Genomic DNA, 53,612 nt, shown 5'->3' on the forward strand with positions numbered 1-53,612 from the left:
CGGAGAAGCGGGCCTTTCTCGACGAGCAATTCCGCCTGCAACACAACCACTTTGTCCGCCACTTCCGACGCGCCGATTTCTGGATCGTCTGTGATACCGGCGCGGCACCCGCCGGTCGCTTCTACCTTGATCGCTCGCCACAGGAATGGCGGCTGATCGATATCCTGCTGGCGCCCGGCACACGTGGCCAGGGCATCGGGACCACACTCATCCGCTGGGCACAGGCGCAGGCCACCGGTGCCGGGGCCAGCAGCATCGCGCTGCATGTCGCGGTCAACAATCCGCGCGCCCGGACCCTCTACGCCCGAATGGGATTCGTGGAACGGCCCAGCGAGGACGGGCTGCATATTCCGATGCTGTGGCGGACTGGCGGCTCGTAGGGCGCGGTGTTTCGTTATCGGGTCGAGAGGCCGCACAGCGCCGCGTGGGGACGTACAAGATGCACCGTCACAGCGTCACGAATCGCAGCCGAGGCCTCACTCTGTTTGGTTTGGCCGTCCGGCACGAACCCCGAATCGGGGAATTTCGCATCACGCGCCGCACGCCCCGTCACCTGCACGCGCTCCGAATCCGACAAGCTCAAACCGAGATGTGGCAGGATCCGGCGTTCGAACGCAGCCGGCAGATCGGCATAGTCGACTGCGATTCCATCCCCGCTCGCCAGAGCCTCGATCGCAGCGCCATGATAGCACGCCAGAATGCTGGCGCATTGCGCTTCAGGTCCGGATGAAGCCTCGTCGACCGCACCGTAAAGACCATCCGGCACGTGATCGGGAACGGTCTGATAGCCGCGCATGCGAAGGTGCGACACCAACACCTCAGCCGGATCGCGGAACAGATAAATCCAGGGCACCGAAGGGAAGGCCGCACGGAACAGCGGCAGCGCGAGGATGTGCCAGCTGTCGAGCTTGATGAAGCTGCGCCGCTCGCCGCTACGGGGCCGGGTCAGCGCGGCAACCATCGCGCGCATCAGGGCAACATGCCGCTCCTGCGGAATATCGGGTCGGGTGAGCGCAAACCGGACGACAGCATCCAGCGGCCCCGGTTCCGACAGCGAGATCGCCGCATCCAGCGCGCCCAGCATCTGCGCGACCAGCGTCGAACCGCAGCGCGACATGTGAAAGACCAGACCAGCCAGTGGCGCAGCAGGCTGAGCCGGAGCAGCTGCGACGAACGCCTCGAGCGTCGTCGCATGCCGAATCACGCGATTGAATGGCCGGTAACTCGCCGACGCTACCGCATCGGAATAGAAGCTCGTGTCGGCTGGTACGTCGCCGAACCGAGCCCAATCGACCGCCCCCCCGCCCGCATGCTCGATTAATGCGACAGGAAGCCAGCCGTTCGGCGCCCAGCTATCGCCAGGCAGCGCCACTGGTCCGCGCGACCGGGGGCGGAGCGCATCGCTGTGGACGTCGAGTCCCAGGGCTTGCGCGGCTTGCTGCGCGCGCAGCACGAACGCGTCCGGATGGACCGTGCTGTCGAGCTCAGCCTGAAGCCGGTCGTCGGCAAGAACCGCTTGCCGGAAGATGTCGAACCCGCTTGTCACTCAGCCCCCCGCATGCATGATCGCCCCATGTACATGATCGACAACTCCAAGGAATTCCCTGATCGGCTGAGGCTTCCACTCGCTTTCGATCCATGCAGGCTCGCCGCCGATCTCGAATCCGTTGGCGGAGAGGCATGGACGCCGCACTTCGTCCGACAGAATTATTCGGGTGAATGGGGCGCGATTCCGCTGCGCGCCGCGCGCGGTGCCGAGCATCCGATCCTGATGATTACTGCGCATGCCGGCGTGGAATGCGTCGATGCGCCGCCACTGCGCCAGACCCCCTATTTCCGCGAGGTGCTGGCCGCGTTCGACTGCCCCCTCAACAGCGTGCGGCTCATGCGGCTCGGGCCGGGGGCATCGATCCTCGAACATAGCGACCCCGGGCTTTGCGCCGAGGAAGGGCGCGTCCGGCTGCACGTACCGATCCTGACGAACCCGCAAGTGCGCTTCTACGTCAACGGCCGTGCGGCGCCGATGCTTCCGGGCGAGGTCTGGTATCTCAGGCTGTCCGACCCACACCGCGTCGACAATCCCGGCGCGAGCGCGCGCGTCCATCTGGTGATCGACGCGGACCTCAACCCCTGGCTGGAGCAGCAGCTGTCCGGCAGCGATACGGTCGTTGACGCGACGGATTGAGCAGGCGGAAGCGGTGCGTTGCGATTGAGGCGCACGACAGGGGTTCCGGGGCGCACATGCGGCGCCCCGGTCCGGGTTACGGCTTGACCACGCGCTGCTCGATCACCTGATCGAGGGTCCAGCGGATCGATGATGCGTCCGCAGGCGGGTTCTTCACCTTCTCCTCGATGATGCGCAGGCGATACTCGATCCCCGGCTGCGGCTCGAAATCGGCGATGCCGAAATAGTGGAGCTGCCACGGATCGCTTTCCTTCTCGCGCACCTGCAGGCAGGTCATCGGGGCCACGCCAGTGCACGGCCTGGTCTCGGCTGAGACATAGATGAATTTGCGCGGCGCATCGGCGGCGGGCTTGTGCGCGGCCTGATAGGTCAGCGTCGCGCCCTTGGCAGTTCGGAGGACGAGCTGGTCGCCCTTGAGCGTGTAGCGTGTGACTGCGCCGAGCCGGTCGACATAAGCGCGCTCGGTCGCCATCGCGGGCTGCGGACACGCCATCAGCGTGCTGGCGAAACCGCCCTTCTTGTCACCGAAGCGGATCGTGCCACCCTTGACCTTGAAACCGCCGCCGGTGCGATTGCAGCCGGTGCTGCTCGAAAATCGCCCGGTCTTGGCGTCGAAGTCGAGGCGCAACGGCTTGCCTTCGGGAAGGTCGCGCCCACTCCACTCGACCAGATCCCAATGCGACGCACCGAGCGCGGGGGCGCCCTTCGCGGACGGGGGAGCTGCGTGGGCAGTGTTCGCTGCAAGCATCGCGGCCATGGCGATCGAGACGGCGCCGGCATGGCGGGGGAAGTACATTCTGGGCTCCTTTTCAGATTGAGGGGGCATCTGGTCACCCCCGGCTGAATTAGGCCTGTCCCGCTTGTTGCCGGAACGACAGAAATCGCACGATTTCTGGTATTCAAGCGTAGAATCAATGACTTGAATATAATGCTGCAATGCAAAATTCGCGCGCACGACCCGGACACACCGGGCTTTTCTGGGCGTTCTGGATGGGCTTGAGTTATCAGGTGGCGGAGACGGAGGGATTCGAACCCTCGGTACGGTTCCCCGTACGACGCTTTAGCAAAGCGTTGGTTTCAGCCACTCACCCACGTCTCCGGTGCCCAGCGGCGAAGCGGGGGCTATAGCGAGCAGTGCGCGGGCGATCAACGGGGCTTTTTCGCATTCGACTCATCCCCGGATCGACTCGGGTGGACGCGAAATCGACTCGGGTCATCGCCGGTTCATTGCCGTGACACCACCAGCGGATTCTAAGGGCATTATGGCGGGAGAATTTACCATGCGACGCGCGTTGATCTGGCTCACACTGGCACTGGCGGCACCCTCGCTCGCCCTGGCGCCTGCGGCTGCGCAGATTCGTTCGGTCGACCCCGACAGTGCGATCGACGCTGATCTCAACCAGCCGCGCCCCGCACAGACACAGACTCCGCCGGCCAACCAGCCTGTGGACGAACCCGTCGATCCCGGCTCCGATTATGGCCCGCCGCCCGCCGACACCGCATCGGGTCAGCAGCAGCCGACGGCCACAACTGCCCCCGCAACCGCCAGCGGCCTTGCCAAACCCGAATCACCCACGACCTTCGACCGGGTGCGCGTCGTCGCCGCGGCCGAAGGGGTGTTCGGCAAGGGCGCGAGCGGTCTTGCCGGGCTGATCGAGGACATTCTCAAGGATCAGGGCGAGCCCAACGCTTACATCGCCGGGAGCGAAGGATCGGGCGCGTTCGTCGTGGGGCTGCGCTATGGCTCAGGCCAGATGGTCCATGCGGTCGAGGGTGAGCGCAAAGTGTTCTGGACCGGGCCGTCGGTCGGCTTCGATATCGGCGGCGACGCCGCCAAGGTGTTCGTGCTGGTCTACAACCTCTATGACAGTCAGGAGCTCTACAAGCGCTTCCCCGCCGGCGAGGGCCGCGTCTATTTCGTCGGCGGCTTCTCCGCCAGCTACCTGCGTCGCGGCGACGTCGTGCTGATCCCGGTGCGGCTCGGCGTCGGCTGGCGGCTGGGCGCCAATGTCGGCTATATGAAGTTCAGCGAAAAGAGCCGCTGGTTCCCCTTCTGACACGGGCTGGCAGAGGGGACTGGCGGAGCCGTCGGTCCCCGGCTAGGCGAAGGCCATGCCAGTCAGCCAAGCCGATATCGACCTTGCCGGACGCCTAGCCGATGCGGCGGGCGCGGCGATCCGCCCCTATTTCCGCGCCGAGTACGGCCTTGAATCCAAGGACGATTCCTCGCCGGTGACGCTCGCCGACAAGGCGGCCGAAGCGGCCATGCGACGCCTGATCATCGCCGAGCGTCCGATGGACGGCATCATCGGCGAAGAAGAGGACGACCGCGAAGGCGCCAGCGGCCGCATTTGGGTGCTCGACCCGATCGACGGCACGCGCAGCTTCATCGCCGGGCGCCCGATCTTCGGCACGCTGATCGCATTGCTCGAAGATGGCTGGCCCGTGCTCGGCATCATCGACCAGCCGATCATCAAGGAGCGCTGGCTGGGTGTCACCGGCCGCGAGACTTTGTTCAACGGCAAGCCCGCGCATGCCCGCACCTGTCGCGAGCTGTCGAAGGCGCTGCTCGCCACCACCTCACCCGCCTTGTTCACCGACGGCCAGCTCCACGCGTTCGAGCATGTCGATTCGACGGTGCTGAGCACGGTGCTCGGCGGCGACTGCTATAATTACGGCCTCGTCGCCTCGGGCCATCTCGACCTGGTGATCGAGGCCGGGCTCAAGCTCCACGATTTCGCCGCACTCGTGCCGGTGGTCGAAGGCGCCGGCGGGCGCATGTGCGACTGGCAGGGCGACCCGCTCCACGCGGGGAGCAACGGCGAGGTGATCGCCGCGGGCGACCCGGCGCGAATCGAGGAGCTGATCGAAGCGCTCGCCTGTCGCGGGCACTGAGCGCGGAACGTCCCAAAAGTCACACTGCCACGCGCGCGCAAGGCCGGCACGATCGTGGTTTCGCGCGAATCCTCGCACCGCATGCTAACCTGTCCTGTCAAAGAGCGCGGCCGGATCGGCGGCCCGCGCCAGCCAAGCAGCCGAATTCCAACATTGCAAGGTGGGGAGCGGGCCGGTGCCGCTGGCGGTTGCAAATCCGCCTCGAACCAACTAATGGCCCGCCTTTCCGCGATTCAGGTGGACCGCCCGGCTAACTAGGGCTGCCGGGGCTGTCTTGTAATCGTCGCGCGTAAAAGGAGACGAAAATGCCCAAGATGAAGACCAAGAGCGGTGTGAAGAAGCGCTTCAAATTCACCGCGACGGGCAAGGTGAAGCACGGCGTCGCCGGCAAGCGTCACCGCCTGAGCAGCCATAACGCGAAGTATATTCGCACCAACCGCGGCACGTCGGTCCTGTCCGAAGCTGATGCCGGCCATGTGCGCCTCTGGGCGCCGTACGGCCTGAAGTAAGGAATAGACCATGGCACGTGTCAAACGCGGTGTAACCACCAAGGCGAAGCATAAGCGGATTTTGGATCAGGCGAAGGGCTATTATGGCCGTCGCAAGAACACCATCCGCATCGCGCGCCAGGCCGTCGAAAAGGCCGGTCAGTATGCGTATCGCGACCGCAAGGTTAAGAAGCGCAGCTTCCGCGCACTCTGGATCCAACGCATCAACGCCGGCGTCCGTGCGGAAGGCCTGACCTATTCGCAGTTCATGCATGGCCTGAAGCTGGCGGGGATCGAACTGGACCGGAAGGTCCTGGCCGACATCGCCATGCACGAAGGTGAGGCGTTTACCGCCATCATCGCGCAGGCGAAGGCGGCTCTGCCCCAGGCCGCCTGAGGCGATCTGTAGCGACCGAACAAATGGGGCGCCGGTGGAAACACCGGCGCCCTTTTTGGTTTCGGGATGCTTCCAAAGGCCCCATCGTCGTTCCCGCGGGAAGTGACGGCACAGAAGGAGAAGACCATGACGCTCCAGACCTGGTGGCTCTATGTCACCGCCGTGTTCCTGATCGCCGCGACGCCGGGGCCGAACATGCTGCACGTCATGGCCCAGAGCATCCATCACGGCACGCGCCGCTCGGTCGCGTCGATGGCCGGGCTGATGACCGCGGTCCTCACCTGCCTGTTCGCCTCTGCCGCGGGCCTTGGCGCGCTGCTCAAGGCGTCGCCGATGCTGTTCGACATGCTGCGCTATGCCGGCGTCGCCTATCTCGTCTGGCTCGGCATCAAGGCCTGGCGCGCGCCCGTCGCCGACAGCGACCCCAATGCCGAAAGGCCCGCCCCACCCTCGCTGCGTGCACTGTACGCGACCGGGCTCGGCACCGGTTTCGCCAACCCCAAGCTGATCGTCTTCGCCGGCGCGCTGTTCCCGCAGTTCCTCGACACAGGTAAACCCTTCGCGCCGCAGCTCGCGATCCTGGTGGCGAGCTTCATCGTGATCGAGACCTTCTGGTACAGTGTCTATGCGTTCGGCGGCCGCTCGCTTGCCGCCTGGCTCGCCCCGGCCAACCGCCAGCGCCTGTTCAACCGGATCACCGGCGGAATCTTCGTAGCGTTCGGCGCAGCGCTGTTCGGGCATCGGGTGTAGGCTTGACCTTCGCGCCAGACTCGGGTTCGGCCCCTTTGCGAACCAAATGGATATGTAATGGCTAATGATCTGAAGCTTCCCCCCGAAGCACTCCAGAACGCGATCGCGGCTGCGCAGGCCATGCGAGAGCGCATGTCGGAAATCAGCGCGGCGGCTGAAATTCTACAGCAACCACAATTTGTGGAAACGCTAAAGGCCGTCCAAGCGGCACAGAAGCAAAGCTTAGCCCTTGCGCAAGTCGCTCGCGAAATTAGCGCGCCGCTGACCGAAGCGCGCAAGGCAATTGAGAGCGCAACCTCTCCAATAGATAGCTTCTCAAGGCAAATCGCATCTCAATTAGCGACTTTCTCTGCCAACACCGCTGCTTTGCAGGCAATCAGCGGTTCAACGCGTGAATTGCAAGAGACTTACGCTACGCTCACCGGAAAGAATAGCGAGTACCAGTCGCTCGTGCGCGCGCTCGGCAAGAATAAGGATCGGGTAGGCTTGGAGCCGCTCAAGATGGCAAACCTATCCAAAGGTTGGATAGAAACAGCCTTCAGCGATCGCAAAGAATTGCTCGAGCAAGAGCAAATCGAAGCCAAGCTCGCCGCCGAGACGCTCGACATGACCCTGCCCGCCGACACCGTGCCCGCAGGCAGCGTCCATCCGGTCAGCCAGGTGATGGACGAGCTGGCCGAGATCTTCGCCGATTTGGGCTTCGCGGTCGCCACCGGTCCGGAGATCGAGGACGACTGGCACAATTTCACCGCGCTCAACATTCCCGAGACGCATCCCGCGCGCGCGATGCACGACACCTTCTATCTCGCGGGCGATCATGCCCAGCCGATGGTGCTGCGGACCCACACCTCGCCGGTGCAGATCCGCGCGATGAAGGCGGCGGGCGGGCAGAAGCCGGTGCGGATCATCGCACCGGGCCGCACCTATCGCTCGGACAGCGACGCCACCCACACCCCGATGTTCCATCAGGTCGAGGGGCTGGTGATCGACAAGGGCATCACCCTTGGCCACCTCAAATGGACGCTGGAGACCTTCCTCAAGGCATTCTTCGAGCGCAACGACATCGTGCTGCGCCTGCGCCCGAGCTACTTCCCCTTCACCGAGCCGTCGGCGGAGGTCGATGTCGGCTTCTCGATCGTCAACGGCAAGCGCGTAATCGGTGGCTCCGAAGGCTGGATGGAAGTGCTCGGCAGCGGCATGGTCCACCGCAAGGTGATCGAGGCCGGCGGCTACGACCCCGACGAATGGCAGGGCTTCGCCTTCGGCTGCGGGATCGATCGCCTCGCGATGCTCAAATACGGGATGGATGATTTGCGCGCCTTCTTCGACGGCGATCTGCGCTGGCTCAAACATTATGGCTTCTCGGCACTCGACGTGCCCACGCTGAGCGGGGGAGTGGGCGCATGAAGTTCACCCTGAGCTGGCTCAAGGAGCATCTCGACACCGACGCGACGCTCGAGCAGATCGACGAAGCGCTGACCCGTGTCGGGCTCGAAGTCGAGGGCATTGAGAATCCGGGCGAGAAGCTCGCGGCGTTCCGCGTGGCGCGCGTCCTCACCGCCGAACGCCACCCGCAAGCCGACAAGCTTCAGGTGCTGACCGTCGACACTGGCGACGGCGTGCCGCTTCAGGTCGTGTGCGGCGCCCCCAACGCGCGCGCCGGTCTCGTCGGCGTCCTCGGTACGCCCGGCGCGGTGGTCCCCGCCAACGGCATGGTGCTCAAGGTCGCGGCGGTGCGCGGCGTCGAATCGAACGGGATGATGTGCTCGACGCGTGAGCTTGAGCTGGGCGACGATCATGATGGTATCATCGAGCTGCCCGAAGATGCCCCGGTCGGCACCAGCTTTCCCGATTATGCCGGACTCAACGATCCGGTGTTCGACGTCTCGATCACCCCCAACCGCCAGGACTGCATGGGCGTGCGCGGCATCGCGCGTGACCTCGCCGCGGCAGGCCTCGGCACGCTCAAGCCGCTCGACGCCACCCCGGTGAAGGGCGAGGGCGCGGGTCCGGAGGTGCGGATCGACGCGCCTGAGGGCTGCCCCGCTTATTACGGCCAGACCGTGCGCGGCGTGACCAACGGTGCCTCACCAGAATGGATGCAGGCGCGGTTGAAGGCCGTGGGCCAGCGCCCGATCTCGGCTCTGGTCGACATCACCAATTACGTGATGATCGATCTCGGCCGCCCGCTTCACGTCTATGACCGGGCGAAGCTGTCGGGCGCGCTGGTCGTGCGCAAGGCGAAGGCCGGGGAGCAGGTCCTCGCGCTCAACGAGAAGACCTACACGCTCGATGACACGATCACCGTGATCGCCGACGATACCGGCGTCCACGATATCGGCGGCATCATGGGCGGCGAGGATACCGGCGTGTCGGAAACGACCACCGACGTCGTCATCGAATGCGCCTTCTTCGATCCCGAGCATATCGCGCGCGCCGGGCAGAAGCTGCTGCTCACCTCGGATGCGCGCACGCGCTTCGAGCGTGGCGTCGATCCCGCCTTCCTCGAGGACGGCATCGCCATTGCCACACGGCTGGTCACCGAACTCTGCGGCGGTACTGCCAGCGAAGTAACCCGCGCCGGCACGCTGCCGCGTGTTGGTATCACCACCGGTTACGATCCGGTGCTGGCCGAGACGCTGGGCGGCCTCGCCATCCCCGCCGGACGCCAGAAGCAGATCCTCGAATCGCTCGGCTTCACGGTCGAGCCGCTCGACGCCAATGGCGATCCGGTCGGCATCGATGCGGGCTTCGACGCCTTCCGCGTCACCGCACCGAGCTGGCGCCGCGATGTCGACGGCCCGGCCGATCTGGTCGAGGAAGTGATCCGGATCGAGGGGATCGACAACGTCCCCTCGACCCCGCTGCCGCGCATCCCCGGTGTCGCGGTGCCCACCGCGACGCCCGAGCAGAAGCTGGAGCGCCGCATGCGCCGCACCGCCGCGGCGCGCGGGTTCAACGAAGCGGTGACGTGGAGCTTCATCGCGCAGAAGGAAGCCGACGCCGTCGGCGGCGGCGCCTGGACGCTCGCCAACCCGATCAGCGAAGACCTCAAGGTCATGCGCCCGTCGCTGCTGCCCGGGCTGCTGATGGCCGCGGGCCGCAACGCCAAGCGCGGCGCGACGAGCGCGCGGCTGTTCGAGATCGGTCGCCGCTACCTCGCCGACAGCGAGAAGCTGACGCTCACCGCGCTGCTCACCGGCGACAAGCGCGCGCGCGGCTGGCAGGCAGGCAAGGCCGCACCGTTCGACGCCTATGACGCCAAGGCCGAGGCGCTGGCGCTGCTCGAAGCCGCGGGCGCGCCGGTCGGCAACCTGCAGGTGATGGGGGAAGCGGGCGAGGCCTGGCATCCCGGCCAGTCGGCAACGCTGCGGCTCGGTCCGAAGACCGTGCTCGCCGCCTTCGGCATGCTGCATCCGGCGCTGCTCAAGCAGTTCGACCTCGACGGCCCGGTCGCGGCGATCGAGATCTTCCTCGATGCGATTCCGGGCAAGCGTTCGACCGGCTTCATGCGCCCCGCCTACACCCCGCCGGCGCTGCAGGCGGTGACGCGCGACTTCGCCTTCATCGTTCCGGCGGAACTGGCGGCGGGCGATCTCGTTCGCGCGGTCAGGGGCGCGGACAAGGCGGCGATCACCGAGGCGCGGCTGTTCGACCTGTTCACCGGCACCGGGGTCGAGGACGGCAAGAAGAGCCTCGCGGTCGAAATCACGCTCCAGCCGGGCGAGAAGAGCTTCACCGATGCCGAGATCAAGGCGGTGGCCGACAAGGTCGTCGCCGCGGCGGCCAAGCTCGGCGCAATGTTGCGCGGCTAAATCAATGCCGTCACCCCGGCCTTGTGCCGGGGTCCACGGTGCCGCAAGCGATGAACTCGAACCTGACACGCATCGCCTGACGCGCGGTGGAGCCCGGCACAAGGCCGGGATGACGATGGAGTAGACGGAATGCGCACTGCCCTCATCACCGGCGCGACCTCCGGCTTTGGCGCTGCTGCCTCGCGCGCCTTCGTCGCCGCGGGCTGGCGCGTGATCGGAACCGGACGGCGTGCCGACCGGCTCGATGCACTCAAGGCCGAGCTGGGTGACGACAGGTTCCACCCGGCCATGTTCGACGTCCGCGACGAGGCCGCGCGCGACGCCGCGCTCGACAGCCTGCCCGAGGCGTTCCGCGGCATTGACCTGCTGGTCAACAATGCCGGCCTCGCGCTCGGCACCGAAAAGGCCCAGAACGCCTCGCTCGACCAATGGCGGGTGATGATCGACACCAACGTCACCGCTTTGGTCTCAATCACCCACAAGCTCCTCCCGCTGCTGATCGAACGGCGCGGCGCGATCATCAACCTCTCCTCGGTCGCGGCGACCTACCCCTATCTCGGCGGCAATGTGTACGGCGGGACCAAGGCGTTCGTACACCAGTTCAGCCTGAACCTGCGCAGCGACCTCGCCGGCACCGGCGTCCGCGTCACCTCGATCGAGCCGGGCATGGCCGAGACCGAATTCACGCTGGTGCGGACCGGCAGTCAGGAAGCGTCGGACAAGCTTTATGGCGGCGCCGATCCGATGACCGCCGAGGATATTGCGGGCATGATCCTGTGGGTCGCCCAACTCCCTGCGCATCTCAACATCAACACGATGGAGATGATGCCGGTGAACCAGAGCTTCGCCGGCTTCGCAGTGCACCGCGCGGGATGATCGAGATCGGCTCCGGCGCGCTCAGCGCGGCGATCAATCCGCTGGGTGCCGAGCTCACGCATCTGCGCGACGCGCACGGCAACGAGCTGATGAGCGACGGCGACCCCGCCTTCTGGACCGGTCGCGCGCCGTTGCTTTTCCCCATCGTCGGCGCGCTCAAGGACGACAGCTACCGGCTCGACGGCCGCGATTATGCGCTGCCCTCGCACGGCTTCGCCCGGCGGCGGGAGTTCGCGCTGATCGACCGCGCCGCCGACCGCGTCTGGTTCCGGCTGAGCGACGATGAGGCGACACGCGACGTCTATCCCTTCGCCTTCGCACTCGACGTGGAGTTCGTGATCGCAGGGGTGACGCTCACCACGACCGTCACGCTGGTCAATCGCGGCGACCGGGCGATGCCGGCGAGCTTCGGCTTCCATCCCGCCTTCGCCTGGCCCCTGCCCTATGGCGGTGCGAAGAAGGATCACCGCATCGTCTTCGAACGCGAAGAGCCGCAGCTGCTTGCCCGGCTCGAGGGCAAGCTGATCGGGCCGGTCGACCGCGAGACCCCGGTCGAGGGCGACACCTTGTGGCTGCACGATAAGCTGTTCACCGACGAAGCCTTGGTCTGGACCGAGCCACAGAGCCGCGCGCTCCGCTACGGCACGCCCGCCGGCCCGCAGATCGAGATCGGCTTCCCCGACATGCCGACGCTGGCGGTGTGGACCAAACCGCGCGCGCGTTTCATCTGTATCGAGCCATGGCAAGGCCATGCCGATCCCGCGGGGTTCACCGGCGAGATCTGGGACAAGCCGGGGATGCTCCGGCTGGAACCGGGCGAGCGCCGCGCCTTCGCGATGACCGTGACGCTCGCCTGATCCAGATCAGCTTTCGATAAAGGCGAGCAGGTCGGGGTTCACCACCTCGGGATGCGTGGCGCACAGGCCATGCGGCAGGCCCTCATAGGTTTTGAGCGTGCCGTTCTTCAGCAGGCCGATCGCCTTCAGCGCGCTGTCGTGGATCGGCACGATCTGGTCGTCGGTGCCGTGCATCACCAGCACCGGGATATCGAGCGCCTTGAGATCGTCGGTGAAGTCGGTCTCGCTGAACGCCTTGATGCAGTCGTAATGCGCCTTGGCGCCGCCCATCATCCCCTGGCGCCACCAATTGTCGATCAGCCCCTGGCTGACCTTCGCGCCGTCGCGGTTGAAGCCGTAGAAAGGCCCGGCGGGGACATCGATGTAGAATTGCGCGCGATTGGCGACGAGCGCCTCGCGGAAGCCGTCGAACACCTCGATCGGCAACCCTTCGGGATTGCTGTCCTTCTTCACCATCACCGGCGGCACCGCGCCGATCAGCACCGCCTTGGCGACCCGCCCCGGCTCGGCGCGTGCGACATAATGCGCGACTTCTCCGCCACCGGTCGAATGGCCGACATGGATTGCGCCTTTCAGATCGAGCGACTTCACCAGCGCCGCGACATCGGCGGCATAGGTGTCCATCTCATTGCCTTCCCAGGTTTGGGAAGAGCGGCCATGGCCGCGCCGGTCGTGCGCGATCACCCGATACCCCTTGTGCAGGAAGAACAGCATCTGGTTGTCCCAGTCGTCCGCGCTCAATGGCCACCCGTGATGGAAGACGATCGGGGTGGCGTCCCGGGGACCCCAGTCCTTGTAGAAGATTTCGGTGCCGTCGCTGGTGGTGATCTTGCTCATCGACTCGCATCCCTGATTTGGACCGCCGCGCGGCAAGCGTGGCATGCCCGGAAGATGACACCGGTAGATGAGTCGAGAAAGTGCAACGTTCGAAAGCGATCGTTTCGGAAATCGAAACACTCGATTCGCCGGCCACTTCCCGCTAGAGGGCCGCGATGCCCGAGACTGTGACTCCAGGTCGCCGCACCTTCGCGATCATCTCCCACCCCGACGCCGGCAAGACCACGCTGACCGAAAAGCTGCTGCTGTTCGGCGGCGCGATCCACCTCGCGGGCGAGGTCAAGGCGCGCGGTCAGGCGCGACGCGCGCGTTCGGACTGGATGAAGATCGAGCAGCAGCGCGGCATCTCGGTCACCTCGTCGGTGATGACCTTCGAGCGCGATGGTGTGACCTTCAACCTGCTCGACACGCCGGGCCACGAGGACTTCTCGGAAGACACTTACCGCACGCTGACCGCCGTCGATTCGGCGGTGATGGTGATCGACGTCGCCAAGGGCATCGAGAGCCAGACGCGCAAGCTGTTCGAGGTGTGCCGGTTGCGCAACGTGCCGATCATCACCTTCGTCAACAAGGTCGACCGTGAAGGCCGCGAGGTGTTCGAGACGCTCGACGAGATCGCCGACCTGCTGCAGCTCGACGTCGCGCCGATGACCTGGCCAGTCGGCATGGGCGGCACGTTCGAGGGCGTGTACGACCTCGTCTCCAATCGCCTGCTGCTGCCCGAAGGCGACAGCCGCGAATTCCAGGGCAAGGTCATCCAGACCACCGGCCTTGACGATCCGCAGCTCGACGCGATCGTCTCGCCCCAGAACCTTGCCAAGCTGCGCGAGGACGCTGAGCTGGCACTGGCGGGCTATGGGAGCTTCGACGGCGAGGCCTATCGCAACGGCGACCTGACGCCGGTCTATTTCGGATCGGCGCTCAAGGAGTTCGGGGTCGATTCGCTGATCGACGCGATCGCGCGCCACGCGCCGCCGCCGCATGCACTGCCCGCCGAACCCGCGCCGGTCTCACCCGACTATAACGAGGTCACCGGCTTCGTGTTCAAGGTGCAGGCGAACATGGACCCCAACCACCGCGACCGTATCGCGTTCATGCGGCTGGTGTCGGGCACCTTCAAGCGCGGCATGAAGCTGACGCCGACCGGGCATGGCAAGCCGATCGCGATCCATTCGCCGATCATGTTCTTTGCCCAGCAGCGCGAGCTGGCGGACGAAGCGTTCCCCGGCGACATCATCGGCATCCCCAACCACGGCACGCTGCGCGTCGGCGACACGCTGAGCGAGAAGGCGGACATCCGCTTCACCGGGCTGCCCAACTTCGCGCCCGAAATCCTGCGCCGCGTCCTGCTCAAGGACCCCACCAAGACCAAGCAGCTGCGCAAGGCGCTCGACGACCTCAGCGAAGAGGGCGTGATCCAGGTCTTCTATCCCGAGATCGGGTCGAACTGGATCATCGGTGTGGTCGGCCAGCTCCAGCTCGACGTGCTGCTCAGCCGCCTCGACGCCGAGTATAAGGTCGGCGCGAACCTTGAGCCCGCGCCGTTCGACACCGCGCGCTGGATCGGCGGCGATGCGGCGGATGTGAAGGAGTTCATGGACCTCAACCGCGGCGCGATGGCCAAGGACCGCGACGGTGACCCGGTGTTCCTCGCCAAATCGGCCTGGGAAGTCGGCTATGTCGCCGACCGCTATTCCAGGGTGAAGTTCATGGCGACGCGGGAACGCTAGGGCTCGGCGGCGCCGAGACGGCACCGGCCCGCGTCCGGTTCAGCTCCGCTGAGCCGGATCAGGCCTGAACGTCGTCGACCCAGTCGCGGCGCAGCGGCTTGACCGCGAACAGCATCAGCGCGGCTGCCAGACCGTAGAAGACGAGGCACGCGACCGCCGCGTAGCGCAGCGATTCGATCCCGTAGCTCGACTTGAGCGCGTCCGAGAGCGCGCCCATCAGCAACGGACCCACGCCAAGACCGATCAGATTGTTGATCAGCAGGAAGCTGGCCGACGCCGTCGCCCGCATTTCGCGCGGGACGAGATGCTGGACCGCGGTCGTCACCGGACCTAGCCACAGGATGTTGAGCGCGTTCGGGATCAGCAGCAACACCCACGCCATTGTCGAGGACGGGCTGAGCAGTCCGAAGGCGAAGGTCGGGACGGTGATCGCCCAGGCGATCGCGGGCAGCTTCGCGTACCAGCCACGGTCGTTACCGCCCAGCCGATCGGCGAACCACCCGCCCGCGAACACGCCGGCGACCCCGCCGACCAGCAGGATCGATCCCATGAACTGACCGGTGGTGATCAGGTCGAAGCCGAAGCTGCGCATCAGGATCGACGGCGTCCACAGCGCAAGGCCATAGCCGCACAGCGAGCTGAACGACGCGGCGAACGCCATCAGCCAGAAGGCGGGCTTTTTCGTGAGGATCGGGAATACGGCCGACACCGGCGTGGCCTTCGCCGCGGTGGCCGGGCGCGGCAGATCGCGCACCATATATTTGAAGATCGGCGCCAGCACGATGCCGGCGACGCCCATCACGATGAATGCGGTGCGCCAGTCGACCAGTGCGGCGATATAGGCGCCAAGCAACGTTCCGCCCGCAAGCCCCACGGGAATGCCGAGCGAGTAGATGGCGAGCGCTCGCGCACGCTTCTCCGGCGGGAAATAGTCGGCGATCAGCGCGTAGGACGGCGCGACGCCCCCGGCCTCGCCCACGCCAACGCCCAGCCGGTAGAGGAACAAATGCCAGTAACCGGTCGCTGTGCCGCACAGCGCGGTGAACGCGCTCCACACGGCAAGACTTCCCGCGATCACCGCGCTGCGGCTGGTGCGGTCGGCGAGATAGGCGAGCGGAACGCCGAGGATCGAATAGAGGAGTGCGAAGGCAAGCCCACCGATCGCGCCGAATTCGGCGTCGGTGAGTCCGAGATCCGCCTTGATCGGAACGGCAAGGATGCCGAGGATCTGACGGTCGAGGAAGTTGAAGGTGTAGACCAGCAACAGCATCGCGAGCACGACGCCCCGATACCCTGGTGTTGCCTGACGCGCGGACGCTCCGTCGCTGGCGTTCATGCCGTCCCTCCCCTTCGAAAAAATTGGCCGGACGCCCCTTGCGAGACGCCCGGCCGGATCAATGTGCCAAACTCAGGACCGCAAGGCGATCAGAACTTCACCTCGAACGTCCCGGTCACGGTGCGCGGCGGGCCGTAATAGCCGATGATCGAGTTGCCGAAGAGCGCGCCCGGGAAATTGTAGCCGCCGACGCGGTAGCGCGCGTCGGTCAGGTTGCGCGCCGCAACGCCGATCCGGTAGCGGCCGCCACCTGAGGTCCAGTTGAGCGAGGCGTCGACCAGCGCATAGCCATCCTGATCGAGCGCAGGCGTCGCAATCTCGAACATCTGCGTGTCGCTGCGCAGCGAAACCGAAGGCGTGAAGGCAATCGTGCCGCCCGCCAGATCCTCCGACCAGGTCGCCGAGACGTTGGCGGTCCATTCGGGGGTGTTCTGGAACGCACGCTGGTTCGACACGTCGACCGGGGTGGTACCGCCGCCGATGAAGGTGAAGAACTCCTTATAGTCGGCGTTGGTGTAGCCGATCGCGACCGACGCCGAGAAGTTGCGCGACGGGACCATACGCGTCTCGAGCTCGAAGCCGTAGATCACGCCCTTGCCGGCATTGTCGACGAAGCTGGCAATGCCGCCGGCCAGCGACGGCACCTGAATCGTGACCTGCTGGTCCTTGTAGTTCGAATAGAAGCCGGCGAGGTTGACGAACAGGCTGCGGTCGAGGAACGCGCCCTTCATGCCCAGTTCGTAGCTGTCGATCGACTCGGGCGCATAGCCATTGACCGTGGTCGGCGTCAGGATCGCGTCGCCGCGCATGTCGAAGCCGCCCGATTTGAAGCCCTTGCCGTAGCTGGCGTAGAAATTCAGATCCTCACGCGGTGCGTAGCTCAGGCTCACACGTGGGGTGAACTTCTCGAAATCGCGTTCGCTGGTATAGTTCGAACGGATCAGGCCGGGGACCGCCGCGGCGTTGCCGAAATGCGGGCTGCGGATGCCGGTATAGTTGCGGCGGAAGACCGTGCCGGTCTTTTCGTCACGCGTGTAGCGCAGGCCCGCCGAGATCTTGAACTGATCGGTGAGGTCGAAGCTGAAGTCGCCGAACGCGGCATAGCTCTTGGTGAACACTTCGCCTGCGGTGAGTGTGGTGGTGTTGAGCCCACCCAGCACCGTGTCGAACGCACCGCTCGCGCGGCCGTTGAGATAGTAGACGCCGAACACGCCCTGGATCCGGTCGCCCTCATAAAGGAGCTGGAGTTCCTGAGTGAACTGGCGATCCGAATATTCCGCCGGAACGTCGAGCGTCGGCAGGATGGTGTTGTCGAAATCGATCACCGTGTCGGTGTTGCCGTCGCGCCACGAGGTGATGGTCTTGAAGGTCAGCGCGTCGGACAGGTTGATCTCGCCCGTCACCGAAAGCCCGCGCGTCTCGACGCGGTTGTGATCGCCGATCCCGGCGCGCGTGTCATAGACGCTCCCGGTCGGGGCATAGATCGGATCGGTGCCGTTGGGCAGCAGACGCGTGCCGTGGCGCGGGTTCGAACGGTCGATCACGCGATCGCCCGCGACGCGGATGAAGATATTGTCCGACGGGGTGAACTCGGCCGACAGGCGCGCGGCGAGCACATTCTTGTCGTAATGCTCGGCGCCGGTGGTGAGGTTGGTGCCGTAGCCGTCGCGCCAATATTGCGCGACCGCGGCACCGAGCGAGAGCGTGTCGCCCACCGGCACCACGACCTGCCCGACCAGATCGACCTGGTTGTACGAGCCATAGGAGACGCGCGCCGACGCCTTGTAGTCATGGCCAAGACGGCGGGTGACGTACTTCACCGCGCCGCCGATCGTGTTGCGACCATAAAGCGTGCCCTGCGGCCCGCGCAGCACCTCGACCCGCTCGACGTCGAAGATGTCGAGGACGGCGCCCTGCGGACGCGCGACATAGACGTCGTCGATATAGAGCGCGACGCCCGGCTCGAAGCCCCACAGCGGATCCTGCTGGCCGACGCCGCGGCTGAACGCGATCAGCGTCGAGTTGGAGCCGCGCGCGATCTGGAGCGTGAGGTTGGGGGTCTTGTCCTGCAGCGCGGTGATGTCGGGCGCGCCGCTCTTGAGCAGCGAATCGCCGGAGACGACCGACATCGAGATCGGCACGTCGATCAGGCTTTCCTCACGGCGGCGTGCAGTGACGACGATCTCGCCCTCTGCAGCGGGCGCAGCCTCCTCGGCCGCAGCGGCAGGCGCGTCCTGCGCGAGCGCAGGCATCGCGGTCAGCGCAGCAAGCGCGGCACCGGTATTGAGAATCGTGCGGACAGACGGAATCAGGCGTAGCATCGAAGCTTCCTCCCCAGATGAGAGCCGCGTTGAACGCCGCGGCTTGTAAGACGTTGAGGGAGGCTATAGTGAAACCTGAACCGGGTTTCAACTTCCGGTTACGGAGAGGGGCGAATGACGCAGGATCGTGGCGCGGAAGCCACAGTTGCCGGGGGCATTGCGCGAAACGAGAGCGCGGCGAGCGAGGGCAAGGAACCGCGCACGGCGCGCGGCCGCCGCACGCTGCGCACCATCCTCGACGCCGCCGCCGCCGAATTCGGCGAGAAGGGGTTCCACGAGGGATCGATCAGCGGGATCACCCGCCGCGCGGGCGTCGCGCTCGGTAGTTTCTACACCTATTTCGATTCGAAGGACGCGGTGTTCCGCGCGCTGGTGCGCGACATGAGCGAGCAGGTGCGCGAGCATGTCGCCCCCGCGATCCGCGCCGCGCCCGAACAGATCGCCGCCGAGCGCGCGGGCCTCGAGACCTTCATCGGCTTCGTGCGCAAGCACAAGGAGATCTACCGCATCATCGACGAGGCCGAGTTCGTCGATCCCGAGAGCTTCCGGCTGCATTATGCCACCACCGCCGACCGCATCGAAAAGCGCCTGCGCGCCGCCGCGGAGCGCGGCGAGGTGCGCGCCGATGTGTCCGACGTCCACGCCTGGGCGATCATGGGCATGAACGTGTTCCTCGGCCTGCGCTACGGCGTGTGGGGCGACGATCGCGACGCGGTCGAGGTGGCGGATACCGTGGCGGAGATGCTGGCGCGGGGGTTGGGGACGAAGGGCTGAGGCTAACGCCGACCGCATTCCCCAAGACCACCACCGTCATCCCGGCCTTGTGCCGGGATCCACCGGGAGGTGAGCTGAAAGCACGAGGCTCTATCGCATCGCCTGAGGCGCCGTGGATCCCGGCACAAGGCCGGGATGACGGATACCGAGACGGATGCTAGCGACCCAATTGCACTTATTGATCGCATGCGACAGCAAAGCCGGGGACGTCAGATGGGAGAGCGCATCAGTTCGATCGACGTTGGTTTTGTGCCCGAGGCCGCAGCCTCTGGGGCGGTCCTGCTTCAAAGTGAGTATTCGACCTATTTGATCTTCAACGCGATGAAGCGGATTCCAGGGGCAGATCGATACCAAGATGCGGGACGTGCAGTTTGCGAGTTCGTCAACTGCACGATCACGAAGTTCGGCTATCCGAACGACGAGGCATGGTTCTCTATCCCGAGAACCAAGGGGCTTTCCTACGATGTTTGCGAAGTGGTCAATTCGGAGTGGGAACGAGAAGTTACAGCGCTCAACAGGCACGCATTTCCAGATGCGCCTGACTCGTCACAGCGACATTTCCTCATCTTGTTTCACGATAGTTCCTTTGAGTGCCTCGCTCAGGACATGCGTTCGGAGCTCACAACCGAGCCGCTCGCGTCCATTCTTGCACGCCTGAGCGCACGCATCGCCTCCGAGTAAATAGAGCTTTGCCCCGACAAAGCCGACCAAATTGCAGAATCACGCGCGTTCCGCGTAATTTCGTCAACTTCACCCCGCCTCGGCCAGCCACTCCTTCGCGGTCTCGCCGTCCCAGTCCATGTCGCCGGCGACGCGCCACAGCTCACGGCCCTGTGCGTCGTAATAGACGGTGGTCGGCAGGTTGACGCCGTAATGGACCGACAGGCCGACATCGGGATCGAGATACGGCTTGAGCGCCGTGAACCCGGCCTTCGCGAAATAAGGCGTGACCTTGGCCGCGCCCTCCAGATCCTGGCTTACCGTCAGCACCTGAAGCTTGTCGCCCTCGCGCTGCGCCAGCCGGTCGAGCGCAGGCATTTCGCGGATGCACGGCGCGCACCAGGTCGCCCACAGGTTGAGCAGCAGCGGCTTACCCTTGAACGCGGCGAGCGTGGTCTTCTTGCCGTCGGGCGCGGTGAAGGACAGCGCCGGCGCCGCCTCGCCCTTATGGCTGCGGTCGATCGTGCCGATCCGCTCAGCGTCTTCGGCGGTGTTCGCGGGTGCAGCAGGGCTTTCGGCCGCAACAGCGGCGTTTGCTTGCTCGTCCGGCTGCTTGGCCGTATCGCAGCCGGCGATTCCAAGTGCCGTAGCGGCAAGGACAGGGAGAAGCGCGATCGTCGAGCGCAAGACAGACTCCAATAGCATGTGGGGCGGGCGCTTTGCCGAAGGCCCGTCGTCGGTGATGCGCGAGATTAACGCATCCATCCCGTTCGACAAGCGCATGTGGCGTCAGGACATCGCAGGATCGAAGGCCCATGTCGCGATGCTGGGCAAGCAGGGCATCGTCGACGTGAAGGATGCGGCGACGATCTCGGCCGGGCTCGACGCGGTCGCTGCCGATTACGAACGCGACGGCGTGCCCGTGGATCTGGCGCTCGAAGACATCCATATGCTGACCGAGGCACGGCTGGCCGAGAAGATCGGCCCCGTCGCCGGACGCCTGCACACCGCGCGCAGCCGCAACGATCAGGTCGCGACCGATTTCCGCCTGTGGGTGCGCGACGCGACCGATCAGGTGCTCGCCGCGCTCGTCGCATTGCAGGACGCGCTGCTCGCGCGCGCAGAAGAACATGCCGACAGCGTGATGCCCGGCTTCACCCATCTGCAGAGCGCGCAACCGGTGACGCTGGGCCATCATCTGATGGCCTATTTCGAGATGGTCGACCGCGATATTTCGCGCTTCTCGGATAGCCGTGCGCGCGGCAATCGCTGCCCGCTGGGGTCGGCGGCTTTGGCCGGCACCGGTTTCCCGCTCGACCGCGAGGCGACCGCCGCAGCGCTCGGCTTCGACGGGCCAACGCGCAACTCGCTCGATGCGGTGAGCGACCGCGACTTCGCGCTCGACTATCTGATGGCGGCGACACAGTGCTCGCTTCACCTCTCGCGCCTTGCCGAAGAATTCGTGATCTGGGCGAGCCAGCCGTTCGGCTTCGTCAAGCTGTCCGACCAATGGTCGACCGGCAGCTCGATCATGCCGCAGAAGCGCAACCCCGACGCCGCCGAGCTGGTGCGCGGCCATTCGGGACGGATCGTCGGCTGCCTGACAGCGCTGATGATCACGATGAAGGGGCTGCCGCTCGCCTATTCGAAGGACATGCAGGACGACAAGCCGCCGGTGTTCGAGGCGCACGACCTGCTCGCCCTCTCGATCGCGGCGATGACCGGGATGGTCGAAAGCGCGCAGTTCCGCACCGACCGGATGCGCGGGCTCGCCGAATCGGGTTTCTCGACTGCCACCGATCTGGCCGACTGGCTGGTGCGCGAGGGCGGGATCCCGTTCCGCGAGGCGCATCACATCACCGGCCGCGCCGTCGCGGCGGCCGAGGCGAAGAACGTTCGGCTCGACCAGCTCGAGCTTGCAGACCTGAAGGCAATCGACCAGCGTATCGATGCGCGAGTCTTCGATGTGCTGACGGTCGATGCGTCGGTCTCGAGCAGGATGAGCTTCGGTGGGACCGCCCCGACGCGGGTGCGGGAAGCAATCGCGGCGGCACGCGCCGCAAGAGGAGAGTGAGAATGCGAACCCTGGTGGTGTTCACGGCGCTTTTGTTGGCTGCTTGCGGCAACAAGGGCGACTTGAAACCGGCCGCCGGGGGATCGCTGCCGACCAAACCTTATGGGGCGGTGGCCACACCGACACCGGCTGATTTGGTGACGGCGCCGCCCCAGACCCGACCGACGCGCAGCGACGAAGTGCTGCGCAGCTCCGAAGAACGCCGCGGCGACGAGTTCGAACTGCCGCCGCAGAACTGAAAAGACGCAATTTCCCATGGATCATTTCAACCGCAAGAACGGCGTGCTCCACGCCGAGAACGTTTCCATTGCCACCATCGCGGCGGAGGTCGGCACGCCGGTCTATGTCTATTCGACCGCGACGCTCGAACGTCATGCGACAGCGCTCAAGAACGCGCTGTCAGGCCTGCCCAGCGTCCATCTCGCCTTCGCGATCAAGGCCAACCCCAACCTCGCGGTACTCGGGGTACTGGCGAAGCAGGGCTATGGCGCCGATGTCGTTTCGGGCGGCGAGCTCAAGCGCGCGCTCGCCGCGGGGATACCGGCCGACGACATCGTCTTCTCGGGCGTCGGCAAGACCCGCGCCGAGCTGCAGCTGGGTCTCGATGAGGGCATCGGCCAGTTCAATCTCGAGCTGGAAGAGGAAGGCGAGGTCCTCGCCGACCTCGCGCATGCGCAGGGCAAGTCTGCACCTGCGGTGCTGCGCGTGAACCCCGATGTCGATGCCGGCACTCATGCCAAGATTTCGACCGGCAAGGCCGAGAACAAGTTCGGCGTGGCGATCGACCGCGCGGGCGAGATCTTCGGACGGCTCGCCGGGCGTCCCGGCCTCGACCTGCGCGGCGTTGCGATCCATATCGGCAGCCAGCTGACCGAGCTCGCCCCACTCGAGGCCGCGTACAAGCGCGTCGGCGAGCTGGTCGCGCAGCTGCGCTCCGCGGGGCACAATATCACCCATGTCGACCTCGGCGGCGGTCTCGGCGTTCCGTATCATGCAGGTCAGACCGTCTCGACTGCCGAGGAATTCGGCGCGATGGTCGAGCGCGTCACGCAGGGTTGGGACGTCACGCTGATGTTCGAGCCGGGCCGCTTCATCTGCGGCAATGCCGGCGTGCTGGTGACCGAGGTGATCTGGGTCAAGCCGGCGGCGGGCAACCCCTATGTCATCGTCGACGCAGCGATGAACGATCTCGCCCGCCCGGCGCTGTACGACGCCTATCATGAGTTCGAGGCGGTCGAACCGACCGGCGAGAAGTTCGTCGCCAACATCGCCGGCCCGGTCTGCGAGACCGGCGACACCTTCGCGATGGGACGTGAGATCGACGTCGTGAAGTCGGGCGATCTGGCCGTCTTCCGCACCGCGGGCGCTTATGGCGCGACCATGGCCTCGACCTATAATAGCAGGCCGCTGGTGCCCGAGGTGCTGGTGTCGGGCGACAAGTTCGCGGTGGTCGCCGACCGCATCCAGCCCGAAACCATCATGGGCGCCGAACGCGTACCCGAGTGGGTTCGGTGAAACGATCGGGGCTGCCCGTCTTCGTCCAGCTGGACGGGCGGCCCGCGATTCTGATCGGCGCCGGTACAGCGGCCGACGCCAAGCGCCGCCTGCTATCGCGAGCGGGCGCAGTGATCGTCGGCGAAGCGGACGAAGCGCGGCTCGCCATCATCGCCTGCGATGAGCCCGAACCTGTTGTTGCACGGCTCAAGGCGCGCGGCATTCTGGTCAACGTCGCCGACCGTCCGGACCTGTGCGACTTTACCCTGCCCGCGATCGTCGAGCGCGATCCGGTGACGATCGCGATCGGCACCGGCGGCGCATCGGCGGGGCTCGCGGCAGCCCTGCGTCAGCGGCTCGAAACAATCCTTCCGGGGTCGCTCGGCGGACTGGCGGACGCACTCAAGGCAAGTCGCGATGCGATTCGCGCCCGCTGGCCCGAAGCTGGCGAACGGCGGCGGGCCATCGGCGCGGCGCTGGCCGGACCGCTTGATCCACTTGCCGGGCACCCCGCTGAGGCGATCGAGCGCTGGCTCGCCGCGCCCGATGCGGAACGGACTGGCATCGTCCGCATCGCACTGCGCTCGGTCGATCCGGACGACCTCAGTTTGCGCGAAGCCCGGCTGATCGCCCAGGCGGACCAGGTGACGCATCGCACCGATGTGCCGGCAGCGATCCTGACGCGCGCGCGCGCCGATGCAGAACGGATTGCATGCGATGCACCGCCCGCTAATTTGCCCGGCTTGACCGTCGATCTGGAGATGGGTGCCATAGCGGAGGAACGGGAATGAGCGGCTTTGCCTATGTCGTCTCCCGAAGCGGCGTGCGGGCCATCGACCCGCAAGAGGCGATCCGGCTGCGGCGCGGGTTTGTGTGGATTCACCTGACCTCACGCGACGAAGAGGTGCAGGCCTGGCTGCGCGATGTCGCAAAGTTCGACCGCTTCGTGATCGACGCGCTGACCGCGCTTGAGACCCGGCCCCGCTGCGACCAGACCGACGGCGCCGCCGTGCTCAATCTGCGCGGCATGACCCGGGCCGCGATGGAAAGTTCGGACCCGCTGGCATCGATCCGGCTGCACGCCGACGGGACGCGGGTGATTTCCGTCACGCGGCTTCCGCTCGACGCCCTCGAGGTGGCGCGCGCGGCTACTGAGGCCGGCGATGTTCGTGACGCCGGCGATCTGATCGCGACGCTCGCCGAGGCGATCACCGAGCAACTCGATCCACAGGTCGCCGATCTTGGCGATTCGCTCGACAGTTGCGAGGAACAGCTCGATGCGCGTCAGGCGTTCGAGCTGCGCCGCAAGGTCAACATCGTGCGGCGCAAGGCGATCGGCTATCGCCGCTTCCTCTACCCGCAGCGAACCGCGCTGGAGAAGCTGTCGACGCTGCCCGTCCGCTGGCTGAGCGACGATGACCGATTGCACATCGGCGGCGCGGCAGATCGCGCCGCGCGCATGGCCGAGGAACTGGAGAGCATCCGCGAGCGGGCCGCCCTGATCCACGAAACGCTGACCGACCTGCGCGCGGAGGTGATCGACCAGAGATCGCTGCTGATCGCTGTCGCAGCGATGGTGTTCCTGCCGCTGACCTTCATCACCGGGCTGTTCGGGATGAACGTGCAGGGTATCCCCTATGACGACCATCCATCGTCATTCTGGGTGATCACGGTCTTCTGCATCATCGTCGCCGCAACGGTGACGATCTATTTCGTCAGGCGCCACTGGTTCCGCTGAGGCGTTCGACCTCGGCGTTGAGCGAACTGATCGAATTGACCAGCCGCGCACGGTCGGCGCGGGTGACGGCAAGTTCGGTACGCGCCTCTCCCAGCTCGATCGCGCGCGCGGCGATGCGTGCATCGAGCGAAGCCACCGCCCGCTTGAGTTCGGCGATGCGGCTCGCGCGCCCGAGCGTCCGGTCAATCCGCGCCAGCAGCACGTCGAAATCGAAGGGCTTGGCGACATAGTCGTCCGCGCCCGCGGCAAGCGTCTCGACCACGGCGCCGCTGTCGCTGCGCGCGGTGATCATGATGACAGGGAGGTCAGCGGTACGCGGAGTTGCGCGCAGGTCTGCCAGCACCTCGATCCCCGACATGCCCGGCATCATCATGTCGAGCAGGATCAGGTCGAAGCCGCGTCCGGCGATCAGATCGAGCGCCTCGCGCCCATTATCGCTGAGCACGACCAGATAGCCCGCCTGCCCCAGCCGCGCGCCCATGACGTTGAGATTGGTGCGGCTGTCGTCCACGATCAGGACCGTGGCGGCGCTCCGGCGCGATTCGCTCGGAAGGTGGCTCTGGCTCATGCGCGCGAGCGTATGGCGAAAAGCGTCACGATCCCGTTAAGACCCCGACAACCACATAAGGCACATATCCGAGGTGCTTCAGCGGCGCAGGAAGCCCAGGATCTGGTCGACCATGATACCAAGCTGCGGCGACGCCTCCCCAACGGCGTCCCCGGTGCCGGGACCGGTGTTGATCGCGACCCCCAGCGGGGTCGGCCAGCCGCGCAGCGCATGGATCACCGTCCGCAGCGCCGCCAGCGTCGAGACCGCCGCCTGCCAGCCGCCCGCCGTCGCCACCAGCCCGACCGGCATCCCGTCGAAATAGGGGCGCTCGTCGCCGCGAAGCTGCTCGGCATAGTCGAGCGCGTTCTTCACCATGCCCGAAAGCGAGCCGTGATAACCCGGCGATCCGACGATCAGCCCGTCAGCATCGCGCAACACCGAGACGAAATGCGCGACCCGCGGATCGTCGGTGTTGCAGCCAAGTTCGTAATGCGGGAAGTTGATCGCCTCCCCGGTCAGCAGCGTGACGCGGGCGCCCTTTCCTTCGGCGATTGCCAGACAATGCGCGAGCGCGCGGCCCGTCGCCGATTCGGGACGCGAAGTGCCGCCGAGGGCGACGATGTGCGGCTTGCTCATGCGACCGCGCTAGCCGAAACAGATGCCCCGGACCACCCACTGATACGAACGCGGGGACATAGAAACTATGCGGGCTCCATTGGCGGGAATGCGGGTGATCGAAATCGACGCGATCGGGGCAGTGCCGTTCGCATCGATGCTGCTCGCGGACCTCGGGTGCGAGGTGGTGCGTGTGGCCCAGCCGGGCAGCGGCACCAGCGCAATCGTCCCCGCGCTCTATCGCGGTCGGCAGGACATCACGCTCGATTTCCGTGAGCCGGCTGCGATCGCCGAGGTGCTCGACCTTGCTGCGCACGCCGACGCGCTGATCGAAGGAATGCCCCCCGGGTCGATGGAGGCGCTGGGTTTGGGTCCGGACCGGTGTCGCGCGCGCAATCCCCGGCTGGTCTATGGGCGGGCGAGTATATGGGGCCAGACCGGACCGCTCGCGGGGCGACCCGGAAGCGATATCAACGTGCTGGCACTGACCGGTGCGTTGCACGCGATCGGTGCGTCCGACACGCCCGCGGTACCGCTTAACTTGTTGGGTGACCATGCCGGATGCGGGCTGTTCCTTGCGCTCGGCATGGTGTCGGCGATGCTCGGGGTGCAGACCGGCGGCGAAGGGCGCGTGGTAGACGCTGCCGCGATCGACGGGGTGGCGACGCTGATGGCGCTGACGCAGAGCCTGTTCGCGAGTGGCCGGTGGATTGACCGGCGCGAAGCCAATCTGATCGACGGCGGCGCGCCCTTCTATCGCAGCTATGCCTGTGCCGACGGCCAGCATGTCGCCGTCGGCGCGATCGATCCGGCACAGTTCGAGGCCCTGTGTGCGGGGCTTGGTTTCGGCGCGGGCAGCTTCGTGCAGCTCGATCGGTCGGGCTGGCCTGTGATGGCCACGCGCTTTGCCGAGCGCTTCGCGGCACGCACCCGCGACGAATGGGTCCGCAGCTTCGCGCAGGGCACGGCGTGCGTTAGCCCGGTGCTGTCGCTGGCCGAGGCTGCACGCCATCCGCACACGCTCGCGCGCCGGCCAGTGGCCGCAGGACCGGAGGGCGCAGCGACTGCGCCGCAATTCGTGCCAGGCGCGGGCGTTGCGCCTACGGCGCGACCCGTATCGGTCGATGAGGTTCTCGCGCGCTGGTCGCGCTAGACATTGAGGTGGCTGGCGCCGTTACGGCGAAACCGTCACCTAGGCAGCGCGTGCCTGACTCCAGGCGCCGGCGATATCCTCAAGGTCGTCGGCGACGGCGCGGAAGGGCGCGGGATCGCCGCCGATACTGGCGTTGATAATTTTCGCGCGCAGCCCGTGATAGAGTGTCCCCAACGTCCGCGCGACTTCGCCCCCACGTTCGAAATCGAGGTTCGATTCAAGCGCGAACAGGATCGCGGTGGCGCGGGCGATCCGCTCGCTCTTGACCGGCAGCTGTCCTTTCTCCGTCGCGAAGGCAGCGGCACGGAGCGCGGCGATGCACTCCTTGTACATGAGCTCGACCAGCTCGTACGGATCGGCGGCAGCCGTGCGGCCGACCGCGTCGATCGAGCGATAGGTCTGCGCCGCGTTGGCGCTGATGCGGAGCGGGGTCTTCATCAGATCAGCCCCGATTGTTCCATGCATCGATCTGGTTCTCGAGGAACTTCTGAGTCGACTTATATACCGCGACCTTGGCGTCCATGCTCGCGAACTGGCGGGTCATCCGCAGTCGGACATCCTCGGTCTTCGCAACCACCTCGGCCTTGTCCTTGTCGAGCTCGCCCTTGGCCTTGTTGTAGCTGACTTCGCTCGCGCCGAGGCCCCGCTGCGTGTTCGTCGCCGCGGATGCAATCGCGTTGAGCGCCGTGGCCAGGCCGTTGCCGGTGGTGGCATTGCCCTGCGGCTCGGCGAACATCTTCTCGACGGCTTCGGGATTGTTGACCAGCGCCTTGGTCAACAGCGCGTTGTCGAGCATCAGCGTGCCGTCGCGGTTGGTCTTGACCCCGATTTCCGCCAGCTGAGTCAGCGCGCCGCCGCCGATCGGAGCCATGGTGAGCTGCTGAAGCTGGCGCCGGAGCTCGCGCGCCGCAAGATCGGTCCGCAGCGAGCCGGTTTCCGGATGAAGGTCGGCACGCAGTGCGGTGTAGAGCTCGTTATAGGTGGCGACGAAATCCTGCACCGCATTGGTCAGCGCGGTGGTGGGCAGCGTCTTGCCGATGGTAACGATCGTGCCGGGCTGGGCGCTGTTGAGATCGAGCTTCACGCCCGGGATCAGGTCGCTGATCGTGTTCGATTCGCGCTTGAGCTGAACCCCGTCGATCGCAACCAGCGCATCGGCCGCAGCGCTGCCGATCGTGGTACCGCTGGCGCCGATACCGATGTTGAGCGCGGCGAGCCCTTCCTGCCCCGGGGTTTCGGTCGCCGTCAGCGTGAACGCGCGATCGGCACCGGTCGCGCCCTTGACCACCAGCCGCGATCCGGCCGCATCGGTGAGGATCGAAGCGCTGACCCCGGCATTGGCGGCGTTGATTGCCGCGGCGATACCCTCAAGGCTCGAATTGGTGGCGTCGATGGTGATGTCGACCGGCGCGGCGCTGCCCGGGGTAAAGGCCGTCATCGCACCGTTCGTCACCGTCCCGGTGCCAAGCGTAAGCGTGAGCTTGCCCTGTCCGACCGGCGCGGTCTTGTTGGCAACTGGCACGGCGTGCGCGGTCTGGCTGGCGGCGAGCTGGCGCACTTCAATCCGCGCATTGAGCGTGGTGAGATTGGCGCCGCTCAGGCGCGAAACATTGAGGATCGCCGTATTCGAACTGGTCGGCTGGGTGGCAAGCGTGCCCCCGCGCGCAAGGTTGGCCACCGCGGTGGCGAAGCTGGTGATATTGCCCTTGTGAGCGCCCGCCGCGCTGATCTGCGTGGTCAGCGTTTCTTCGCGCTTCTTGAGCCGGGCGTTGCGATACTCGAACTGCTTCTCGACCAGTTCCTTGACCAGCGCCGCGGTATCGATACCCGATCCGCCGCCGAGCGCTTTTGGAATCGATTCAACAGCCACGTGCACGTCCCCCTTTGAACTGATTAACGGCCGTCATCGCGCGGCCTTTAGGCTGGTTTGGATGCCATTTTCATCGAACAGCGCGGTGTCGGGCACGGCGATCGCCGGCATGCGTCCGCCCGCCCGCTTGTCGATGCCGAAGACGAAGGCCAGAACGGTCGCGACCGCCATATAGAGGTCGTCGCGAATCTCCTGATTCTCACGGCTGGTGAAGTAGATGGCACGCGCCAGCGGCGGCAGTTCGAGCCGCGGCACATCGAACTCATCGGCCAGTTCGCGGATCGCCAGCGCGATCTCGCCGCGGCCCTTGGCGACCACGACGGGAACCTGATCCTTGCCGTTGGTGTAGCGCAGCGCGACCGAGAAGTGCGTCGGGTTGGTCAGCACGACATGCGCTTCCTGCAGTTTGCCGCGCAGGCCACCCTTGGCCATTTCGCGCTGGCGCTGGCGCTGCGCGGCCTTGGCTTCGGGCGAGCCTTCGCTTTCCTTGTGCTCGTCCTTCACTTCCTGAAGGCTCATCTTGAGGCGCTGCAGGTGGCGGAAGATCTGGATCGGCAGGTCGATGCCTGCAATCAGCAGCAACCCGCCGGCCATCACGAAGATCAATGTCGCGAAGGTGTCGCCGAGCGACTTCACCGCGGTGCCGAGGTCGGACGAGACGAGGCCCATGGTCGGCGCCGCCGAACCCCACAGCATCCACCCGCCGATCCCGCCGAGCAAAATCACCTTGAGCAGCGACTTGAACAACTCGATCCAGCCGGTCGGGCCGAAGATGCGCTTGAGCCCCGAGCCGGGGTTGATCCGGTTGCCCTTGGGCGCGAGCAGCTTGCCGTTCCAGTGGAGCGCGCCGAGTGCCGCCTGGCTGGCGATCGCGCCGACAAAGCTGATCGCGAGCAGCGCGCCGAGCGACGGCGCGAGCTTCCACCCCGCGGTCGCGAGCGGCTTCCATGGCTGGAAGCTCTCGATATCGGCGCGGCCGAACTGGAAGCTCGCGCTCATCACTTCCTTGATCGCGCCGAGCAGCTGCGGCCCCATCAGCACCATCCAGCCGCAGCCGAGCAGGATGATCAGCGCGGCACCGAAATCGCGCGATTTGAGCAGGTCACCTTGTTCAAGCGCCTTTTCCTTGCGCTTGGGTGTTGGTGCTTGTGTCTTTTCGCCTGCAGTCTCCGACATCAGCCGGTCACCAGCGTCTGGGCCGCGTCGAGTGCTTCGCGCACGATCACGAGCATATAGTCGCCCATCGCGGGCATGCCGACGACCAGCGCCAGCACGCCCATGGCGAGGCTGGCAGGGATGCCGATCGCGAACAGGTTGAGCGCGGGCGCCGAGCGCGAGAGCATGCCGACGACGATGTTGAGGCAGAGCAGCAGAAAGCCGACCGGCAATGCCAGCAAAAGCCCGGCGAGGAAGGCATAGCCCCCGAACAGCGCGATATTCTGAAGCTTGTCGGGCGTCAGCCAGGCCTGTCCCGGCGGCAACAGCTCATAGGAACGCACCACCAGCTCGACGAGCACGAGATGCCCGTCAACCGCGAGGAACAGCAAGGTCAGCAACACCGTCAGGAACTGACCGAGCGCAGGGGTCGACTGGCCGGTCTGCGGGTTGATCGCGGTGGCGAAGCTCAAACCCATCGACACGCCGATCACTTCGCTCGCCACCAATGGCGCGGCGAACGCGATCTGAAGGATGAACCCTAACGCAAGACCGACCAGCACTTCGGCGGCGACGGCAAGGAAGGTTGCGAGCGCGAACACCTCTCCCGGTGCCTCGATCGGCACCGCGGTCATCGTCAGGATGCCAACGGCGGCGGTGAGCAGGATACGGACGTTCATCGGCACCGACACCGCGCCGAACACCGGCGCCGCGATGAACGCCGCGCCGACGCGCACCATCGTGAACAGCAGCGCCCAGAGTTGCGGCTCGATCGAGAGGCCGAAGCCGAGCATGCTACCGGACGAGCTCAGGAATGCGCTCGAAGATGCCGGTGGTGAAGTCGCTGAGCAGCGTCATGATCATGCCGCCAAAGATCACCAGGCTGACGCCTACGACCGCGAGCTTGGGCACGAAGGTGAGCGTCTGTTCCTGGATCGAGGTCGCAGCCTGCACCATTCCGAGGATCAGGCCCGAGAGCAAAGCCGGGATCAGGATCGGGGCGGATGCCAGCGCTAGCACCCACATCGCCTCGCGCGCGACCGTCAGGAAATATTCTGCGTCCATGGGAAGTTCCTAGGTCACGAAACTGGAGGCGAGGCTGCCCATCGTCAGCGCCCAGCCATCGACCAGCACGAACAACAGCAGCTTGAATGGCATCGAGATGATCGTCGGCGACATCATCATCATGCCGAGGCTCATCAGCACGGTAGCGACGATCAGATCGATGACGATGAAGGGCAGGAAGATCAGGAAACCGATCTGGAAGGCGGTCTTGAGCTCGCTGGTCACGAACGCCGGGAGCAGGATCGAGAAGGGCGTATCCTTGGGATTCGCGATCGGGCCGGTCTTCGCCAGCCCTGCGAACATGGTGATGTCCTTCACTCGCGTCTGCCTGAGCATGAAGGCATGGAGCGGTTCGCCGGCCTTTTCGATCATCTCGGTCGCGCCGATACGGCCCTGCGCATAGGGCTGGATCGCGGCGGTGTTCATCTGGCTGATCGTCGGCGCCATGATAAAGAATGAGAGGAACAGCGACAGGCCGACCAGCACCTGATTTGGCGGCGTCTGTTGAAGGCCAAGCGCCTGCCGCAGGATCGCCAGCACGATGATGATCCGTGTGAAACTCGTCATCATCAGCAGGATGCCCGGCAGAACCGTGAGCAGCCCCATGATAATAAGGACCTGAAGCGACAGGCTGAGCGGCGCATCGCCGCCACCAAGGTCGCCGAGTGCCCGGTCGACCGCATCGCCTACACCAGGCGTCGGCGCGGCGGCGGGTGCAGCGACCGGTGCAAACGGGGCCGGCGCGCCCTGCGCGAACGCCGGTGCGACGAGGAACAGCGCGAGCGCGAACGCGCCCAGCACGAGCGCGAGATGGCGAAGACCGATGGTCACGAGTCGATCCGGTCGATCAGGCTGACGCCGTTGCGGCTCACCGAGACCAGGATGCGCTTACCCTCAACCTCAAGCACCGCGATGCGGGTGCCGGTGGAGATCATCATCGTCTCCCTGACCTTGAGCATCCGGTCGCCCTGATTGCCGGGCAGCCGCGCCTCGAGCTTGCGCCAGAGGTAGAGGCAGCCAATCAGCAGGCCACAGACGAGTGGCAGCAGCACGACCAGCTTGAGGATGTAGGACCACATCATCTCGGATCAGCCCCGCTTTTCGGGTGCGACCAGTTCGGTCATGCGAATGCCGAACTTGTCGCCGACCGTGACCACCTCGCCGCGGCCAATCAGCGTGCCGTTGACGAAGACGTCGAGCAGTTCGTCGGCCTCGCGGTCCAGCTCGATCACGCTTGATTCGCTGAGCGCGAGCAGTTCGCGCAGGGTGAGCGTGGTCGATCCGATCTCGACCGTCAGCTTGACGTCGACATCCTGGAGCAGGTGGAAATTGGCCGCGACTGCGGCTTCAGGAGCCAGGCCCCCGGTCATGTCGTTCATCGTGCGTCCTCGAGCTGGAAGGATTCGAAACGGGTGAGGCGGATTGCGGCCTGGCCATTGGCGGTGCCAACGGTGCCGCAGCCGATCTGCTGACGGGCGACCATCACCGGCACGTCGGGGCCGAAGCTGATCGGGATCACGTCGCCGGGCTTGAGCGCCATCAGCATCGAAAGCGGCACTACCGGTTCGGCGAGCACCGAGCGGACCGGCAGCCGCAGCGCCATCGCGGCGCGCGTCAGGCCATTACGCCATTCGGGTTCAGGCTCAGGATCGCCGCCGATCACCTTTGCGGTGAGGCTCGGCGTATAGGGCTTGAGCGCGGCGACCGGATAGAGAATGTCGATCCATTGCGGCCTGGCCTCGCCCGCGGCGATGCCGAGACGGGTAACGACCATCGCCTCGCCCGCGTCGAGTTCGGGTACGGTCGAGAGCGACGCGAAGGCCTGCGCCGGCACGAAGTCGAGCTTCGCGAGCAGCTCCCAGGCAGGCGAGAGCTGCCGACCGATCGTATCGGAGATCCGCGCCAACAGCGTCTCCGCCGATCCGGTGAATTCGGCGGGCAGCGGCTGCGGCGCCTCGCCTTCACCGCCAAAGAAGCGGTCGAGCATCTCGAAGCAGAATGCGCCGTCGATCACGATCAGCGCGCGGCCGCGGCCCGGCGTCATCGCCAGCGGCAGCCATGCCGTCAGCGTTTGCGGGCGTTCGGCACGATAGTCGCCGAAGCGCTGAACGCTGAGCGGTTCGGCCCAGCAGCGCACACCTTCGCCGACCAGCGGCTCGAAGCTTCCCTTCAGTGACTTGGCAAGCCGCGCCGAGAGATGCTGCACCGAATGCAGATCCCCGAACGGGTTGAGGCTGACGGTCCCGAGCGCCGGCGCGTGCTCCGCGCCGGTCCGGGGTCGTTCGCGCCGATCGGACGTCGCCAGTTCTGAAGGACTGTTAACCATGCCCGTTCACTGAACAATGAAATTGGTAAAGTAGACGTTACCAACGCCGCCGAAGCCCTCTTTTTCCTTCAAAACTGCGTTGATTGCATCCGTCAGGCGCTTCTGAAGCTTCTTCTTGCCCTCGGCGGTAAAGACCTCGTCCTCGCTGGTCTCGCCAAGCGATAGGAGGATCGCCGAGCGCACCGCCATCTCATGCGTCTTCAACCCCTCGATGACCGTGTTGTCATAAGGCGTCGAGATCGCGATCCCCACCTGAATGAAGTGGACGCTCTCGCGCAGGTTGGAGGTGAACTCCTTCTCCAGCTGGTAATAGGTCGAGGCGTATTTGTCGCCACCCTCACCCGCTGGCGGCTTCATTCCCTTGCTCTCGCCACCTTCACCTTCCTTGCCTTCGCCCTTGGCGCGGGCCTCCTCTTCTTTCGGGACAAGGCGCGGCTTGCCGCTCTCGGCCTCCCCCTCCGCCTTGGCGCCGCCGAGCAGCCCGGCGCTCGATGCATAGAGCCCGCCGCCGACACCCCCGCCGACCAGCACGATCAGACCGGTGCCGATCAGGATCCACTTCTTGGCGCCGCCTTTCTTCTTGGCGGGTGCGGCTTCTTTCTCGTCACTCATGGCTCAATTTCTCCTGGATTCGGTTCAGGCGACGCGGTCGTCGCGATCGGATAGCAATTGGTCCGCCATGGCAGAGGCCGGGCGAGTGGGCTGGTTGGATTGCGGCTGATTCGGGGCGCCCTGCTGCTGCCCGCCGGTGCCACCATCGACGCTGGTCTGGCCAAGCTTTACGCCGCGCGCTTCGGCCAGTTCGGCAAGCCGCGGCGCGCCCTCGGCAAGCAGCTGGCGTGCGGCGGGGTTCTCGGCGCTGAAATGGACGTGCAGCCGGTCGCCGTCGCGGCGGATCGAGACGTCGACATTGCCCAGATTCTCGGGTGCAAGACGGATACGCGTATCCGCCGCCTCGGCGGCGTCACGCATCGCGGCGATCCGATCGACCATCTTCCCCGCCCAATCGCCACGGCTGAGGTCGAGCGGCGGCTGCTCGGCACCCGACATCGCCTGAACCGTTGTGCGCAGCTGTTCGCCAGCGGCGTGCACCTGCGCGGTGACCGGGTCGGTCGGGCGCAGAGCAGGCCCGGCGGGCGTATCGAACGAGGCCGAGATCGCGGCAGCAAAGACCTGCGCCGCGGTTGGAGCCGTGGTCGCGCCGGGAATGACAGGCTGAATGGTCGGGGTCTGAGCTGGCGCGGCACGCAGCAAGGCCTCCCGCACCGGCGTCTCCGCTTTACCGTTCAGACCGGTCTCCGGTGCGGCGGATGCCTGCGATATCTCGGCGTCGACAAGGGCAGGATCGACGATGGAAGAGTCAGCGGCCACTGCCACGACAGACACAGCGTCGGCTACTGGTGTGCCCAGGGTTCCGTCCGCCAGCACGGCGTGGATTTCGATCGCGCCCGAAAGCGGGGCATCTGCAACCGGTGCAATGGCCACAGCACCCTCGACGCCCGGCGGAGGCGCCGCAGCAACGAATGCAGCGTCAGGCAAGGAAACCGGCTCAATCGGTGCAAGCGGCACGAGGCCAGCGGGCAGCCAAGCGACCAACGGATCGGTTTCGTCTTCGGCGGCGGCCGGCGCACCCTCAACCGGCAAAGCTTTGCCGTCTCCGGCAAGTCCCTGCCCCTTGCCGCCTTGCGGCTTCGCACCGGGCGGAAGCACAAGTTCGCCCAGCATCGCCATGAAATCCGCGACGGCAGGCGCAGCCACGGTGAGCGTGCGCGGCGCAATCGCGGGGGTTAGCGGAAGCAGCGAGGTGGAGGCGAGCAAGTCGGGCATTGCGGGCGAAAACTCCTTCGCCCTGCGCTTTCAGACAGGGCCCCGCCCACTCAGCAAAGATCGTGCCGTTTCTTCGGAATCGCCGGCATATCCTCAAGCGCGCGCATTGCGCGGCGCGCGGCATTGGCCTCGGCGCGCTCGATCAGCTTCTCGATCGCGGTCTGGTCACGCTTGGCCTCGCGCGTCGCAGCGCGCGCCGTGTCGAGTCCGCGCTGCGCCTCGGCGATGCGGCGCTCGGCAGCAAAGGCAGACTGATGCAGGCGTTCGCGATAATGCGCGGCGGCGATCAGCGTGGTGGCGCTGCCCGGCTTGGGCGCCGGCGTCGGGGCGACGCCCTGCGCGAGCTGAGCGATACGGGCGCGCAACGCTTCCTCGTTGCTCACCTTGGTCTGCGCCGCCACTTCGCTCGCCCGAACCATGTCGAGCTGAAGTGTGCGGACACGGAGCAGGCGACCGAGCTTCTTCTGATGCTTATCAGGCATCGCCGAAGACGCCGACCAATTCGGTCACCGCTTCTTCGAGGCTGACCGTCTCATCATAGGCCTGACGGATATAGTCGAGCACCGAATCGTGGCAGGCGATGGCAGCGTCGATCGCCGGATCTGCACCCGCACGATAGGCGCCCATCAGCACCAGATCGCGATTCTCTTCGTACGTCGCGAGGTGGCGGCGCAGCACGCGCGCGGCGGCGACATGCTCCTTGTCGGCGATGTCGGTCATCACGCGGCTGACCGACGGACCCAGGTCGATCGCGGGATAGACCCCGCGTTCGGCAAGCGCCCGGCTCAACACGATATGCCCGTCGAGGATCGAGCGCGCCGAATCGACCACGGGGTCGTTGCCGTCGTCGCCATCGGCCAGCACGGTGTAGATCGCGGTGATCGACCCGCCGGTATGAACGTCAGTCCCCGCGCGCTCGATCAGGCTTGGCAGCATCGCGATCGCGCTGGGCGGATAGCCACGCGCCGAGGCCGGCTCGCCCAGCGCAAGACCGATCTCACGGCCGGCATGCGCGACGCGGGTGAGCGAATCCATGATGAGGAGGACCTTCTTGCCCTCGTCGCGAAAGGCTTCGGCGATGGCAGTGGCGCGCAGAGCGCCGCGAATGCGGAGAACCGGCGAGTGGTTGGCGGGAACGGCGACCACGACCGAACGTGCGCGCGCTTCGCCCGCGACCTTGGTCTCGAGAAAGTCGGAAACTTCGCGCGAACGCTCGCCGATCAGGCCAATCACGATCACATCGGCCTTGGCCGCACGGACCATCATGCCAAGCAGTACCGACTTGCCGACGCCCGATCCCGCCATGATGCCGACGCGCTGGCCCTGGCCGATCGTCAAAAGGCCGTTGATTGCGCGCACACCGACATCCATCGGCTGAAGCACGCGGCCACGGTCGAGCGGCGACTGGATCTTGCCCGCGAGCGGCCATTTGCCGGCGCCGCGAATCGGGCCGAGGCCATCGATCGGCTTACCCGCGCCATCGACGACCCGGCCAAGCATTGCTGCGCCCACCTCCGCCTCGCCCGGCGGGCCAACGGGGCGCACGGGCGCATTGGGAAGCAAGGCGGCAGGACCGCCCAGATTCATCATCAAGGTCTTGCCGCCGCGAAAACCGATCACTTCCGCATCGACCCGGCTCGTGCCGGTGCCGATGGCGCAGACCGTACCCACGGGGAGCGAGAGTCCGACCGCCTCCATCAGCAACCCGTCATAGGACGAAAGCCGCCCCGACACCTTGGCCTGCGGGCGAAAGTCGCGGCAGGCGAGGCCGTCGAGATAGTCGGCGGTGAATCGGTTCAACATCGTGTCCCTCAGACGGAAGGCGGAATCGGAACGCGGTCGATGGCTTGCGCGAGCTGCTCGAGCCACATGTCGGGACCGTCCTCGACAATGGTCGAAGCGCTTTCGATGACGAAACCGCCACGCGCGACATTGGGATCACCCACCGGGAAGACCGTCTTGGGCAGATAGCTCTGGACCGAGGCGACATCGTCGGGATGCAGCCGCAAAATCGCGGATTCGGCGCTGTCGGCGAGCATGTCTGTCGCTGCTTCGATTCGCGACGCGAGTACATCGGGCGCGACGCCGGTCTCGCCAATCATCTTGGCAACCAGATGCAGCACGGTCTGGCGCAGATGCCCGGCCATGCGCTCACGATCGAAATGCGCGCCCTGCGCAAGCGCGTCGCTGACCTGCTGAAGCAACGCCGCCTGTTGCGCAGCGGCGGCATCGGCCTCGGCGCGGCCTGCGGCCAGTCCCTCGGCATAGCCGGCAGCACGTGCGGCGGTGATCGGGTCCACGAATTCCTTGGGCTCCGGTGCGGGTTCGGGGTCGAACGGGTCCCAACCCTCGGTGGGCTTGTTGCCAGGGTCTGCGGGACTGAAATGCTTGGGTTCGACCGGAGCCGAATCGCGCGGGCGGACCGCGCGCGGGGCGAATTCCTCGGGCGGAGCGAAGGCGCGCTGAAGCGCCTCGGCGATTCCCGCGCTGCGTGCGGCGAGACCCGGGACGAAGCCCTCGGGATCAGACATAGTCGTCGTCCCCGCCGCTGCCCGGCATGGTAATCGTGCCGTCCTTCACCAGCTGCCGCGCGATGGCGATCATCACCTTCTGTGCTTCCAGCACCTCGGCCAGCTTCATCGGGCCGCGCGCTTCCATCTCGTCGCGGATCGTATCGGCCGCACGGCTCGACATGCACGACAGGAAGCGGTTGCGCGCCGCCTCGTCCGCGCCCTTGAGGCTGCGGACCAGCACATCGCTTTCGATGTTGCGGAGCAGGGTGCCCATATTCTTGTCGTCGAGCTCGAGCAGGTTATCGAAGACGAACATCGCCTCTTCAATCGCCCGCGCAACCTCGCGATCAAGCTTGGCCAGCTTGGGCATCACCTTCTGTTCGGTGATCTTGCGCACACTCGACATGATCTTCGCCGCCTCGCGCGTACCGCCCATCTGGACGCCCGCGACGCGGCGCGGCTGGCCCGAATGGCGTTCGAGCAGCGCGGTCAGCGTGGCGAGCGCATCTGGCGTCACCGGACCCAGCTTGGCGACCCGGCGCAGCACCTGCGGCTGAACTGCCTCGGGCAGCATTTCCAACACCTGTCCGGCGGTCGCGGGTTCGAGATGAGCGAGCAGCACCGCCGCAATCTGGGGATGTTCTTCCTCCAGCATCGCCGCAATCTCGCTCGCGTCCATCCACTGCAGCACCGAAATCGATTCATTCGGCTCGGGCGGCAGGATGCGCGACAGGATCGTGCTCGCGCGTTCCGGACCCAACGCCTTGGTAACAACCGATTCGAGTTTGGGGCGCGGGTCGAACTGGATCGCACTGCGCTCCTGCGCACGACCGGTGAAGTCGTCGAGGACCTGCGCCATCTCCCATTCGCTGACATCGGCGACGCTCATCATCGCGGTGCCGAGCTGGCGGACTTCCTCGGGATCGAGCTTCTGGAGAATCGCGGCGGCCTCTTCGTCACCGACGACCATCATCAGCACCGCGGCACGTTCGACGCCCGAAAAGCTACGGGGAGCGTTCATTTCAGTTTCCCTCGGCCTTGATCATGTCCCGCACCGCCAATGCGGCACGCGCGGGGTTGTCACGGGTGAAATCGCGCACCAGCCCGACTCGTTCCCCGAGCGGCACCCCGCCTGCACCGAGCATCTCGGCGCTGACCGGTGCGGGCATCGCGACGCCATCCGAACCGCCCATCGGCAGCGCACCGCCACGATTGGTATCCTCACGCTTCTTGAGCAGGGCTTTAGCGAGCGGGCGCACCCCGAGCAGCAGCACCAGCAGCGCGATCACCACCGCGGTGACGTTGCGCGCGACCATCGCAAACCAGCCGCTTTCGTAGAAGGCGGGGCCTTCGCTCGCGGCGTCGGCGGTGGTGCTGAACTTGCGGCTGACGACGGTCACCTGATCCTGACGCGCGGCGTTGAAGCCGACTGCCGCCTTCACCAGATCGTCGATCTGCTTGATTTCGACCTGGCCGCGCGGCTTGCCCGGCTCCTCCTTGAGCAGCACCGCGACCGACAGGCGGCGGATGTTGCCCGGCGCGGCGCGGGTGACCGAGATTTCCTTGGCGTTGTCATAGCTGCGCGCGAAGCTGTCGCTCTGCTTCATTCCCGCCGCAGCCGCGGCTGCCGCCGTGGGAGTCGCCGGATCACCGGGTGCCGGCGTCGCTGCGGGAGTCGGCGTCGCGACCGTGGCAGGCGCGGGCGCGACGTTCGAGAGCGCACCGGGAATACCGCCGGGCGCGGCGGCACCGTCGCGCGGCGCACCGGTCCAGTTGCCCTGTTCGGCGCGCAGCACGGCATTTGCCTTGTCGAAGGTCTCGCGCGTCGCCTGGCTCTCGTCCAGATCGACGTCGGCCTGCACCTCAGCGGTGAAGTTCCCGGCGCCGAGCAGCGGCGTCAGCAGCTGCACCAGCTGCTGACGATACTTGTCCTCGACGCGGCGCTGGAAATCGATGCGCGCGTCGCCCGCGCTGCCTTCCTGGCCCGACTTGCTCAGCAGCGCGCCCGCCTGATCGACGATGGTCACCGATTCGGCTTTCATCCCCGGCACCGACGAGGCGACGAGGTTGACGATCGAGCGGACCTGAGAGTCGGAAAGCGTACGGCCCGGCTGAAGCTTGACGATGACCGAGGCCGATGGTTCGGCCTTGTCGCGGACGAACACTGTGGCCTCGGGCGTCGCAAGATGGACGCGCGCTTCGGCCACGGTGTCGATTTCGCTGATCGAACGGGCAAGTTCGGTCTCGCGCGCCTGGCGCAGACGCTCGCCCTCGACCGCGCGCGAAACGCCCATCGGCAGCTGGTCGAGCAGCGCGTAACCTCCGGGCGCCGCCTTGGGCAGGCCTTGCCCTGCGAGCAGCATCCGCGCCTTGTGATAATTGTCCTCGGACACGGTGAGCGAGCCCGAGTTGTCGATCGCGTTGGGGATGCTCGCCGCGCTCAACGCTTCGGCCACGGCGGCCTTGTCGCTTTCGGGCAGGCTGGCAAACAGCACCCGCTGTGGCGGGGTCGCTAGCGCCATCCACGCAAGCGCAGCGGCGCCGATCAGGCCGACCATGAAGATCAGCGGCAGGCTGCGCTTGACCGCAGGCTGCGAGAAGACCGAGCGCATCTGGCTCAGCGGATTGGCGAAACCGCCACTCCCCCCAAAGCCATTGGCGTTGGCGGGAACGGCGGGCGCGTCAGAGACGGAGACTGCGTTGCTCATATCAGACCGGCATGCTCATGATGTCACGATAGGCGGTCAGGAGCTTGTTCCTGACCTGAAGCGTCGCTTCGAACCCGACTGACGCCTCCTGGCGGGCGAGCATCACCTTGGCGATGTCGACCGTCTCGCCGCGCTCGTACGAGGCGGAGAGATCGCTGGCGCGGCTCTGCGCGCCGTTGACCTGCTGCAATGCGTTTTCCAGCGTGTCGGCGAAGCTCGCCGGACCGGTCGGCTGGCCGATCGGCGCCGTGGCCGGAGCCGCCGCACCGCTGGTCGCGCGCTGGAGCGCTTCGTTGCGCTCGAGGATCTGGGCGCGGAGCTGCATGACGCGGTCGATGCCGCCTGCCCCGCCTACGCCACCGATGCTCATGCCGTGGCCCTCCGAACAATGTCTTCACCCTGCTCGCGCGCCTTGGCGAGGCGGTAGCGCAGCGTGCGCTCCGAAATGCCGAGGCGCTTCGCGGTTTCGGTGCGGCTGCCGCCGCACTGCGCCAGCGTCTCGCGGATCGCCGCGAATTCGCTGAGCTGGACGATGTTGCTGAGCGTGCCTTCCGCCTGCGCCGGGGCGGCGGCGGGGGCACGGTCGAAGATCAGGTGATCGGCGGTGATCGCATCGCCCGGGCAAAGCAGCAACGCGCGCTGGATCACATTCTCGAGCTCGCGGACATTGCCCGGCCAGTCGTGCGACTGGAGCACCGCCAGCGCATCGCGCGTCACCCAGGGCAGGCGCGCGCGATTGCCGGCGTGACGCAGCACCATCGCCGAGGCGAGTGCGGCGACATCGCCCGGACGATCGGCGAGCTCACGGGTCGAGAGCGGGAAGACCGACAGGCGATAGTAAAGGTCGGCGCGGAACCGGCCCTCGGCCACCTCGGTCTGGAGGTCGCGGTTGGCGCAGGCGATGACGCGGACGTCGATCTTTTCAGGGCTGGTCGCGCCGATCGGCACCACTTCGCGCTCCTGCAGTGCGCGCAGCAGCTTGGCCTGAAGCGCCAGCGGCATCTCTGCAACTTCGTCGAGCAGCAACGTTCCGCCATTGGCGGCGCGGAAGAAGCCTTCGCCCGCCGCATTCGCGCCGGTGAACGAGCCCTTCTGGTGGCCGAACAGCAGTGCCTCGAGCATCGTCTCGGGCAGCGCAGCGCAGTTGACCGCGATGAACGGGCCGTCGCGGCGGGTGCTGCCCAGATGGATCGCCTTGGCCAACACTTCCTTGCCGGTGCCGGTGGGGCCGTTGATCAGCACGGTAATGTCGGCGGCGGCAACGCGCTCGGCGAGCGCATAGAGCGCGAGGCTCTCGGGATCCGCGGCAACCGGGGCGTGCGCGCCGCGCAGCATCGCGCTGGCGAAACCACTGGCAATCGCCGCATCCTCGGGACCGAAGCTCAGCCGTGCGGGGTTGCCGTCATGGAAGGGGATTGCGGCGACCGGCCCCTCGGCCAGCACCAGCGTGCGGGCCGAAACCGGCGGCGCCTCACCCTCGACGATCATGAACAGATCGCCCGGCATCGGCTTGACCTTGTCGGCCGCCCCGATCGCAAATCCCTGCGCGCGAAGCGAAGAGACCAGCGCATAGTGCTGCCGAAGTACCGCGGCTGACGGAAAGATCGTCTGCATTCATTCCCCCTGTTGGGAGCGTGATGCAGGATTGATGGTAAACGAGTGGTAAACCAAACGGCAAAAATCGGCCGTTGCGGCTTCAGATTGCCGCGCGCGCTCTCACGCACATACGCGAAGGCGCGCGCGAGGCGTGGTTCAGAAAATTGCTTAATCCCGGTCTCAGCCTGTCGTTCCCCCCTGTGGCGGCCCGATCTCCTTCGCATTCAGGGGGGTAAGCGAGGACGCCGGACTGAACGGAGACAAGACATGACTGTTATCGGAACGAACATCGCGAGCCTTCGCGCCGCGAACGCGTCCAAGGTCGCTTCGTCGAGCCTGCAGACTGCCATGGAGCGTCTGTCGACCGGCAAGCGCATCAACAGCGCCAAGGACGACGCAGCGGGCCTCGCCATCGCGAGCCGCATGACCTCGCAGGTCAAGAGCATGGCCGTTGCGATCCGCAACGCCAATGACGGCATCAGCCTTGCGCAGACCGCTGAAGGCGCGCTGAGCGAAGTCACCAACATGCTTCAGCGCATGAAGGAACTGGCGACCCAGTCGTCGAGCGGCACGCTGCGCGACAGCGACCGCACCACGCTGCAGGCCGAAGTCTCGCAGCTCGTCGCCGAGATCGGCCGCGTTTCGGAGACCACCAACTTCAACGGCGTCAAGCTGCTCGACGGCAGCTTCGGCGAGGTCAAGCTGCAGACCGGCATCAACGCCGGCGAGACGATCTCGATGAAGATGGTCAAGACCAGCACCTCGGAACTGGGCCTTCAGGCACAGGTCAAGGGCGGCGTCGTCAACGCCGCGCTCGCGGCCGGCGATCTGGTGATCAACGGTGAAGACGTGGGCGCGGTTGCCAGCGTCGACGCCAAGGCAGTGGCCGATGCGGTCAACGCCAAGACGGCGACCACCGGCGTCAAGGCTACTGCCGAAAACGAAGTGACCGCCGATGTCGGCTCGATCGCGTCGGGTGACACGCTCACGATCGGCAGCACCGCCGTGACCTTCACCAACGAAGATACGGCCAGCGAAGTCGCGAACCGCATCAACCAGGTGCTGGGTTCGGGCAGCAACATCCAGGCGAGCCTGACCGACGACGGCAAGATCAAGCTGACCAGCAAGGACGGCTCGAACATCAGCCTGACCGACGGCGACGGCGTGTTCACCAACGTCAAGGATGCCGGCGGCGCAGCGGTGACGCTGAGCAGCACTGCCAGCGTTCTCGAAGGCAAGGTCACGCTGACCGCCGAGCCGGGCAAGAACATCGCGATCAGCGGTGCCGGCGAAGCCGATGCCGGCTTCAGCGAAGCCACCACCTCGGGCATCTCGATCGCGACCCAGGGCGGTGCTTCGGCGGCGATGGCGGTGATCGACGCGGCGCTGGACAAGATCTCGGCAGGCCGTGGCGACCTTGGTGCGGTGCAGAACCGCCTCGAATCGACCGTCGCCAACCTGACGACCACGACCAGCAACCTCGCCGAAGCACGCAGCCGGATCGAAGACGCCGATTTCTCGGCCGAGACGACCGCGCTCGCCAAGGCGCAGATCCTGAACCAGGCATCGACCGCGATGCTGGCGCAGGCCAACCAGTCGCAGCAGGGCGTTCTCTCTCTGCTTCGCTAAGCGTGTGCCGGTCGGGGTGTCACCCCCCTGACAGGCATCACGGCCGGTCTCCCTCCTCCTCGGAGGAGGGGCATGCAAGGAAGCCCCGGTGGTCGAAAGGCCGCCGGGGTCTTTCTTTGGGGGCAGGACGCACAATCGCGCAGCTAAAGGAACAGATCAGTTTCTATCGAGCGCCTCGCGCGCAGCCTTGGCCAGCGCACAATCCTTGCCGCTGGAACGGCATTGCTGCTCAAGCATCTCCACAACCTTGAGCTGTTCCTGTCGGACATACGCATCATGCTGGATGTCCGGCGAATACATCGCTCGGCCATTTGGTCGATCTGACGATTTTGCGGAACCAGGGACGGCATTCGGGCTCACCGATGAAACCCCAGCGCCGCGCGGTATCCAAAGACCGATCGCGATCCCGATCGCGATGCAGATCCCGGCCAATGCGGCTGTCCTGGTACGGCGAAGACGCGTCATTCCCGCCTCCTAACCCTCGGGCCGGGTCCAGATCCAGCCGCCGACCAGGACGGCGGCGGCGATCGTCACCAGCGGCCAGGGCATCGGCGAGAAAATCAGGGTCAGCGCGATGCTCACCGCGAACGCGACCGTCGCGGCCTTCTTCCCGCCGCGGCTGATCGCCCCCTTCTCACGCCAGCGCACGATATGTGGCCCGAACTTCGGATGCTCGAGCAGCTTGCGCTCGAGCCGCGGCGAACCGCGCGCGAAGCACCAGGCAGCGAGGATCACGAACACCGTGGTCGGCATCACCGGCAGGATCGCGCCGATCACCGCAAGGCCGAGGCTGGCGAACCCCGCGGCGATATAGAGGTGCCGCCGCATCTAGAGGCCGAAGACCTTGTCGAACGCAGCGGCCCCGGCGGTGTCGAATGCAATCACGCGGCCCGGCCCACGTTTCGCCCAGCCCTGCCCCAGCACATGCTGGAGGATCGCCGCGCCGAGCGCGCCCGCGAGATGGTTGCGCCGCTCGCTCCAGTCGAGACAAATGCGGCATTCGGGGCGGCGGCCGTGCGATGGCAGCACCACGCCCAACGCATCGAATCGGGCCCGCCCGGCATCGGTGATCCGCGGCGTCTCACCCGCAGTGACGCTTCCCTCGGCCACCAGCTTCTCGGCGAGTCGCACCGCGCGCTCCCCGGCAAGGTGATCGTAGCAGACCCGCGCCTGCCGCATCGCCGCGTCGCGCGGACCTGGACGGACCGGCTTGGCGCCCGTCCGCTCGGCGATCCCCATCAGCAGCTCGATCGTCGCGGCGACATCGCCATTATCGAGCCGGAAATAGCGATGACGCCCCTGCCGCGCCGGCACCACAAGCCCGGCATCGCTGAGCCGCGCAAGATGCCCCGACGCGGTGGGCAGTGCCACACCCGCGCATTGCGCCAGCTCGCTCACCGTCAACGCCCTCCCGTCCATCAGCGCGACCAGCATGTTGGCGCGCGCCGGATCGCCGATCAGCGCCGCGACGCGCGAGATGGAAGGGCCGTCCTGCATAGTTCGGTCATAGCCGAAGCATAGGCGTCGAACAATCGGCTATCGGTGCGGACAGGAGGACCCTCATGATCACCTGCTTCATCCGCTACCAAATCGATCCGTTCCGCATCGATGCCTTCGAACATTATGCGCGCGGGTGGAACGATGCGATCCCGCGCTGCGGCGCGCAGCTCATCGGCTATTATGCGCCGCACGAGGGGTCGGCGACGACCGCCTACGGCATCTACGAAATCGAGAATTTGGCCGCATACGAAGCCTATCGCGCCCGGCTGCGCGACGATCCCGGCGGGCGCGAGAATTTCGCCTTTGCCGCCGACGAGGGGTTCATCCGGCGCGAAGACCGCATCTTCCTGCGCAAGGTGATGTCATGATCGCGGTGATCTTCGAATCCGAACCCGCCGCCGGGCAGGAGACGGCTTATCTCGACATCGCTGCATCGCTGCGCGCCGATCTCGAGGCGATCGACGGCTTCATCTCGGTCGAGCGCTATGCGAGCCTGACTACGCCCGGAAAATTGCTCTCGCTCTCCTTCTTCCGCGACGAGGCGGCGATCGCCGAGTGGCGCAACCGTCCCCGGCATCGCGGCGCGCAGGCGGCCGGGCGTGGCGGGGTGTTCCGCGACTACCGCGTGCGGATTGCGGCGGTGGTACGCGACTATGGCCTCAACGACCGCGCCAGCGCGCCGTCCGACAGCCGGGCCGAACACACCGATTAAGCCCAATAAAGAAGGGGCGGAAACGCGCCCCCCGGCACGCTTCCACCCCTGCCCCCTATGGAACCGGCGCCCCCCGGCACCGGACCCGTCCTATCCCATGCGTCGCATCAGCCCCTTTTTGAGCCGGTCATGCGCGCTCTTCTTGATCTGGCAGACGCGCGCCGCACCCACGCCGAGCACCTGACCGATCTCCTCCAGATTCAATTCCTCGACATAATAGAGCTGGATCACCAGCTGCTCCTTCTCGGGCAATTCGGCGATCGCCGCGATCAGCGCCTCGCGCTGGTCGGCATCGGCGAGCTGGTCGAACGCCGACGGTTCGTCGGACATGAACCATGGCCCTTCGTCCGAATAGACCTCATCGATCGAATCGAAGCGTACCGCCTCCGCGCTGGCATAGTCGCTGCGCAGCTTGTCGACGGTGACCCCAAGCCGCGAGGCGACCGCGGCTTCGTCCGGCCGCTTACCGTGCTCGTCGGTCAGCGCTCCGACCGCGTCGTTATAGACACGCCGCCGCTTCATCGCGCCGCGAGTCAGCGTCGCCTGCCGCCGCAACTCGTCGATCATCGCGCCGCGTACCCGCGTCTGCAGATACTGGTCGAAGCTCACGAGGCCGCGATCCTCGAAACTCGCCGCAGCCTCGACCAGTGCGACAAGGCCGATCTGCACCAGATCCTCGACATCGATCAGGCTGCTCATCGATCCATGGACATGCCAGGCGAGCCGGCGGACCAGTGGCATGTGCTTGCGCACGAGGGCGTCCATGTCGCGCTTCGTCTCGCCGTTGCGGCCATAGGTGAGCGCGAACTCATTGGGTGAGGGCTGAAAGTTCATGCCGGCACCAGCGCGGGCTGGGATTCCGGCGCGCCGATCACGGCGACCACTTCAACCGACTTGTCCTCAGGCACTTCGAAGAAGCTCATCACGGGGGTATCCGGCAGACAGGTCTTGACCAGCTTGCGGATCGCGATGCGGATCGAGGGCTGGACGACCAGGGCGAAGGGCTTGGCCTCGGAGACCAAGGGCTGAGCAGCATGCTGAAGCGCGTCGACGATACGGCGGCCGAGATCCGGCTCGATCGTGTTGCGCTTGGCCGGGTCCGAACGGACCGCCTGACCCAGCAACGCCTCGAGCTGGCCTTCGAGCGTCATCACGCGCAGCGGCTCGCGCACTCCGCACAGCCGCTGGATGATCAGCTGGCCGAGTTCGGGGCGGATCAGCTCGATGATCTCGTCGGCGTCGTGGGTCTTCTGCGCGGCCATCGCGATCGCAGCGGCGATACGGCGGAACTCCTTGAGCGGGATGTTCTCCGCCAACAGCCCGCGCAGCACCTGAGTGAGCGTCGTGATCGGCAGCGGGTTCGGCGACAATGCCGAGACCAGCTGCGCCGCACGCTCGCGCAGCCCGTCGAGCAGCGCCTGCACTTCGTCGGGACCGAGCAGGTCCGACGCGTTCGAGATCAGCGCCTGATTGAGGTGAGTCGCCATGACGGTGCCCGGATCGACCACCAGCCAGCCCTGACCGGTCGCCGCATCGGCGTCGGCGGGCGAGATCCACATCGCGTCGAGCCCAAAGGTCGGATCCTTGCCGGGCTTGCCATTGAGGGTGCCCACCGCTTGTCCCGTGTCGAGCGCCAGCACCTCGTCGGGCGAGACCGTGTCCTCGCCGATCACCACACCGCCGACGACGATACGATAGGTGAAGGGGTTGAGGTTGATGTCGTCGCGCACCCGCACCTGCGGCACCACGAAGCCCAGTTCCTTGGACAACTGACGGCGCACGCCGGTGATGCGGCCCATCAGCGCGCCGCCGCGGCGCTCGTCGATCAACGGTACCAACCCGTAACCGATGTCGATCATCACCTGCATATTGTCGGTGACCTCGTCCCACCCGATCTTCGAGGGATCGGTGGGTTCGGCGTCGATCGCTTCGGCCGGCGCGGCCGGACGCTTGCTCGCCTGATACATCTTCCACGCCATGAAGCCGGAGCCGGCGGCGGCGGGCAGGATGATGAAGGCGGGCATGCCCGGCATCACGCCGAGCAGGGCAATGATCACCGCGACCGGGGTCCAGGTCTTGTGGCTGGCGAACTGGCTACCGATCTGGCTGGCCAGATCCTGATCCTTGTTCGCGCTGACGCGGGTGACGATCGCGGCGGCGGCGATCGACAGCAGCAGCGCCGGGATCTGCGCGACCAGTGCGTCGCCGATCGCGAGCAGCACATAGGTCTGCGCCGCTTCGCCGATCGACAGGCCGTGGCTGAGCGGGCCGAGGATCAGGCCACCGATGATGTTGATGAACAGGATCAGCAGGCCGGCGATCGCGTCGCCCTTCACGAATTTGGACGAACCGTCCATCGCGCCGTAGAAATCGGCTTCGGTCGAGACTTCGACACGACGCGCCTTGGCTTCGTCAGGCGTGATCAGGCCGGCGTTGAGATCGGCGTCGATCGCCATCTGCTTGCCCGGCAGGGCGTCGAGGGTGAAGCGCGCCGAGACTTCGGACACGCGGCCCGCACCCTTGGTCACCACGATCATGTTGATGATGATCAGGATCGCGAACACGAACAGGCCGACGACATAGTCGCCGCCGATCATGAAGGTGCCGAACGCCTCGATCACATGGCCGGCCGCAGCCTCGCCCTCATGTCCATGCCCCAGCACCACGCGCGTCGAGGCGACGTTGAGACCGAGGCGGAACAGCGTCGCGAACAACAGCACGGTCGGGAAGGCGGAGAAGTCCAGTGGCTTCTGCGCGTTCAGCGCGACCATCAGCACAGCAAGGCTGATGACGATGTTCATGATGAAGAAGGTGTCGAGCAGGAAGGTCGGCACCGGCACGACCATCATCGCGACAAGCACGAGGATAGCGACGGGCAGGGCGAAACTCTTCAGTGCGGGGGCGATCCCCCCTTTGAGTGCAAGTGCGTTCACGCGGGTTACGCTCCCAGTCTCGCGAGCATCATGTAAGCAAGCTTGGCGGTCTCAGGCGTTGGGCGCAGCGGATTGATCGCGCGCTCGGCCGTCCCGCGCCCGGCGGTTTGCAGCTGGTCGAGCGTCGCCAGCCATTTGCGGTCCTGTCCGACAGCGCCATTGCCCAGCACGACTTCGGCATCAGGGCCGAGCGACTGGACGAGCTGCTGGAACTTCGCATCGAGCTGGCCCGAGGCAAGGTTCCCCGACGCAAGGCCGGTCGCGCCAGCCGAAGCAGCGCCCTTGTCGAGCTTGCCGGCGAACCGCTCATAGATCTGGCCAAGCGAGCGCGGCGAACCGTCCGAAGTATAGAAGACCCCACGATTGGCGCGCGCGGCGGCGGGGAACAGGTTGGCGCCGGACTGACCCGGGTTCGCGTCCATTGCGCGCAGGAATTTCCGCGCGCCCCCGATGCCGAGGAAATGCGCCATATAGAGATCGGTGCCATTGGCTTCGCGGCCCAGCGAACTCTCAAGGCTGTCCTTGTTGTCGCTGGCATGTTCGGCGGCCATCAGCGACGCGGCTTCGGGATCGTTGCGCATCGACAGGATGGCCTGGCGCGCCGCCGGATCGCTCACGACGAAACGGCCGGAGGAGGTGCGGCGGATGCTGTCCGACGCCCAGCCCATGCCGTGCTTGTCGCCATGTTCCTTGACCACGCCGAGCCAGCTCTGCTCGATGAACTGATAGAGACCGGTAGCGCTCGAGGTGCGGGCGCGTGCATTGCTGCGCATCCCGCTTTCGACCTGTGCCTGGCCGAGCAGATAGTTGAAGTCGATACCGGTCTTCTGGCTGGCCGCAGCGATCGCCGTGGTGACGTTCGTTCTGGCTCCGATCGAAGGTATAGTCATCGGACTCTTGCTCTTCCCCCTGGGTAGGAGGTGTTCAGCAAGAGGCGTGCCAATTCTTAATGGGAGGCGGCACCGGCCCGCTCCCCCACCCGGCCACCCAGCTAGTCTACGGTGTGGGTGGCCGGGTGGGGGAGCGGGCCGGTGCCGCGCGTCGCATCAGCGACGCAAACGATCAGGCAAGCGTTCCGGCAATGCCGGGCCGGTAGGACGGCAAACTATTGCCGGTCAGCACCTGCAATCGCCGCCGGACATTGGCGGCCATCAGGTTGACATAGATGCGGCTGGTCTCGTTGAGGCGGTGCGCCTCATCGGCCAGCGCCTTGAGTTCGGGCGAGAGTTCGGGTTCGTCGTCGTTCGCGGCCCCCACCGCGTCGATTCCGATCAGCTTCTCGCGCGTCGCGCGCTCGAGCGCGGCGACGTCGTTCGCCTTCAGCGCATCGATCTCAGCGTGCAGCGCGTCGATCACGCGAACGAGAGCGTCACGCCGGGTCATGCGGATTCCACTGAAGCTTGAGCGCGAGCAACCGGTCCGCAACGGTCGAAGGGACCAGCGGGAACTTGCCGTCCGCGATCGCCTTCTTGATCCGCGAGACGCGCTCGGCATCGACCGGTGCGCTCGCGGCGGCAGCCTGAGTGATCGAAGCCGCGGTGCTGGTCTGGGCAGCCTGCGTCACGCCGTCCGCCGCCTTCACAGGCGCGGCCGGAGCTACCGGCGTCATGCGCCGGTCGGCAATAGATGCAGGCTTGAAGCCGACTGGATCAACCATGTCTGCGACCCTTTATTCTGCGGACATACGCAAAAACGACCGCGCGGCGGCAAGCTTTAGGAAAAAATTACTCGCCGAATCCGGGCAGCCGCGCACGGCCCGGTTCGAGTGCGATCGCGGCGACCGGCGGACGCTTGTCGTCCACCTTGATCATCACGCGCGCGCCGGCAGCGGCATCCGCCACGGCCATGCCCTCGCGCGTGATCGAGAAGCCGGCAGCACCTGCTTCGATCAGCACAGGATCGCCGCGCTTGATGACCGTTGCCGGCTTGGCCACCGCGGGCACCGGCATCGCCGTCACCGCGGGCGCGGCTGGCCTGGGCAGCGCATTGACCGGCACGAAGACGCGCCATTGCTGCGGCCCCTGACAACGGATCACCACCGCATCCTCGGCCGCCGAGCGCCAGCTCAGTTGCGGTGCATCGCACGCGGCGAGCCTGAGCCGCTTGTCCACCGGCGCACGCGCGCCGCCTTCCATTCCGATCGGCGCGCCCGCGAACTGCTCGACCAGCCGGTCGAGCGTGTCGGTGGACTGGAAGGCTGCGGGCGTTGCACCGGCGATCAGCGCGGGAAGGAGAAGGGCGATCATGTTTGCCTCCATTTCAATGCGTGCCGCCGGCAAAGCCGACGGAAAGGGTGACGGCCCGGCGCTTGCCGGGATCGGTGACAATAGCGATGCGTGCCGGATCGGCCGCGCCGCTGCGGACCAACGCTACGGCAACCGCGCGCGCGCGATCGGCCGCGAGGATCGCGGCGCTGCCGGTAGCTGCGTCGATGTCGCGCGCGCCCTCGGTCGATCCGGTGATGGTGATACGTGTGCGCGTGTCGCGCGCCGCGTCGCGCGCCCACAGGATCGCCCCGCGCGGATCGGCATCGGCCGAGGCTTCGCCGAACCCCTCGACCCGCGCCATCGCGACGGCCATCGGCGCGGGCGCGCTGTCCTCAATCCCGAAGCCGGCACGCAGCCCGGCGAGCAGCGTCTCGCGATCCAGTTCGCGATTGGCCTGGAGCAGCACGAAGAAACCAACCAGCAGCAGCGCGAGATCGGCGAGCGTGATCAGCCACACCGACCGCGCGGGCGCGATCTCGTCCCACATGTCGGCGGAAAGGCGGGCACTCACGCCGCGATCTCCCGCTTGCGCGCGCGTTCGAGCGTCGCGAGGTGTGCGAGCGGCGCGGCGAGCCGTAACCGCTCAGTCGTCTCGGCCCGCGCGAGCCGCTTGAGCCGCGACGCCACCGGCATCGCGATCAGATTGGCGACCAGCGCGCCATAGAGTGTCGCGAGCAGTGCGACGGCCATCGCCGCGCCGATCGTCTCGGGATCCTGCATCGACGCGAACATCTGGACGAGGCCCAGGATCGTCCCGATCAGCCCCATCGCCGGCGCCGCCTCGGCCGCGCCGGTCCACACTTCGATCGCGGCGCGATGCCGCTCGGCCCGCGCCGTCACGCGGTCGCAGACCAGCCGCTCGATCTGTTCGGGCGAAGCACCATCGACCGCCGCCTCGATCGCAGCTGCCATGTCGGAATCCCCGATCACGGCGCGGTCGAGCGAGAACAGGCCATGCCGGTGCGCGATCCGTTCCTGCGCCGCGATCTGGCCGAGCAGCGAGTCAGCGGTGAATGGCCGCCGCCACAACACGGTCAGTGCCGCCAGCGCGCGGCCGACATCGCCAAGCCGATTGCGCAGCACCATCGAGAGCGCGGTGCCGCCGAGCACGATCCCGATCGCGAGCGGATCGAGGAAAGTACCGGGCACCAGCGCGGTCGCGGCGGTGGCGGGTTGGGAAAGCGCGGCAATGTTCATGCGCGATTCTTTGCAAGCACCGGGCCAATTGCGGTTCTCACCACCGTGCGAGGCCGCCACCGGCAATGCGGCGGCAGCGACCGGCAAAACCGGCAAAATCGATTGCCGCCACCGGCAACATCTTGCCGCTCGCTGGGCGCTTTCCGGCAATCCGGACCATTTCAACCGCAAACCCGGAAACTGGCACGCCCATTGCTAGGAAGGCCGTGAACAAATGTGCGGAGGACGCATAGCATGGGTCAGAACAGTCTTTTCGGGGTGCACGGTGCGGCGCTCGCAGTGCGCTCGCAGCGCATGGGCGTGCTCGCGTCGAACATCGCGAACGCCTCGACGCCCGGCTACAAGGCCAAGGACATCGATTTCAAGGAAGCGCTGAGCGCGATCGAGACGCCGGGAATGGCGGGCACCGATCCGATCGAGGGCGCGACCAAGTTCCGCATTCCGCTCCAGCCGAGCCTCGACGGCAACACCGTCGAGCTGTCGACCGAGCAGACCGCCTTTGCCGAGAACGCCGTCGCCTATCAGACGACGCTCGCGTTTTTGAACGGGCGCATCTCCACCATCACGCGCGCGCTGAAGGGAGAATAACGATGCCGGATCAGCCGCTCAGCATCTTCCAGGTCGCGGGCCGCGCCATGTCGGCGCAGCTCGTGCGGATGAACACCACCGCATCGAACCTCGCCAATGTCGGCCAGGTCGCGTCGTCGGCGGCCGAGGCTTATCGCACCCAGAAGCCGGTTTTCCGCACCGCCTTCGACGCCGCGAACAA

62 protein-coding genes, 1 tRNA gene and 2 pseudogenes (2 of these 65 only partly in view) are annotated in these 53,612 nt (G+C 66.2%); 27 read left to right on the forward strand and 38 right to left on the reverse strand.

Translation table 11 applies throughout. The features are described from left to right. Window positions 1–380, forward strand: the 3' portion of a protein-coding gene (locus AC07NK_RS01830; protein WP_495168858.1) for a GNAT family N-acetyltransferase. It extends 187 nt beyond the left edge of the window; only the last 380 of its 567 coding nucleotides appear in the window; its start codon lies off the left edge, out of view; it ends in the stop codon at window positions 378–380. A 14-nt stretch (window positions 381–394) separates the two neighbouring features. Here AC07NK_RS01830 and AC07NK_RS01835 read toward each other — a convergent pair whose 3' ends face one another. Beyond that, window positions 395–1,546 carry a sulfotransferase family protein gene (locus tag AC07NK_RS01835; RefSeq protein ID WP_495168859.1) on the reverse strand — a complete coding sequence of 384 codons (1,152 nt, stop codon included), beginning with the start codon at window positions 1,544–1,546 and terminating at the stop codon, window positions 395–397. Between the two features lie 27 nt (window positions 1,547–1,573). Between AC07NK_RS01835 and AC07NK_RS01840 the strand changes: the two genes are divergently transcribed. Further along, a complete protein-coding gene (locus AC07NK_RS01840; protein WP_495168860.1) occupies window positions 1,574–2,185 on the forward strand; it encodes an aspartyl/asparaginyl beta-hydroxylase domain-containing protein in 612 nt (203 codons plus the stop codon). Window positions 2,186–2,261: 76 nt separating this feature from the next. Here AC07NK_RS01840 and AC07NK_RS01845 read toward each other — a convergent pair whose 3' ends face one another. Both AC07NK_RS01845 and AC07NK_RS01850 read right to left on the reverse strand, forming a co-directional pair. After that, complete coding sequence (locus tag AC07NK_RS01845) at window positions 2,262–2,981, reverse strand: DUF4377 domain-containing protein (protein WP_495168861.1); 720 nt, start codon at window positions 2,979–2,981, stop codon at window positions 2,262–2,264. Window positions 2,982–3,194: 213 nt separating this feature from the next. Continuing rightward, window positions 3,195–3,284 (reverse strand) — tRNA-Ser (locus tag AC07NK_RS01850). A 181-nt stretch (window positions 3,285–3,465) separates the two neighbouring features. Here AC07NK_RS01850 and AC07NK_RS01855 point away from each other — a divergent pair. The 9 genes from AC07NK_RS01855 (at window position 3,466) to AC07NK_RS01895 (ending at window position 12,263) form a co-directional block, all read left to right on the forward strand. After that, window positions 3,466–4,242, forward strand: coding sequence for a DUF1134 domain-containing protein (locus AC07NK_RS01855; protein ID WP_495168862.1), 777 nt, complete (start codon window positions 3,466–3,468; stop codon window positions 4,240–4,242). A gap of 55 nt (window positions 4,243–4,297) precedes the next feature. Then, window positions 4,298–5,080 (forward strand): histidinol-phosphatase, encoded by a 783-nt coding sequence (hisN, locus tag AC07NK_RS01860; protein WP_495168863.1) that lies wholly within the window; start codon window positions 4,298–4,300, stop codon window positions 5,078–5,080. Window positions 5,081–5,385: 305 nt separating this feature from the next. Beyond that, window positions 5,386–5,589 carry a 50S ribosomal protein L35 gene (gene rpmI, locus AC07NK_RS01865; RefSeq protein WP_066581118.1) on the forward strand — a complete coding sequence of 68 codons (204 nt, stop codon included), beginning with the start codon at window positions 5,386–5,388 and terminating at the stop codon, window positions 5,587–5,589. Between the two features lie 10 nt (window positions 5,590–5,599). Further along, window positions 5,600–5,965: a 50S ribosomal protein L20 gene (gene rplT, locus AC07NK_RS01870; protein WP_145848216.1), complete on the forward strand. Its 366-nt coding sequence runs from the start codon at window positions 5,600–5,602 to the stop codon at window positions 5,963–5,965. Between the two features lie 126 nt (window positions 5,966–6,091). Beyond that, window positions 6,092–6,715, forward strand: a complete 624-nt coding sequence (locus AC07NK_RS01875) for a LysE family translocator (RefSeq protein WP_495168864.1) — start codon at window positions 6,092–6,094, stop codon at window positions 6,713–6,715. Window positions 6,716–7,039: 324 nt separating this feature from the next. After that, on the forward strand, window positions 7,040–8,122 hold the full coding sequence (gene pheS, locus AC07NK_RS01880; RefSeq protein WP_495169616.1) for a phenylalanine--tRNA ligase subunit alpha: 1,083 nt from the start codon (window positions 7,040–7,042) through the stop codon (window positions 8,120–8,122). Continuing rightward, entirely contained in the window at window positions 8,119–10,530 is a 2,412-nt protein-coding gene (gene pheT, locus AC07NK_RS01885) for a phenylalanine--tRNA ligase subunit beta (protein ID WP_495168865.1), read from the forward strand. Before pheS ends, pheT begins: the two co-directional genes overlap by 4 nt. 129 nt (window positions 10,531–10,659) lie before the next feature. Beyond that, window positions 10,660–11,406 carry an SDR family NAD(P)-dependent oxidoreductase gene (locus AC07NK_RS01890; RefSeq protein ID WP_495168866.1) on the forward strand — a complete coding sequence of 249 codons (747 nt, stop codon included), beginning with the start codon at window positions 10,660–10,662 and terminating at the stop codon, window positions 11,404–11,406. Further along, window positions 11,403–12,263, forward strand: coding sequence for an aldose 1-epimerase family protein (locus AC07NK_RS01895; protein ID WP_495168867.1), 861 nt, complete (start codon window positions 11,403–11,405; stop codon window positions 12,261–12,263). The genes AC07NK_RS01890 and AC07NK_RS01895 overlap by 4 nt, the downstream gene beginning before the upstream one ends. Window positions 12,264–12,269: 6 nt before the next feature. Here AC07NK_RS01895 and AC07NK_RS01900 read toward each other — a convergent pair whose 3' ends face one another. After that, entirely contained in the window at window positions 12,270–13,100 is an 831-nt protein-coding gene (locus AC07NK_RS01900; protein WP_495168868.1) for an alpha/beta fold hydrolase, read from the reverse strand. Between the two features lie 155 nt (window positions 13,101–13,255). On the opposite strand from AC07NK_RS01900, the gene AC07NK_RS01905 reads away from it, so the two are divergent. After that, the gene (locus AC07NK_RS01905; protein ID WP_495168869.1) at window positions 13,256–14,830 is read left to right on the forward strand and encodes a peptide chain release factor 3; all 1,575 of its coding nucleotides are present in this window, start codon (window positions 13,256–13,258) and stop codon (window positions 14,828–14,830) included. A gap of 58 nt (window positions 14,831–14,888) precedes the next feature. Here the strand turns inward: AC07NK_RS01905 and AC07NK_RS01910 are convergent, their stop codons facing one another. Then, a complete protein-coding gene (locus tag AC07NK_RS01910) occupies window positions 14,889–16,166 on the reverse strand; it encodes a spinster family MFS transporter (protein WP_495168870.1) in 1,278 nt (425 codons plus the stop codon). Window positions 16,167–16,255: 89 nt separating this feature from the next. Then, window positions 16,256–18,487: a TonB-dependent receptor gene (locus AC07NK_RS01915; protein ID WP_495168871.1), complete on the reverse strand. Its 2,232-nt coding sequence runs from the start codon at window positions 18,485–18,487 to the stop codon at window positions 16,256–16,258. 114 nt (window positions 18,488–18,601) lie between these two features. Here AC07NK_RS01915 and AC07NK_RS01920 point away from each other — a divergent pair, with 114 nt between their 5' ends. Both AC07NK_RS01920 and AC07NK_RS01925 read left to right on the forward strand, forming a co-directional pair. Further along, window positions 18,602–19,261, forward strand: a complete 660-nt coding sequence (locus AC07NK_RS01920; protein ID WP_495168872.1) for a TetR/AcrR family transcriptional regulator — start codon at window positions 18,602–18,604, stop codon at window positions 19,259–19,261. 135 nt (window positions 19,262–19,396) lie between these two features. After that, entirely contained in the window at window positions 19,397–19,942 is a 546-nt protein-coding gene (locus AC07NK_RS01925; RefSeq protein WP_495168873.1) for a hypothetical protein, read from the forward strand. A 69-nt stretch (window positions 19,943–20,011) separates the two neighbouring features. Here the strand turns inward: AC07NK_RS01925 and AC07NK_RS01930 are convergent, their stop codons facing one another. Continuing rightward, window positions 20,012–20,608 carry a TlpA family protein disulfide reductase gene (locus AC07NK_RS01930; RefSeq protein ID WP_495168874.1) on the reverse strand — a complete coding sequence of 199 codons (597 nt, stop codon included), beginning with the start codon at window positions 20,606–20,608 and terminating at the stop codon, window positions 20,012–20,014. A gap of 16 nt (window positions 20,609–20,624) precedes the next feature. Between AC07NK_RS01930 and argH the strand changes: the two genes are divergently transcribed. Genes argH through AC07NK_RS01955 form a run of 5 tightly spaced genes read left to right on the forward strand, consistent with a single transcriptional unit; the run spans window position 20,625 to window position 25,227 of the window. Then, the gene (argH, locus tag AC07NK_RS01935; protein WP_495168875.1) at window positions 20,625–21,995 is read left to right on the forward strand and encodes an argininosuccinate lyase; all 1,371 of its coding nucleotides are present in this window, start codon (window positions 20,625–20,627) and stop codon (window positions 21,993–21,995) included. Window positions 21,996–21,997: 2 nt separating this feature from the next. Then, window positions 21,998–22,234, forward strand: a complete 237-nt coding sequence (gene lptM / locus AC07NK_RS01940; RefSeq protein ID WP_495168876.1) for an LPS translocon maturation chaperone LptM — start codon at window positions 21,998–22,000, stop codon at window positions 22,232–22,234. 16 nt (window positions 22,235–22,250) lie between these two features. Then, window positions 22,251–23,510 (forward strand): diaminopimelate decarboxylase, encoded by a 1,260-nt coding sequence (gene lysA, locus AC07NK_RS01945; RefSeq protein WP_495168877.1) that lies wholly within the window; start codon window positions 22,251–22,253, stop codon window positions 23,508–23,510. After that, on the forward strand, window positions 23,507–24,280 hold the full coding sequence (locus AC07NK_RS01950) for a precorrin-2 dehydrogenase/sirohydrochlorin ferrochelatase family protein (RefSeq protein ID WP_495168878.1): 774 nt from the start codon (window positions 23,507–23,509) through the stop codon (window positions 24,278–24,280). The genes lysA and AC07NK_RS01950 overlap by 4 nt, the downstream gene beginning before the upstream one ends. Further along, window positions 24,277–25,227, forward strand: coding sequence for a zinc transporter ZntB (locus AC07NK_RS01955; protein ID WP_495168879.1), 951 nt, complete (start codon window positions 24,277–24,279; stop codon window positions 25,225–25,227). The genes AC07NK_RS01950 and AC07NK_RS01955 overlap by 4 nt, the downstream gene beginning before the upstream one ends. Here the strand turns inward: AC07NK_RS01955 and AC07NK_RS01960 are convergent. Both AC07NK_RS01960 and AC07NK_RS01965 read right to left on the reverse strand, forming a co-directional pair. Further along, the gene (locus tag AC07NK_RS01960; protein ID WP_495168880.1) at window positions 25,205–25,795 is read right to left on the reverse strand and encodes a response regulator; all 591 of its coding nucleotides are present in this window, start codon (window positions 25,793–25,795) and stop codon (window positions 25,205–25,207) included. The genes AC07NK_RS01955 and AC07NK_RS01960 overlap by 23 nt on opposite strands. A 78-nt stretch (window positions 25,796–25,873) precedes the next feature. Continuing rightward, on the reverse strand, window positions 25,874–26,413 hold the full coding sequence (locus AC07NK_RS01965) for an NADPH-dependent FMN reductase (RefSeq protein ID WP_495168881.1): 540 nt from the start codon (window positions 26,411–26,413) through the stop codon (window positions 25,874–25,876). Between the two features lie 88 nt (window positions 26,414–26,501). Between AC07NK_RS01965 and AC07NK_RS01970 the strand changes: the two genes are divergently transcribed. Next, the gene (locus AC07NK_RS01970) at window positions 26,502–27,545 is read left to right on the forward strand and encodes a CaiB/BaiF CoA transferase family protein (protein WP_495168882.1); all 1,044 of its coding nucleotides are present in this window, start codon (window positions 26,502–26,504) and stop codon (window positions 27,543–27,545) included. 39 nt (window positions 27,546–27,584) lie between these two features. Here the strand turns inward: AC07NK_RS01970 and fliS are convergent, their stop codons facing one another. The 18 genes from fliS to AC07NK_RS02060 are packed head-to-tail and all read right to left on the reverse strand — an operon-like array spanning window position 27,585 to window position 42,623. After that, a complete protein-coding gene (gene fliS, locus AC07NK_RS01975; RefSeq protein WP_495168883.1) occupies window positions 27,585–27,983 on the reverse strand; it encodes a flagellar export chaperone FliS in 399 nt (132 codons plus the stop codon). 4 nt (window positions 27,984–27,987) lie between these two features. Further along, window positions 27,988–29,415 carry a flagellar filament capping protein FliD gene (fliD, locus tag AC07NK_RS01980; RefSeq protein ID WP_495168884.1) on the reverse strand — a complete coding sequence of 476 codons (1,428 nt, stop codon included), beginning with the start codon at window positions 29,413–29,415 and terminating at the stop codon, window positions 27,988–27,990. 33 nt (window positions 29,416–29,448) lie between these two features. Then, complete coding sequence (gene flhB, locus AC07NK_RS01985; RefSeq protein WP_495168885.1) at window positions 29,449–30,591, reverse strand: flagellar type III secretion system protein FlhB; 1,143 nt, start codon at window positions 30,589–30,591, stop codon at window positions 29,449–29,451. Then, window positions 30,591–31,364, reverse strand: a complete 774-nt coding sequence (gene fliR / locus AC07NK_RS01990) for a flagellar biosynthetic protein FliR (protein WP_495168886.1) — start codon at window positions 31,362–31,364, stop codon at window positions 30,591–30,593. The genes flhB and fliR overlap by 1 nt, the downstream gene beginning before the upstream one ends. Window position 31,365: 1 nt before the next feature. Continuing rightward, the gene (gene fliQ, locus AC07NK_RS01995) at window positions 31,366–31,635 is read right to left on the reverse strand and encodes a flagellar biosynthesis protein FliQ (RefSeq protein WP_495168887.1); all 270 of its coding nucleotides are present in this window, start codon (window positions 31,633–31,635) and stop codon (window positions 31,366–31,368) included. 9 nt (window positions 31,636–31,644) lie between these two features. Further along, the gene (gene fliP / locus AC07NK_RS02000) at window positions 31,645–32,466 is read right to left on the reverse strand and encodes a flagellar type III secretion system pore protein FliP (protein ID WP_495168888.1); all 822 of its coding nucleotides are present in this window, start codon (window positions 32,464–32,466) and stop codon (window positions 31,645–31,647) included. Beyond that, window positions 32,463–32,717 carry a flagellar biosynthetic protein FliO gene (locus AC07NK_RS02005; protein WP_495168889.1) on the reverse strand — a complete coding sequence of 85 codons (255 nt, stop codon included), beginning with the start codon at window positions 32,715–32,717 and terminating at the stop codon, window positions 32,463–32,465. The genes fliP and AC07NK_RS02005 overlap by 4 nt, the downstream gene beginning before the upstream one ends. Window positions 32,718–32,723: 6 nt before the next feature. Next, complete coding sequence (gene fliN / locus AC07NK_RS02010) at window positions 32,724–33,014, reverse strand: flagellar motor switch protein FliN (protein ID WP_495168890.1); 291 nt, start codon at window positions 33,012–33,014, stop codon at window positions 32,724–32,726. Then, window positions 33,011–33,961: a FliM/FliN family flagellar motor switch protein gene (locus AC07NK_RS02015; RefSeq protein ID WP_495168891.1), complete on the reverse strand. Its 951-nt coding sequence runs from the start codon at window positions 33,959–33,961 to the stop codon at window positions 33,011–33,013. Before AC07NK_RS02015 ends, fliN begins: the two co-directional genes overlap by 4 nt. Before the next feature lie 6 nt (window positions 33,962–33,967). Then, window positions 33,968–34,573, reverse strand: coding sequence for a flagellar basal body-associated FliL family protein (locus AC07NK_RS02020; RefSeq protein WP_495168892.1), 606 nt, complete (start codon window positions 34,571–34,573; stop codon window positions 33,968–33,970). 24 nt (window positions 34,574–34,597) lie between these two features. Continuing rightward, window positions 34,598–35,788: a flagellar hook-length control protein FliK gene (locus AC07NK_RS02025; RefSeq protein ID WP_495168893.1), complete on the reverse strand. Its 1,191-nt coding sequence runs from the start codon at window positions 35,786–35,788 to the stop codon at window positions 34,598–34,600. A gap of 50 nt (window positions 35,789–35,838) precedes the next feature. After that, a complete protein-coding gene (locus AC07NK_RS02030) occupies window positions 35,839–36,270 on the reverse strand; it encodes a hypothetical protein (protein WP_495168894.1) in 432 nt (143 codons plus the stop codon). Next, entirely contained in the window at window positions 36,263–37,591 is a 1,329-nt protein-coding gene (locus AC07NK_RS02035; RefSeq protein WP_495168895.1) for a FliI/YscN family ATPase, read from the reverse strand. The genes AC07NK_RS02030 and AC07NK_RS02035 overlap by 8 nt, the downstream gene beginning before the upstream one ends. 8 nt (window positions 37,592–37,599) lie before the next feature. Next, window positions 37,600–38,319 (reverse strand): FliH/SctL family protein, encoded by a 720-nt coding sequence (locus tag AC07NK_RS02040; protein ID WP_495168896.1) that lies wholly within the window; start codon window positions 38,317–38,319, stop codon window positions 37,600–37,602. After that, window positions 38,312–39,322, reverse strand: a complete 1,011-nt coding sequence (gene fliG / locus AC07NK_RS02045) for a flagellar motor switch protein FliG (RefSeq protein ID WP_495168897.1) — start codon at window positions 39,320–39,322, stop codon at window positions 38,312–38,314. Before fliG ends, AC07NK_RS02040 begins: the two co-directional genes overlap by 8 nt. A 1-nt stretch (window position 39,323) precedes the next feature. Then, a complete protein-coding gene (gene fliF / locus AC07NK_RS02050; protein ID WP_495168898.1) occupies window positions 39,324–41,009 on the reverse strand; it encodes a flagellar basal-body MS-ring/collar protein FliF in 1,686 nt (561 codons plus the stop codon). A gap of 1 nt (window position 41,010) precedes the next feature. Then, window positions 41,011–41,379 (reverse strand): flagellar hook-basal body complex protein FliE, encoded by a 369-nt coding sequence (gene fliE, locus AC07NK_RS02055; protein WP_495168899.1) that lies wholly within the window; start codon window positions 41,377–41,379, stop codon window positions 41,011–41,013. Further along, window positions 41,376–42,623: a sigma-54 interaction domain-containing protein gene (locus AC07NK_RS02060; protein ID WP_495168900.1), complete on the reverse strand. Its 1,248-nt coding sequence runs from the start codon at window positions 42,621–42,623 to the stop codon at window positions 41,376–41,378. The genes fliE and AC07NK_RS02060 overlap by 4 nt, the downstream gene beginning before the upstream one ends. Window positions 42,624–42,872: 249 nt before the next feature. On the opposite strand from AC07NK_RS02060, the pseudogene AC07NK_RS02065 reads away from it, so the two are divergent. Further along, a pseudogene (locus AC07NK_RS02065) lies at window positions 42,873–43,280 on the forward strand (flagellin N-terminal helical domain-containing protein); the annotation flags it as partial. 558 nt (window positions 43,281–43,838) lie between these two features. After that, window positions 43,839–44,234: pseudogene (locus tag AC07NK_RS02070) on the forward strand (flagellin); the annotation flags it as partial. Between the two features lie 156 nt (window positions 44,235–44,390). On the opposite strand, the gene AC07NK_RS02075 reads toward AC07NK_RS02070, so the two are convergent. Genes AC07NK_RS02075 through AC07NK_RS02085 form a run of 3 tightly spaced genes read right to left on the reverse strand, consistent with a single transcriptional unit; the run spans window position 44,391 to window position 45,731 of the window. Beyond that, complete coding sequence (locus tag AC07NK_RS02075; RefSeq protein ID WP_495168901.1) at window positions 44,391–44,699, reverse strand: hypothetical protein; 309 nt, start codon at window positions 44,697–44,699, stop codon at window positions 44,391–44,393. Window positions 44,700–44,708: 9 nt separating this feature from the next. Continuing rightward, window positions 44,709–45,062: a YbaN family protein gene (locus AC07NK_RS02080; RefSeq protein ID WP_495168902.1), complete on the reverse strand. Its 354-nt coding sequence runs from the start codon at window positions 45,060–45,062 to the stop codon at window positions 44,709–44,711. Then, window positions 45,063–45,731 carry an ArsR/SmtB family transcription factor gene (locus tag AC07NK_RS02085; protein WP_495168903.1) on the reverse strand — a complete coding sequence of 223 codons (669 nt, stop codon included), beginning with the start codon at window positions 45,729–45,731 and terminating at the stop codon, window positions 45,063–45,065. 65 nt (window positions 45,732–45,796) lie between these two features. On the opposite strand from AC07NK_RS02085, the gene AC07NK_RS02090 reads away from it, so the two are divergent. Together AC07NK_RS02090 and AC07NK_RS02095 are read left to right on the forward strand one after the other, a co-directional pair. Continuing rightward, window positions 45,797–46,102: an NIPSNAP family protein gene (locus AC07NK_RS02090; RefSeq protein WP_495168904.1), complete on the forward strand. Its 306-nt coding sequence runs from the start codon at window positions 45,797–45,799 to the stop codon at window positions 46,100–46,102. Beyond that, on the forward strand, window positions 46,099–46,446 hold the full coding sequence (locus AC07NK_RS02095) for an antibiotic biosynthesis monooxygenase family protein (protein WP_495168905.1): 348 nt from the start codon (window positions 46,099–46,101) through the stop codon (window positions 46,444–46,446). Before AC07NK_RS02090 ends, AC07NK_RS02095 begins: the two co-directional genes overlap by 4 nt. A 90-nt stretch (window positions 46,447–46,536) precedes the next feature. On the opposite strand, the gene AC07NK_RS02100 is transcribed toward AC07NK_RS02095, so the two are convergent. The 8 genes from AC07NK_RS02100 to AC07NK_RS02135 all read right to left on the reverse strand — a co-directional run bounded on the left by AC07NK_RS02100 (window position 46,537) and on the right by AC07NK_RS02135 (window position 52,843). Next, window positions 46,537–47,280 carry a sigma-70 family RNA polymerase sigma factor gene (locus AC07NK_RS02100; RefSeq protein WP_495168906.1) on the reverse strand — a complete coding sequence of 248 codons (744 nt, stop codon included), beginning with the start codon at window positions 47,278–47,280 and terminating at the stop codon, window positions 46,537–46,539. Continuing rightward, entirely contained in the window at window positions 47,277–49,379 is a 2,103-nt protein-coding gene (gene flhA, locus AC07NK_RS02105) for a flagellar biosynthesis protein FlhA (RefSeq protein ID WP_495168907.1), read from the reverse strand. Before flhA ends, AC07NK_RS02100 begins: the two co-directional genes overlap by 4 nt. Before the next feature lie 5 nt (window positions 49,380–49,384). After that, window positions 49,385–50,269 carry a lytic transglycosylase domain-containing protein gene (locus AC07NK_RS02110; RefSeq protein ID WP_495168908.1) on the reverse strand — a complete coding sequence of 295 codons (885 nt, stop codon included), beginning with the start codon at window positions 50,267–50,269 and terminating at the stop codon, window positions 49,385–49,387. Between the two features lie 172 nt (window positions 50,270–50,441). Continuing rightward, complete coding sequence (locus AC07NK_RS02115; RefSeq protein WP_495168909.1) at window positions 50,442–50,762, reverse strand: flagellar protein FlgN; 321 nt, start codon at window positions 50,760–50,762, stop codon at window positions 50,442–50,444. Next, window positions 50,749–51,036, reverse strand: a complete 288-nt coding sequence (flgM, locus tag AC07NK_RS02120) for a flagellar biosynthesis anti-sigma factor FlgM (RefSeq protein WP_495168910.1) — start codon at window positions 51,034–51,036, stop codon at window positions 50,749–50,751. Before flgM ends, AC07NK_RS02115 begins: the two co-directional genes overlap by 14 nt. Before the next feature lie 67 nt (window positions 51,037–51,103). Continuing rightward, complete coding sequence (locus AC07NK_RS02125) at window positions 51,104–51,625, reverse strand: flagella basal body P-ring formation protein FlgA (RefSeq protein ID WP_495168911.1); 522 nt, start codon at window positions 51,623–51,625, stop codon at window positions 51,104–51,106. Between the two features lie 13 nt (window positions 51,626–51,638). Then, the gene (locus AC07NK_RS02130; protein WP_495168912.1) at window positions 51,639–52,157 is read right to left on the reverse strand and encodes a flagellar motor protein MotB; all 519 of its coding nucleotides are present in this window, start codon (window positions 52,155–52,157) and stop codon (window positions 51,639–51,641) included. After that, window positions 52,154–52,843: a motility protein A gene (locus tag AC07NK_RS02135; protein WP_495168913.1), complete on the reverse strand. Its 690-nt coding sequence runs from the start codon at window positions 52,841–52,843 to the stop codon at window positions 52,154–52,156. Before AC07NK_RS02135 ends, AC07NK_RS02130 begins: the two co-directional genes overlap by 4 nt. Between AC07NK_RS02135 and AC07NK_RS02140 the strand changes: the two genes are divergently transcribed. The 3 genes in view from AC07NK_RS02140 to flgC are tightly spaced (at most 35 nt apart) and all read left to right on the forward strand, a layout consistent with a single transcriptional unit that may run on beyond the window. Further along, entirely contained in the window at window positions 52,842–53,042 is a 201-nt protein-coding gene (locus AC07NK_RS02140) for a hypothetical protein (RefSeq protein WP_495168914.1), read from the forward strand. The two genes, AC07NK_RS02135 and AC07NK_RS02140, sit on opposite strands and share 2 nt — an antisense overlap. Before the next feature lie 35 nt (window positions 53,043–53,077). Next, window positions 53,078–53,431: a flagellar basal body rod protein FlgB gene (gene flgB, locus AC07NK_RS02145; protein ID WP_495168915.1), complete on the forward strand. Its 354-nt coding sequence runs from the start codon at window positions 53,078–53,080 to the stop codon at window positions 53,429–53,431. 2 nt (window positions 53,432–53,433) lie between these two features. Continuing rightward, on the forward strand, window positions 53,434–53,612 hold the 5' end (the start) of the coding sequence (gene flgC / locus AC07NK_RS02150) for a flagellar basal body rod protein FlgC (RefSeq protein ID WP_447727610.1). The gene runs 235 nt beyond the window's last position; only the first 179 of its 414 coding nucleotides appear in the window; it begins with the start codon at window positions 53,434–53,436; its stop codon lies off the right edge, out of view.

The sequence above is a fragment of the Sphingomonas sp. GW821-FHT09B04 genome (genome assembly GCF_059418285.1).

Excerpts from the sequence above, each read along its gene's own strand:
- AC07NK_RS01920 (WP_495168872.1), top strand. The coding sequence starts at position 18,602 with ATGACGCAGGATCGTGGCGCGGAAGCCACAGTTGCCGGGGGCATTGCG.
- AC07NK_RS02060 (WP_495168900.1), bottom strand. The coding sequence starts at position 42,623 with ATGCAGACGATCTTTCCGTCAGCCGCGGTACTTCGGCAGCACTATGCG.
- AC07NK_RS02015 (WP_495168891.1), bottom strand. The coding sequence starts at position 33,961 with ATGGTTAACAGTCCTTCAGAACTGGCGACGTCCGATCGGCGCGAACGA.
- AC07NK_RS01960 (WP_495168880.1), bottom strand. The coding sequence starts at position 25,795 with ATGAGCCAGAGCCACCTTCCGAGCGAATCGCGCCGGAGCGCCGCCACG.
- AC07NK_RS02030 (WP_495168894.1), bottom strand. The coding sequence starts at position 36,270 with ATGCCTGATAAGCATCAGAAGAAGCTCGGTCGCCTGCTCCGTGTCCGC.
- lysA (WP_495168877.1), top strand. The coding sequence starts at position 22,251 with ATGGATCATTTCAACCGCAAGAACGGCGTGCTCCACGCCGAGAACGTT.
- AC07NK_RS01910 (WP_495168870.1), bottom strand. The coding sequence starts at position 16,166 with ATGAACGCCAGCGACGGAGCGTCCGCGCGTCAGGCAACACCAGGGTAT.
- AC07NK_RS02085 (WP_495168903.1), bottom strand. The coding sequence starts at position 45,731 with ATGCAGGACGGCCCTTCCATCTCGCGCGTCGCGGCGCTGATCGGCGAT.
- AC07NK_RS01890 (WP_495168866.1), top strand. The coding sequence starts at position 10,660 with ATGCGCACTGCCCTCATCACCGGCGCGACCTCCGGCTTTGGCGCTGCT.
- AC07NK_RS02035 (WP_495168895.1), bottom strand. The coding sequence starts at position 37,591 with ATGTTGAACCGATTCACCGCCGACTATCTCGACGGCCTCGCCTGCCGC.
- AC07NK_RS02025 (WP_495168893.1), bottom strand. The coding sequence starts at position 35,788 with ATGCCCGACTTGCTCGCCTCCACCTCGCTGCTTCCGCTAACCCCCGCG.
- AC07NK_RS02040 (WP_495168896.1), bottom strand. The coding sequence starts at position 38,319 with ATGTCTGATCCCGAGGGCTTCGTCCCGGGTCTCGCCGCACGCAGCGCG.
- AC07NK_RS01845 (WP_495168861.1), bottom strand. The coding sequence starts at position 2,981 with ATGTACTTCCCCCGCCATGCCGGCGCCGTCTCGATCGCCATGGCCGCG.
- AC07NK_RS02135 (WP_495168913.1), bottom strand. The coding sequence starts at position 52,843 with ATGAACATTGCCGCGCTTTCCCAACCCGCCACCGCCGCGACCGCGCTG.
- fliF (WP_495168898.1), bottom strand. The coding sequence starts at position 41,009 with ATGAGCAACGCAGTCTCCGTCTCTGACGCGCCCGCCGTTCCCGCCAAC.
- AC07NK_RS01925 (WP_495168873.1), top strand. The coding sequence starts at position 19,397 with ATGACGGATACCGAGACGGATGCTAGCGACCCAATTGCACTTATTGAT.
- hisN (WP_495168863.1), top strand. The coding sequence starts at position 4,298 with ATGCCAGTCAGCCAAGCCGATATCGACCTTGCCGGACGCCTAGCCGAT.
- fliN (WP_495168890.1), bottom strand. The coding sequence starts at position 33,014 with ATGAACGACATGACCGGGGGCCTGGCTCCTGAAGCCGCAGTCGCGGCC.
- AC07NK_RS01970 (WP_495168882.1), top strand. The coding sequence starts at position 26,502 with ATGCGGGTGATCGAAATCGACGCGATCGGGGCAGTGCCGTTCGCATCG.
- AC07NK_RS01965 (WP_495168881.1), bottom strand. The coding sequence starts at position 26,413 with ATGAGCAAGCCGCACATCGTCGCCCTCGGCGGCACTTCGCGTCCCGAA.
- AC07NK_RS01895 (WP_495168867.1), top strand. The coding sequence starts at position 11,403 with ATGATCGAGATCGGCTCCGGCGCGCTCAGCGCGGCGATCAATCCGCTG.
- flgM (WP_495168910.1), bottom strand. The coding sequence starts at position 51,036 with ATGGTTGATCCAGTCGGCTTCAAGCCTGCATCTATTGCCGACCGGCGC.
- AC07NK_RS02020 (WP_495168892.1), bottom strand. The coding sequence starts at position 34,573 with ATGAGTGACGAGAAAGAAGCCGCACCCGCCAAGAAGAAAGGCGGCGCC.
- rpmI (WP_066581118.1), top strand. The coding sequence starts at position 5,386 with ATGCCCAAGATGAAGACCAAGAGCGGTGTGAAGAAGCGCTTCAAATTC.
- AC07NK_RS02090 (WP_495168904.1), top strand. The coding sequence starts at position 45,797 with ATGATCACCTGCTTCATCCGCTACCAAATCGATCCGTTCCGCATCGAT.
- AC07NK_RS01840 (WP_495168860.1), top strand. The coding sequence starts at position 1,574 with ATGTACATGATCGACAACTCCAAGGAATTCCCTGATCGGCTGAGGCTT.
- fliE (WP_495168899.1), bottom strand. The coding sequence starts at position 41,379 with ATGAGCATCGGTGGCGTAGGCGGGGCAGGCGGCATCGACCGCGTCATG.
- AC07NK_RS01915 (WP_495168871.1), bottom strand. The coding sequence starts at position 18,487 with ATGCTACGCCTGATTCCGTCTGTCCGCACGATTCTCAATACCGGTGCC.
- AC07NK_RS02125 (WP_495168911.1), bottom strand. The coding sequence starts at position 51,625 with ATGATCGCCCTTCTCCTTCCCGCGCTGATCGCCGGTGCAACGCCCGCA.
- AC07NK_RS02140 (WP_495168914.1), top strand. The coding sequence starts at position 52,842 with ATGCGCGATTCTTTGCAAGCACCGGGCCAATTGCGGTTCTCACCACCG.
- AC07NK_RS02100 (WP_495168906.1), bottom strand. The coding sequence starts at position 47,280 with ATGAACTTTCAGCCCTCACCCAATGAGTTCGCGCTCACCTATGGCCGC.
- lptM (WP_495168876.1), top strand. The coding sequence starts at position 21,998 with ATGCGAACCCTGGTGGTGTTCACGGCGCTTTTGTTGGCTGCTTGCGGC.
- argH (WP_495168875.1), top strand. The coding sequence starts at position 20,625 with ATGTGGGGCGGGCGCTTTGCCGAAGGCCCGTCGTCGGTGATGCGCGAG.
- AC07NK_RS01875 (WP_495168864.1), top strand. The coding sequence starts at position 6,092 with ATGACGCTCCAGACCTGGTGGCTCTATGTCACCGCCGTGTTCCTGATC.
- AC07NK_RS01955 (WP_495168879.1), top strand. The coding sequence starts at position 24,277 with ATGAGCGGCTTTGCCTATGTCGTCTCCCGAAGCGGCGTGCGGGCCATC.
- rplT (WP_145848216.1), top strand. The coding sequence starts at position 5,600 with ATGGCACGTGTCAAACGCGGTGTAACCACCAAGGCGAAGCATAAGCGG.
- AC07NK_RS02005 (WP_495168889.1), bottom strand. The coding sequence starts at position 32,717 with ATGATGTGGTCCTACATCCTCAAGCTGGTCGTGCTGCTGCCACTCGTC.
- fliQ (WP_495168887.1), bottom strand. The coding sequence starts at position 31,635 with ATGGACGCAGAATATTTCCTGACGGTCGCGCGCGAGGCGATGTGGGTG.
- AC07NK_RS01855 (WP_495168862.1), top strand. The coding sequence starts at position 3,466 with ATGCGACGCGCGTTGATCTGGCTCACACTGGCACTGGCGGCACCCTCG.
- AC07NK_RS02080 (WP_495168902.1), bottom strand. The coding sequence starts at position 45,062 with ATGCGGCGGCACCTCTATATCGCCGCGGGGTTCGCCAGCCTCGGCCTT.
- AC07NK_RS01905 (WP_495168869.1), top strand. The coding sequence starts at position 13,256 with ATGCCCGAGACTGTGACTCCAGGTCGCCGCACCTTCGCGATCATCTCC.
- AC07NK_RS02075 (WP_495168901.1), bottom strand. The coding sequence starts at position 44,699 with ATGACGCGTCTTCGCCGTACCAGGACAGCCGCATTGGCCGGGATCTGC.
- AC07NK_RS02115 (WP_495168909.1), bottom strand. The coding sequence starts at position 50,762 with ATGACCCGGCGTGACGCTCTCGTTCGCGTGATCGACGCGCTGCACGCT.
- AC07NK_RS02095 (WP_495168905.1), top strand. The coding sequence starts at position 46,099 with ATGATCGCGGTGATCTTCGAATCCGAACCCGCCGCCGGGCAGGAGACG.
- AC07NK_RS02110 (WP_495168908.1), bottom strand. The coding sequence starts at position 50,269 with ATGACTATACCTTCGATCGGAGCCAGAACGAACGTCACCACGGCGATC.
- fliR (WP_495168886.1), bottom strand. The coding sequence starts at position 31,364 with ATGCTCGGCTTCGGCCTCTCGATCGAGCCGCAACTCTGGGCGCTGCTG.
- pheT (WP_495168865.1), top strand. The coding sequence starts at position 8,119 with ATGAAGTTCACCCTGAGCTGGCTCAAGGAGCATCTCGACACCGACGCG.
- fliS (WP_495168883.1), bottom strand. The coding sequence starts at position 27,983 with ATGAAGACCCCGCTCCGCATCAGCGCCAACGCGGCGCAGACCTATCGC.
- AC07NK_RS01900 (WP_495168868.1), bottom strand. The coding sequence starts at position 13,100 with ATGAGCAAGATCACCACCAGCGACGGCACCGAAATCTTCTACAAGGAC.
- flgB (WP_495168915.1), top strand. The coding sequence starts at position 53,078 with ATGGGTCAGAACAGTCTTTTCGGGGTGCACGGTGCGGCGCTCGCAGTG.
- fliG (WP_495168897.1), bottom strand. The coding sequence starts at position 39,322 with ATGAACGCTCCCCGTAGCTTTTCGGGCGTCGAACGTGCCGCGGTGCTG.
- flhB (WP_495168885.1), bottom strand. The coding sequence starts at position 30,591 with ATGTCGGAGACTGCAGGCGAAAAGACACAAGCACCAACACCCAAGCGC.